This window comes from Streptomyces sp. NPDC026417 (assembly GCF_055567695.1).
Map to the genome: position 1 here is coordinate 1 of NZ_JBVHPY010000031.1, position 56,469 is coordinate 56,469.

51 protein-coding genes and 1 pseudogene (1 of these 52 only partly in view) are annotated in these 56,469 nt (G+C 72.5%); 14 read left to right on the forward strand and 38 right to left on the reverse strand.

The features are described 5' to 3' along the window. The 10 genes from ACZ4NT_RS34075 to ACZ4NT_RS34120 all read right to left on the reverse strand — a co-directional run. Positions 1-362: SPFH domain-containing protein (locus ACZ4NT_RS34075; RefSeq protein ID WP_467728978.1), on the reverse strand; the 362-nt coding region annotated here is incomplete at its 3' end. 165 nt (positions 363-527) lie between these two features. Beyond that, a complete protein-coding gene (locus tag ACZ4NT_RS34080) occupies positions 528-1,433 on the reverse strand; it encodes an alpha-lytic protease prodomain-containing protein (RefSeq protein WP_121403990.1) in 906 nt (301 codons plus the stop codon). Between the two features lie 236 nt (positions 1,434-1,669). Further along, complete coding sequence (locus tag ACZ4NT_RS34085) at positions 1,670-2,452, reverse strand: DUF1684 domain-containing protein (RefSeq protein WP_467728980.1); 783 nt, start codon at positions 2,450-2,452, stop codon at positions 1,670-1,672. A 4-nt stretch (positions 2,453-2,456) separates the two neighbouring features. Next, positions 2,457-3,767, reverse strand: a complete 1,311-nt coding sequence (locus tag ACZ4NT_RS34090) for an NtaA/DmoA family FMN-dependent monooxygenase (protein ID WP_121403987.1) — start codon at positions 3,765-3,767, stop codon at positions 2,457-2,459. Beyond that, the gene (locus ACZ4NT_RS34095) at positions 3,764-4,843 is read right to left on the reverse strand and encodes an LLM class flavin-dependent oxidoreductase (protein ID WP_121403985.1); all 1,080 of its coding nucleotides are present in this window, start codon (positions 4,841-4,843) and stop codon (positions 3,764-3,766) included. The genes ACZ4NT_RS34090 and ACZ4NT_RS34095 overlap by 4 nt, the downstream gene beginning before the upstream one ends. Before the next feature lie 119 nt (positions 4,844-4,962). Continuing rightward, complete coding sequence (locus ACZ4NT_RS34100; protein ID WP_467728983.1) at positions 4,963-5,934, reverse strand: ABC transporter substrate-binding protein; 972 nt, start codon at positions 5,932-5,934, stop codon at positions 4,963-4,965. Positions 5,935-5,987: 53 nt separating this feature from the next. Continuing rightward, positions 5,988-6,788, reverse strand: coding sequence for an amino acid ABC transporter ATP-binding protein (locus tag ACZ4NT_RS34105; RefSeq protein WP_121403981.1), 801 nt, complete (start codon positions 6,786-6,788; stop codon positions 5,988-5,990). Next, the gene (locus tag ACZ4NT_RS34110; RefSeq protein ID WP_467728985.1) at positions 6,785-7,675 is read right to left on the reverse strand and encodes an amino acid ABC transporter permease; all 891 of its coding nucleotides are present in this window, start codon (positions 7,673-7,675) and stop codon (positions 6,785-6,787) included. The genes ACZ4NT_RS34105 and ACZ4NT_RS34110 overlap by 4 nt, the downstream gene beginning before the upstream one ends. A 228-nt stretch (positions 7,676-7,903) precedes the next feature. Beyond that, entirely contained in the window at positions 7,904-9,676 is a 1,773-nt protein-coding gene (locus ACZ4NT_RS34115; RefSeq protein WP_467728987.1) for an FAD/NAD(P)-binding protein, read from the reverse strand. Further along, positions 9,673-10,518 carry an amino acid ABC transporter permease gene (locus tag ACZ4NT_RS34120; protein ID WP_467728989.1) on the reverse strand — a complete coding sequence of 282 codons (846 nt, stop codon included), beginning with the start codon at positions 10,516-10,518 and terminating at the stop codon, positions 9,673-9,675. The genes ACZ4NT_RS34115 and ACZ4NT_RS34120 overlap by 4 nt, the downstream gene beginning before the upstream one ends. 505 nt (positions 10,519-11,023) lie before the next feature. Here ACZ4NT_RS34120 and ACZ4NT_RS34125 point away from each other — a divergent pair. After that, positions 11,024-11,983 (forward strand): ABC transporter substrate-binding protein, encoded by a 960-nt coding sequence (locus tag ACZ4NT_RS34125; protein ID WP_467728991.1) that lies wholly within the window; start codon positions 11,024-11,026, stop codon positions 11,981-11,983. Between the two features lie 69 nt (positions 11,984-12,052). On the opposite strand, the gene ACZ4NT_RS34130 is transcribed toward ACZ4NT_RS34125, so the two are convergent. Further along, a complete protein-coding gene (locus ACZ4NT_RS34130) occupies positions 12,053-13,249 on the reverse strand; it encodes a DUF5685 family protein (protein WP_467728993.1) in 1,197 nt (398 codons plus the stop codon). Positions 13,250-13,539: 290 nt separating this feature from the next. On the opposite strand from ACZ4NT_RS34130, the gene ACZ4NT_RS34135 reads away from it, so the two are divergent. Continuing rightward, positions 13,540-13,977: a cell division protein SepF gene (locus ACZ4NT_RS34135; RefSeq protein ID WP_121403969.1), complete on the forward strand. Its 438-nt coding sequence runs from the start codon at positions 13,540-13,542 to the stop codon at positions 13,975-13,977. 54 nt (positions 13,978-14,031) lie between these two features. On the opposite strand, the gene ACZ4NT_RS34140 is transcribed toward ACZ4NT_RS34135, so the two are convergent. Both ACZ4NT_RS34140 and ACZ4NT_RS34145 read right to left on the reverse strand, forming a co-directional pair. Then, on the reverse strand, positions 14,032-15,222 hold the full coding sequence (locus ACZ4NT_RS34140; RefSeq protein WP_121403967.1) for an acyl-CoA dehydrogenase family protein: 1,191 nt from the start codon (positions 15,220-15,222) through the stop codon (positions 14,032-14,034). Positions 15,223-15,414: 192 nt separating this feature from the next. Next, positions 15,415-17,040: an MFS transporter gene (locus ACZ4NT_RS34145; RefSeq protein ID WP_121403966.1), complete on the reverse strand. Its 1,626-nt coding sequence runs from the start codon at positions 17,038-17,040 to the stop codon at positions 15,415-15,417. A 501-nt stretch (positions 17,041-17,541) separates the two neighbouring features. Between ACZ4NT_RS34145 and ACZ4NT_RS34150 the strand changes: the two genes are divergently transcribed. Continuing rightward, complete coding sequence (locus ACZ4NT_RS34150) at positions 17,542-18,564, forward strand: phosphatase PAP2 family protein (RefSeq protein ID WP_121403964.1); 1,023 nt, start codon at positions 17,542-17,544, stop codon at positions 18,562-18,564. 115 nt (positions 18,565-18,679) lie between these two features. On the opposite strand, the gene ACZ4NT_RS34155 is transcribed toward ACZ4NT_RS34150, so the two are convergent. From ACZ4NT_RS34155 to ACZ4NT_RS34180, 6 genes are all read right to left on the reverse strand, one after another. After that, complete coding sequence (locus ACZ4NT_RS34155; RefSeq protein ID WP_121403962.1) at positions 18,680-18,898, reverse strand: I78 family peptidase inhibitor; 219 nt, start codon at positions 18,896-18,898, stop codon at positions 18,680-18,682. Positions 18,899-19,278: 380 nt separating this feature from the next. Beyond that, positions 19,279-20,289: a helix-turn-helix transcriptional regulator gene (locus tag ACZ4NT_RS34160; protein WP_121403960.1), complete on the reverse strand. Its 1,011-nt coding sequence runs from the start codon at positions 20,287-20,289 to the stop codon at positions 19,279-19,281. A gap of 76 nt (positions 20,290-20,365) precedes the next feature. Further along, the gene (locus tag ACZ4NT_RS34165) at positions 20,366-21,193 is read right to left on the reverse strand and encodes a hypothetical protein (protein ID WP_467729039.1); all 828 of its coding nucleotides are present in this window, start codon (positions 21,191-21,193) and stop codon (positions 20,366-20,368) included. Next, entirely contained in the window at positions 21,193-22,461 is a 1,269-nt protein-coding gene (locus ACZ4NT_RS34170; protein WP_121403957.1) for a glycosyltransferase family 4 protein, read from the reverse strand. Before ACZ4NT_RS34170 ends, ACZ4NT_RS34165 begins: the two co-directional genes overlap by 1 nt. A gap of 153 nt (positions 22,462-22,614) precedes the next feature. Beyond that, positions 22,615-23,886 carry an ABC transporter substrate-binding protein gene (locus ACZ4NT_RS34175; protein ID WP_467728997.1) on the reverse strand — a complete coding sequence of 424 codons (1,272 nt, stop codon included), beginning with the start codon at positions 23,884-23,886 and terminating at the stop codon, positions 22,615-22,617. A gap of 6 nt (positions 23,887-23,892) precedes the next feature. Beyond that, positions 23,893-24,429 (reverse strand): MTB12 C-terminal domain-containing protein, encoded by a 537-nt coding sequence (locus ACZ4NT_RS34180; protein ID WP_121404805.1) that lies wholly within the window; start codon positions 24,427-24,429, stop codon positions 23,893-23,895. Between the two features lie 120 nt (positions 24,430-24,549). Between ACZ4NT_RS34180 and ACZ4NT_RS34185 the strand changes: the two genes are divergently transcribed. The 3 genes and pseudogenes from ACZ4NT_RS34185 to ACZ4NT_RS34195 all read left to right on the forward strand — a co-directional run. Beyond that, a complete protein-coding gene (locus ACZ4NT_RS34185) occupies positions 24,550-25,032 on the forward strand; it encodes a hypothetical protein (protein WP_467729000.1) in 483 nt (160 codons plus the stop codon). Further along, positions 25,032-27,782, forward strand: coding sequence for an ABC transporter permease subunit (locus ACZ4NT_RS34190; protein WP_467729002.1), 2,751 nt, complete (start codon positions 25,032-25,034; stop codon positions 27,780-27,782). Before ACZ4NT_RS34185 ends, ACZ4NT_RS34190 begins: the two co-directional genes overlap by 1 nt. Further along, positions 27,779-28,432, forward strand: a pseudogene (locus ACZ4NT_RS34195) (ATP-binding cassette domain-containing protein); the annotation flags it as partial. The gene ACZ4NT_RS34190 and the pseudogene ACZ4NT_RS34195, both read left to right, overlap by 4 nt. Here ACZ4NT_RS34195 and ACZ4NT_RS34200 read toward each other — a convergent pair. Continuing rightward, complete coding sequence (locus ACZ4NT_RS34200) at positions 28,389-29,084, reverse strand: transglycosylase family protein (protein ID WP_467729004.1); 696 nt, start codon at positions 29,082-29,084, stop codon at positions 28,389-28,391. The pseudogene ACZ4NT_RS34195 and the gene ACZ4NT_RS34200 sit on opposite strands and share 44 nt — an antisense overlap. A gap of 390 nt (positions 29,085-29,474) precedes the next feature. On the opposite strand from ACZ4NT_RS34200, the gene ACZ4NT_RS34205 reads away from it, so the two are divergent. After that, positions 29,475-30,263: a hypothetical protein gene (locus ACZ4NT_RS34205; protein ID WP_121403945.1), complete on the forward strand. Its 789-nt coding sequence runs from the start codon at positions 29,475-29,477 to the stop codon at positions 30,261-30,263. Positions 30,264-30,397: 134 nt separating this feature from the next. Then, entirely contained in the window at positions 30,398-30,835 is a 438-nt protein-coding gene (locus ACZ4NT_RS34210) for a hypothetical protein (RefSeq protein WP_121404804.1), read from the forward strand. 59 nt (positions 30,836-30,894) lie between these two features. Here the strand turns inward: ACZ4NT_RS34210 and der are convergent, their stop codons facing one another. The 5 genes from der to aroH form a co-directional block, all read right to left on the reverse strand. Continuing rightward, positions 30,895-32,370 carry a ribosome biogenesis GTPase Der gene (gene der / locus ACZ4NT_RS34215; protein ID WP_467729006.1) on the reverse strand — a complete coding sequence of 492 codons (1,476 nt, stop codon included), beginning with the start codon at positions 32,368-32,370 and terminating at the stop codon, positions 30,895-30,897. Between the two features lie 102 nt (positions 32,371-32,472). Continuing rightward, the gene (locus tag ACZ4NT_RS34220) at positions 32,473-33,183 is read right to left on the reverse strand and encodes a lysophospholipid acyltransferase family protein (RefSeq protein WP_183116891.1); all 711 of its coding nucleotides are present in this window, start codon (positions 33,181-33,183) and stop codon (positions 32,473-32,475) included. Further along, positions 33,141-33,836: a (d)CMP kinase gene (gene cmk / locus ACZ4NT_RS34225; protein WP_121403941.1), complete on the reverse strand. Its 696-nt coding sequence runs from the start codon at positions 33,834-33,836 to the stop codon at positions 33,141-33,143. Before cmk ends, ACZ4NT_RS34220 begins: the two co-directional genes overlap by 43 nt. A gap of 143 nt (positions 33,837-33,979) precedes the next feature. Beyond that, positions 33,980-35,065, reverse strand: coding sequence for a prephenate dehydrogenase (locus ACZ4NT_RS34230; protein WP_121403939.1), 1,086 nt, complete (start codon positions 35,063-35,065; stop codon positions 33,980-33,982). Then, positions 35,062-35,424 carry a chorismate mutase gene (gene aroH / locus ACZ4NT_RS34235; RefSeq protein ID WP_121403937.1) on the reverse strand — a complete coding sequence of 121 codons (363 nt, stop codon included), beginning with the start codon at positions 35,422-35,424 and terminating at the stop codon, positions 35,062-35,064. Before aroH ends, ACZ4NT_RS34230 begins: the two co-directional genes overlap by 4 nt. Before the next feature lie 251 nt (positions 35,425-35,675). Here aroH and ACZ4NT_RS34240 point away from each other — a divergent pair, with 251 nt between their 5' ends. Genes ACZ4NT_RS34240 through ACZ4NT_RS34255 form a run of 4 tightly spaced genes read left to right on the forward strand, consistent with a single transcriptional unit; the run spans position 35,676 to position 38,166 of the window. Beyond that, complete coding sequence (locus tag ACZ4NT_RS34240) at positions 35,676-36,335, forward strand: hypothetical protein (RefSeq protein WP_121403934.1); 660 nt, start codon at positions 35,676-35,678, stop codon at positions 36,333-36,335. Between the two features lie 25 nt (positions 36,336-36,360). Further along, entirely contained in the window at positions 36,361-36,945 is a 585-nt protein-coding gene (locus tag ACZ4NT_RS34245; RefSeq protein ID WP_121403933.1) for a DUF6529 family protein, read from the forward strand. After that, positions 36,942-37,379 (forward strand): Rieske (2Fe-2S) protein, encoded by a 438-nt coding sequence (locus ACZ4NT_RS34250; protein WP_467729010.1) that lies wholly within the window; start codon positions 36,942-36,944, stop codon positions 37,377-37,379. Before ACZ4NT_RS34245 ends, ACZ4NT_RS34250 begins: the two co-directional genes overlap by 4 nt. A 22-nt stretch (positions 37,380-37,401) precedes the next feature. Further along, the gene (locus ACZ4NT_RS34255; RefSeq protein ID WP_121403929.1) at positions 37,402-38,166 is read left to right on the forward strand and encodes a DNA polymerase beta superfamily protein; all 765 of its coding nucleotides are present in this window, start codon (positions 37,402-37,404) and stop codon (positions 38,164-38,166) included. Here ACZ4NT_RS34255 and ACZ4NT_RS34260 read toward each other — a convergent pair. The 12 genes from ACZ4NT_RS34260 to ACZ4NT_RS34315 form a co-directional block, all read right to left on the reverse strand. Continuing rightward, complete coding sequence (locus ACZ4NT_RS34260) at positions 38,071-38,841, reverse strand: nucleotidyltransferase domain-containing protein (protein ID WP_467729012.1); 771 nt, start codon at positions 38,839-38,841, stop codon at positions 38,071-38,073. The two genes, ACZ4NT_RS34255 and ACZ4NT_RS34260, sit on opposite strands and share 96 nt — an antisense overlap. Positions 38,842-38,844: 3 nt before the next feature. Next, positions 38,845-39,867: an ADP-ribosylglycohydrolase family protein gene (locus ACZ4NT_RS34265; RefSeq protein WP_121403925.1), complete on the reverse strand. Its 1,023-nt coding sequence runs from the start codon at positions 39,865-39,867 to the stop codon at positions 38,845-38,847. Then, the gene (locus tag ACZ4NT_RS34270; RefSeq protein WP_467729015.1) at positions 39,864-40,622 is read right to left on the reverse strand and encodes an NUDIX hydrolase; all 759 of its coding nucleotides are present in this window, start codon (positions 40,620-40,622) and stop codon (positions 39,864-39,866) included. The genes ACZ4NT_RS34265 and ACZ4NT_RS34270 overlap by 4 nt, the downstream gene beginning before the upstream one ends. A 322-nt stretch (positions 40,623-40,944) precedes the next feature. Then, positions 40,945-42,090: a pseudouridine synthase gene (locus tag ACZ4NT_RS34275; protein WP_121403921.1), complete on the reverse strand. Its 1,146-nt coding sequence runs from the start codon at positions 42,088-42,090 to the stop codon at positions 40,945-40,947. Then, positions 42,090-42,746, reverse strand: a complete 657-nt coding sequence (gene scpB / locus ACZ4NT_RS34280; protein ID WP_121403919.1) for an SMC-Scp complex subunit ScpB — start codon at positions 42,744-42,746, stop codon at positions 42,090-42,092. The genes ACZ4NT_RS34275 and scpB overlap by 1 nt, the downstream gene beginning before the upstream one ends. Beyond that, positions 42,743-43,972, reverse strand: coding sequence for a segregation/condensation protein A (locus tag ACZ4NT_RS34285; RefSeq protein WP_183116890.1), 1,230 nt, complete (start codon positions 43,970-43,972; stop codon positions 42,743-42,745). Before ACZ4NT_RS34285 ends, scpB begins: the two co-directional genes overlap by 4 nt. An 18-nt stretch (positions 43,973-43,990) precedes the next feature. Beyond that, positions 43,991-44,563, reverse strand: coding sequence for a hypothetical protein (locus ACZ4NT_RS34290; RefSeq protein WP_121403917.1), 573 nt, complete (start codon positions 44,561-44,563; stop codon positions 43,991-43,993). Continuing rightward, positions 44,548-45,684 carry a ParA family protein gene (locus tag ACZ4NT_RS34295; RefSeq protein ID WP_121403915.1) on the reverse strand — a complete coding sequence of 379 codons (1,137 nt, stop codon included), beginning with the start codon at positions 45,682-45,684 and terminating at the stop codon, positions 44,548-44,550. The genes ACZ4NT_RS34290 and ACZ4NT_RS34295 overlap by 16 nt, the downstream gene beginning before the upstream one ends. Positions 45,685-46,118: 434 nt before the next feature. Further along, entirely contained in the window at positions 46,119-47,243 is a 1,125-nt protein-coding gene (ald, locus tag ACZ4NT_RS34300; protein WP_183116889.1) for an alanine dehydrogenase, read from the reverse strand. A 164-nt stretch (positions 47,244-47,407) separates the two neighbouring features. After that, positions 47,408-49,489: a tetratricopeptide repeat protein gene (locus ACZ4NT_RS34305; RefSeq protein ID WP_467729020.1), complete on the reverse strand. Its 2,082-nt coding sequence runs from the start codon at positions 49,487-49,489 to the stop codon at positions 47,408-47,410. Between the two features lie 168 nt (positions 49,490-49,657). Further along, positions 49,658-50,284, reverse strand: a complete 627-nt coding sequence (locus tag ACZ4NT_RS34310; protein WP_121403906.1) for an NUDIX hydrolase — start codon at positions 50,282-50,284, stop codon at positions 49,658-49,660. 134 nt (positions 50,285-50,418) lie between these two features. Next, positions 50,419-52,086, reverse strand: coding sequence for a CTP synthase (locus ACZ4NT_RS34315; protein ID WP_121403904.1), 1,668 nt, complete (start codon positions 52,084-52,086; stop codon positions 50,419-50,421). Between the two features lie 495 nt (positions 52,087-52,581). On the opposite strand from ACZ4NT_RS34315, the gene ACZ4NT_RS34320 reads away from it, so the two are divergent. Together ACZ4NT_RS34320 and ACZ4NT_RS34325 are read left to right on the forward strand one after the other, a co-directional pair. Further along, positions 52,582-54,390, forward strand: a complete 1,809-nt coding sequence (locus tag ACZ4NT_RS34320) for a glycoside hydrolase family 15 protein (protein ID WP_121403902.1) — start codon at positions 52,582-52,584, stop codon at positions 54,388-54,390. A 197-nt stretch (positions 54,391-54,587) separates the two neighbouring features. After that, on the forward strand, positions 54,588-56,216 hold the full coding sequence (locus ACZ4NT_RS34325) for a PucR family transcriptional regulator (RefSeq protein ID WP_467729023.1): 1,629 nt from the start codon (positions 54,588-54,590) through the stop codon (positions 56,214-56,216). Positions 56,217-56,226: 10 nt separating this feature from the next. Here ACZ4NT_RS34325 and ACZ4NT_RS34330 read toward each other — a convergent pair whose 3' ends face one another. Beyond that, positions 56,227-56,469: the end of a glycosyltransferase family 4 protein gene (locus ACZ4NT_RS34330; RefSeq protein WP_121403898.1), read on the reverse strand. The gene runs 894 nt beyond the window's last position; the window shows 243 of its 1,137 coding nt (coding positions 895-1,137); the start codon falls outside the window, past its right edge; it ends in the stop codon at positions 56,227-56,229.

A 56,469-nucleotide genomic window follows, 5' to 3' on the forward strand; every position in this document is an offset into this window, starting at 1 on the left:
CGCAGTGAGGTCTGCGCCATCTGGGAGACCGCGAAGCGGTAGTCCTCGACCTGGACGACGGCGTCGGCGGCGTCCACCACCTTGAAGTAGATGACAGCGTCCACCCGGACCGTGACGTTGTCCCGGGTGATGCCGTCCTGCGCCGGCACCGGCATCGTGACGATCTGCATGTTCACCTTGCGCAGCCGGTCCACGAAGGGAACGATCAGGGTGAACCCGGGCCCGCGCACCCCGGACCTCAGCCTGCCGAGCCGGAGCACCACGCCCCGTTCGTACTGTTTGACGACGCGGGCCGCCGCCATCACGTAGACCACTCCCGCGGACGCGACGGACGCTCCCGCGACCACCAGTTCCTCGACCATCACGGCCCCCCGGGGTCCGGTGTGGACGCATCAGGCATGTAGGTCGACGGTAGCCCCGCCACCGGACAAGGGCGAGCCCCCGCACGCCGGTTGCGTGCGGGGGCTCGCCCGCTGCCGGCCGGAGTCCGGCCGAGCGGGTGCCTGCGAGGTGCGGTGCGCCCGGTCCTAGTAGACGTGGACCCCGTAGGCGCTCAGGGCCTCGGTGACCGGCTGGAAGAACGTCGTACCGCCGGAGGAGCAGTTGCCGCTGCCGCCGGAGGTCAGACCGTAGGCGGTGGTGCCGCCGTACAGCGGGCCGCCGGAGTCGCCGGGCTCGGCGCAGACCGTGGTCTGGATCATGCCGTAGACGACGTCGCCGCCACCGTAGTTGACCGTCGCGTTGAGCGCGGTGACCCGGCCGCTGTGCGTGCCGGTCGTGGAGCCGCGGCGGTAGACGGTCGTGCCGACGGTCGGCGTGGCCGCCCGGGTGATGTCCTGGCTGCCCACGGCGCCCGACTTGGTGCCGGTGTAGCTCGTGGAGTACCGGACGATGCCGTAGTCGTTCGTCGGGAAGCTGGAGCCCGTGGTCGAGCCGAGCGTGGTGGTGTGCCCGGAGTTGGACCACCAGGTGCCCGCGCCGTCGGTGCAGTGACCGGCGGTCAGGAAGTAGTAGTTCCCGCTGTTGTCCTGGACGTTGAAGCCCAGCGAGCAGCGCCAGCTACTCGCATAGATCGCGTCGCCGCCGGAGATCAGCTTGTTGAACTTGCCCGGGGTGCGCTTGATGGTGAGAGCGTCGGCGTTGGCGCCGGCGTCCCGCTTGATCTGCGCGATCTCGGCCTTCGACACCGTGCTGTCGACGGTGACGACGACACGGTTCGTCTTCTGGTCGACCGCCCAGGCGGTGCCTGCGATGTCGGAGTTGAGCACCGACGCGTTCACCTTGCTCAGCTGGGTGGCGCTGAAGGTGTGCACGTCGGACGCGCTCGCGTTGGGGACCGCGAACGATGCGGCGGCCACGAGCCCGGTGCTCACGGCGATCAGCCGGGACCGTCTCGATATGCCGCTACGGGGGGTGGTGCGCTTGATCCTCACGTGTCGTTCCTCCGAAGGGAAGTCGGGGGCCCGCGTGGGGTCGGGGCCCGTGAGGCGCAGCCAGGGTCTGTCCGGATTCCGAACAAGGCGTGCTCCTGACAAGCGCTGAGGGGGAGTATTCGGCCGCACGGCCGACCGGCGCAAGGGCGCCTTTCGGCCGTGCAGTGTTCAACTTGCTCTCGTCCCACAGCGGTTGATCGCCGGCCCACGGGCGGGCCCCGGCTCCCCCCGCGGGTTCAGAGCACCCTGCGCTCCCCCGCCTCGACCGCCGTGTGCAGCGTGTTGCCCGGCGGCGGGAAGGGACAGACGAAGTGGTCGGCGAAGGCGCACGGGGGCAGGAGTGAACGGTTGAAATCAACCGTCGTACCGCCCTCGGCGTCGGGCGCGGCGGGACGCAGGAAGCGGAAGCGGTAGCTGCCGTTCCCGCTGGTCGTGTCGGCGAAGACGGCCCAGAGCGAGCCGTCGGCCTCGACCGACACCTGGAGGGTCAGATCCTGCCCGTCGAGCGTGAAGGCGAGCACCCCGCCGAGCCCCAGCCCCCGCGTCCGCCCGTCCACGTTCTCGACCCGCACGGTGCGGTTCTCGCCGTAGGGCGTGAAATGCCCCGGCACCGACCAGCGCGCGTCGTACGGCGTGGCGTCGATGCCCCGGAAGCCCGTCCGGGCCGGCGACGCCGGGTCGAAATCGCGTACCCCCCAGACCTCCTCGCGGACGAGGACGACGAGCCGGCGCTCGCCGAGACCGACCCGTGCGGAGGCGACCGGTCCCGTGTCGGCGACCAGCCGGACCTCGCCGGCGAAGGGCGCTCCGTCGACGGTGAGGCCGTCGGCCTCCCGGGCCGTCAGCACCACGGCGTCGCCGTCGGCGGCCCACTGCCCCGGGATGTCCGGAAGTCGACCCTCCGGATAGTCCTCCAGCCAGTGCGTGCCCGTGAGGGAGAGCGGGCCGTAGGGCGCGGCCACCGTCTCGGTGCGCTGCTCGTGCCAGTGCTTCCAGTCCTGGGATGCGTCCGTCGTCATGTGATCAACCTTTCCATACCGGATCCGGCAACCCGAGGTGCGAGCGCAGCGTCGTCCCGGTGTATTCCGTACGGAAGGCGCCCCGCTCCTGGAGCAGCGGGACCACCCGGTCCACGAACTCGTCGAGCCCGCCCGGTGTCAGATGCGGGACGAGGATGAAGCCGTCCGCGGCGTCCGTCTGCACGAACTCGTCGAGATCGGCGGCCACCGCCTCCGGGGTGCCGATGAAGGACTGCCGTCCGGTCGCCTCGATCACGGTCTCCCGGATGGACAGTCCCTTCTCGCGCGCCAGGGCACGCCACCCGGCGGCGATGGCGAAGGGATCGCCGAGCCGCGTCCTGCCCTGCGCGAGCTGCGAGTCCGGCACCGGGTCGATCTCGGGCAGCGGCCCGTCCGGGTCGTACGCGGAGAGGTCGACGCCCCAGACCTGTTCCAGCGCGAGGATCGCGTTCTGCGGGGAGACCTGCCGGCGGCGAATTTCGGCCGCCCGCTCCTGGGCCTCGGCGGCCGTGTCGCCCAGCACGACCGTGACACCGGGCATGATCTTGAGGTCCTCGGGTGCGCGCCCGTACGCCGCGAGCCGCCCCTTCACATCGGCGTGGAACCGCCTGCCCGCCTCCAGCGTGCCGTGCCGGGTGAAGATGACGTCGGCGGCGGCCGCGGCGAACTCCCGTCCCTCCGGCGAGTCCCCGGCCTGGATCACGACGGGGTGCCCCTGCGGGGAGCGGGGCGCGGTGAACTCGCCCGCGATGTCGAAGTGCCGGCCCCGGTGGGCGAACGGGCGCGGCACGCCGTCCGGCGTCCAGGAGTCCCACAACTCCCGTGCCGTCGCGACGAATTCGGAGGCGCGCGTGTATCTCTCGGCCCGGTCGAGGTAGCCGCCGCGCCGGAAGTTCTCGCCGGTGAAGGCGTCGGAGGAGGTGACCACGTTCCAGGCGGCCCGGCCGCCGCTCAGATGGTCCAGGGTGGCGAGCCGGCGGGCGAGTTCGTACGGCTCGTTGAAGGTGGCGTTGACCGTGGCGGCGAGCCCCAGCCGCTCGGTGACGGCGGCGAGGGCGTTGAGGACGGTGAGGGACTCGGGCCTGCCCACGACGTCGAGATCGTGGATGCGCCCCTTGTGCTCACGCAGCCGCAGCCCCTCGGCGAGGAAGAAGAAGTCGAACAGACCGCGTTCGGCCGTACGGGCGAGGTGTTCGAAGGAGGTGAAGTCGATCTGCGACCGGGACCGCGGATCGGCCCACACGGTGGTGTTGTTGACGCCCGGGAAATGGGCCGCCAGGTGGATCTGCTTGCGCGCGGACGGACCGGCGGTCATGACGTCCCCCCTGCCACGGCGTACTGGTTGACGGGCCGCGCCAGCCCCAGGTGTTCCCTGAGCGTGCTGCCCGGATAGAAGGTGCGGAACAGGCCGCGGTGCTGGAGCAGCGCGACCGTGCCGTTCACGAGCCGCTCCAGGTCGCGGCGCGGCTCGGCGGGCGTGAGGTGGAAGCCGTCGGCGGCGCCTGCCTCGTGCCAGCCGGCGATCAGTTCGGCGAGGTCCACGGGGCCGCCGCGGTACAGCGGGCCACGGGCGGTCTGCCGGGGTCCGCCGCCGCCGTGCCCCGGGTCCGCCGCGTGTTCGCCGTCGCCGAGGTCGACGGTGAGGCCGACGAGGACGCGCAGCGAGTCGGGGTCGCGGCCGGAGCGGGCCGCCGCGTCCCGCAGTTCGGCGCGTACGGCACGGGCCCGGTCGGCGTTCACGACGCGGACCACGGCCACGTCCGCGTGGCGTGCGGCGGTCTGCCGGGCGATCCCCTCGGTCGCGTCGACGACCCGGACGGGGTGGCCCTGCGGGGGCCGCGGCACGATCGAGGGCCCTTTCACGGAGAAGGTGGTCCCTTCGAAGTCGACGTGGTGCAGCTTGTCGCGGTCGATGAAGCGGCCGGTCGCCTCGTCGCGTATCTCGGCGTCGTCCTCCCAGCTGTCCCAGAGCCGGGTGGCCACGTCGGCGACCTCGCCGGCCTCCTCCCACAGCGCCTCGGCGGGCGCGGCGTGGCGCCGCCCGAACAGCCGGGCCTCGCCCTCGGTCGTCGACACGTCGATGTGCCAGCCCGCCCGGCCGCGGCTGACCCAGTCGAGGGTCGCCACGGCCGCCTGGACGTGGAAGGGCTCGGTGTGTGTGGTCGTCACGGTCGGCACCAGGCCGATCCGCGTGGTGGCCGGGGCGACCCGGGACAGGACGGCGAGTGCGTCGGGCCCGGGGCGCGCGAAGGTGTCGCCGAGGGTCACGAAGTCGAGGGCACCGCGCTCCGCGAGCCGGGCCAACTCCACGTAGGGAGCGGCGTCGTGGACCGCCTCCTGGTCGAGGGCGGCGGCCAGGTGCAGGAGCCCCCGGCCGTTCGGTGCGGTCATGGGGTGAGCCTTTCCGGTGGTGGGGGGGGGGAAGACCGCCCGCGGCCGTGGCGGCGGGCGGTCGGACGGCGGACGGGGTGACCGGCGGTCGCACGGGGTGCGCGACCGCCGGCGGCGCCTCAGGCCTTGGGGAGACCGGGCGGGTTGATCTCGGACTTCTGCACGGCCTCGCTGGTCAGTCCCCAGCGCTTGAGCACGCGCGCGTAGGAGCCGTCCTCGATCACGTGGTCCAGGGCCGCCGCGTACGCGTCGACGAGACCGCTGTCCTTCTTCGTGGTCGCGGCGATCTTGCCCTGGAGCTTGTCGCCCGCGCCGGAGAGCGTCCCGACGATCTCGCTCTGACCCGCGGACGCCACGTGGTAGGCGGCGGACGGGCTCGGGCCGAGGTAGGCGTCGATGCGGCCGGACTGGAGCGCCAGGTAGTAGTCCGTGTCCTTCTGGAAGTACTTGATGGAGACGGGCTTGCGGCCCGCCTTCTCGTTCTGCCGGCTCCAGTCGACGAGGATCTTCTCCTGGTTGGTTCCGGAGGACACGGCGATGGTCTTGCCCGCCACGTCCGCGGGCTTCTCGACCTTCCAGGAGGTGCCCTTCTTCGCCTCGAAGGCGATGTTGTCGAGGCGGTAGGTCGCGAAGTCGTACTTCTCCTTGCGCTCCTCGGTGACGGTGACATTGGAGAAGACGGCGTCGAACTTGCCGCTGTCGAGTCCGACGAAGAGGTTCTCCCAGGAGACCTCGTCGTTGTCGAGCTTCAGGCCGAGGGTGTCGGCGACCAGCGTGGCGAGGTCGATCTCGGAGCCGATGCGCGTCTTGTCGTCGGTCGCGTAGAAGCCGAGCGGCGGCGAGGCGTCGGCGCTCTGGCCGAGCTTGAGCGTGCCTCTCCTGCGGATCTCCGCCGGTACGAGCGCGGCGATCTCGTCGACCTTCTCACCCCGGATGCGGTGCTGGTCCGGGCCGATGTTGATGTCGCCGACCTTGCGGGTGCCGGACGTGCCCGTCCCGGTCGCCGCGTCGCTGTCACCGCCGCAGGCGCTGAGCAGTGGAGCGGCGACGAGCGCGGCGAGGGAGGCGGCGAGGGTGCGTCGGGACAGCATGGTGGAACTCCTCATGAGTGCGCGGTACTTGACGGTGGAAGGAAGGGGTGGGGTCACAGGACCTTGGAGAGGAACGCCCGGGTGCGTTCGTGCCGCGGGCGGTCGAGTACGTCGCCGGGCGGGCCCTGCTCGACGATGCGGCCGTCGTCCATGAAGACGACGGTGTCGGCGACCTCGCGGGCGAAGCCGATCTCGTGGGTGACGACGATCATCGTGGTGCCCTGGTGCGCGAGGTCCTTGATGACGTCGAGGACCTCGCCGACCAGTTCGGGGTCGAGTGCCGAGGTCGGCTCGTCGAAGAGCAGCAGCTTCGGTTCCAGCGCGAGCGCGCGGGCGATGGCGACGCGCTGCTGCTGCCCGCCGGACAGTTGCCTGGGGTAGGCGTCGGCCTTGTCGGCGAGTCCGACCCGGTCGAGCAGTCTGCGCGCGGTCTCGGCGGCGGCCCTGCGCGGGCGCTTCAGCGCGGACACCGGCGCCTCGACGATGTTGTCCAGCACGGTGAGGTGCGGGAACAGGTTGAAGTTCTGGAAGACGAAGCCGATCCGGGTGCGCTGCCTGAGGATCTCGCGCTCGCGCAGTTCGTACAGCTTGTCCCCGGAACGCCGGTAGCCGACGAGCGAACCGTCGACGCTGATCCAGCCGCGGTCCACCTTCTCCAGGTGGTTGATGGTACGCAGCAGCGTCGACTTGCCGGAACCGGAGGGGCCGAGGATCACGGTGACCTCGCCGGCCCGCACCTCCAGGTCGACGCCCTTGAGCACCTCCAGCGAACCGAAGCTCTTGTGGACCGACTTGACGTCGACCATGGCGGCGGCCGTGCCGGGCGTGCCGGCGGCCTTCGTGGGCGCGCTCATCGGGCGGTTCCCTTCGCGAAGTGACGTTCGACGTAGTGCTGGAGGATCGAGAGCGCCGTGGTCAGGAGGATGTACCAGGCGGTGGCGACCATCAGCAGCGGAACGACCCGGCCGTTGCGCCCGTAGATCACCTGGACCTGGTAGAAGAGCTCGCCGATCGCCATGACCGAGACGATCGAGGTGCCCTTGAAGAGGGAGATCACCTCGTTGGCCGCGTTCGGCAGGATCGAGCGCATCGCCTGCGGCAGGACGATCCGGCGGATCTGCCTGAGCTTCGGGATGCCGAGGGCGGCGGCCGCCTCCAGCTGTCCGGAGTCGACGGCCAGGACGCCGCCCCGGACGATCTCGGCCGCATAGGCGGCCTGGTGCAGGGCGAGCCCGAGGACCGCCGCGCTCATCGCCCCGACCAGGCCCATCGTGTCGAAGGAGAAGAAGCCGGGCCCGAAGGGGATACCGAACTGCAGCTCTTTGTAGAGGTAGGCCAGGTTGAACCAGAACAGCAGCTGCACGATCAGCGGGATGGAGCGGAAGGCCCAGATGTACGCGAAGGCCACCGCCTTGAGGAACGGGCTGGCCGACAGCCGCATGAAGGCGAGGACGATGCCGAGCGCGAACCCCAGCGCCGTTCCGTAGAAGGTCAGTTGCAGGGTGATCCAGACCGCGTCGAGGATCACGTCCGCCGTGAAGAACTCGGCGAACACCTCCCACTCCCAGCCGGAGTTGGTGGCGAGTCCGTGCACGAACTGCGCGAGGAGCACGGCGGTCGCGACGACCGCCGCCCAGCGCCAGGGGTGGCGGACGGGCACGACCTTGAGCGCGCCGAGGTCGTCCGGGTCGGCAGCCGGTGCGGCGAGGGGTGGGCGGGGTGGATCGCTGGTCAGGGACATGGGTTCCTCGGCAAGGTGGAAGGGAGCGGGGCAGCGGGGGGGGCGGGGCGGAACGGGCCGATCGCCGTCCGCCGTGTCGGCCGGGTGGGACACGGCCGACGCGGTGGGGGCACCACGCCCCCGCTGACGCGGCGGCAGGGCGGAGGGCGGGGACGGTGGCCCGGCGGACCGGCGGTGGCGGCCGGTGCCGCACCGGTCGCTCGCGGAACCGGCGGCCGTCGGGCGACGTCAGGCGGCGATGCGACAGGACAGCGCGCGCAGGAACGCCAGTGCGGCGCGGGCCGCGGCGTCGTTCTGCCGGAAGGCGGGGCCGCCGGTGCGCGGCCGGGTGAAGGCGCCCGAACCCCGGGCGTCGGTGTGCGGGCCGAGCGCGAAGCGCCTGGGGTGCGGGGCACCCGAGCGGTCCAGTATCCGTCCGTCGGCGGGGTCCACGGCGAGCAGCCCCTCGGGGGTCGCCGCCGCTCCCTCGGCGTACAGGGCGCGCAGCAGACCGTCGCTGGTGCGCTCGACCGTGGGCTGCGGCAGCCGCGCCTCGACCAGCGCGCGGGTCTCGGTCACCGCACCGGGCACGGTGGCACTGCGCGCCCGGAACACCCCGTCCTCGGCGGCGACGGTCATGTCCGCGCCGACGAAGGTGAGGACTCCGGCTCGCGAGAGGGCCTGCAGCTGCCGCAGCCGGGGGCCGGGCGGCCCGGACGCCAGGAAGCTGAAGAAGCCGTGCCACCAGGAGCCGATGTCGCCGAGCCGCACCAGTTGCCCGTAGACCGAGAGCAGCCCGAGGAAGACGGCCAGGTCCGGGCTGGCGGCGGCATCATGACGACGCGTCAGATCGCGCTCGATGTAGCCGCGCACCCCTTCCTGGAGTTCCTCGGAGGAGGCGTACCGCACCCCGTCGAGCGGGCGGTCGAGGGCGGCGAGGTCCAGCCGGTCGGCGGGGTCGGGTACGGCGGAGGCCACCAGCGCCCGGATCTCCTCGGCACTCCCGGTCGCGTACGCCGCCTCGAAGTCGGACCAGGCGATGCGGGTCCGCTCGGAGTGCGCCGTGAACAGCCGGTGGTAGTGCGCGAAGCCCAGTTCCTTCTCGACCAGGGGCCACACGTCGCGGTGGAAGTCGAAGCCCTCCGGCCGCGCGAGCAGCGCGTCGATCTCGGCGGGCCCCAGGAAGCGCGGCAGGGGCGGCCGTTCGCCCTCCCAGTCGTAGCCGATCTTGGAGTGGTAGGGGACGCCGCGCCGGGAGCCGACGTGCAGGACGGGTTCGCGCCCGGAGGGGACGTACTCCCCTTGTTCGTAGCGTCCGCCGCGCCCCTCGGTGAGGAGCACGACCAGGTCGACGAAGGCCAGTCCGAAGCCGCGTACGAGGACCGGCTCACCGGGGGCGAGCGCGGACAGGTCGCTGTCGGCGGTGAAGTCCGGCGGCAGGTGGACCAGCCCGTGGGCGTCGGCATGAGCGGCCAACGCGCTCTGCTCGGCGTCGAGCTCGGCATCCAGGTGCCCGAGGGTCAGGACGACGAGGTCGGCTGCGAGCGGACGCGCGCGCCCCTCCAGCCACACCCGCTGCCGGCCGTCGCGTGGGCCCTCGACGCGCAGGGCCCGCCGGGCGTGGTGGTGGACGGCGATACCCGGCGGCAGCGCGGCGACCGTCTGCTCGAACACCCAGCGCAGGTAGGCGCCCTGCCGCTGCCGGTCCGCGAAGGTGCGCCCGTCGAGGCCGGCCCATTCGTGCAGCGTGGGCCCCTCCCGGACGGGCCCCGCCATGCCGACGCTCTCGTCGGTGAACATGGTGACGTCCTGGGCCTGCGAGTTCATCCACAGGAGCGGCGACTGCTCCTCCCGCCAGATGCGTCCGCCGCCCGGCGGATAGGGGTCGACCAGATGGATGTCGAGACCCGAACCGGCGTACAGCTCCGACGCGTTGGCGGCGATCCGCTCCAGCAGCCCGGTCCCGCGCGGTCCGGCACCGACGATGACGAGAGACGGGCGCTCCGCCCCCGGGGCGCTCATCGGCTGCGCTCCGAACCGCGGGCGTAGTGCTTCTCCACGTAGTACTGGCCGACGCTGAGCACCGAGGTGACGATGACGTACCAGAGGGTGGCCACCATCAGGAGCGGCATGACCTGGTAGGTGCGGTGGTAGACCAGCTGCACCGAGTAGAGCAGGTCCTGGACGGCGATGACGCTGACGATGGAGGTGCCCTTGAGGGTGCCGATCAGCATGTTCCCGGCCGGCGGCACGATGGAGCGCATCGCCTGCGGCAGCACGATCCGCCACCAGCGGCGCCACCGGCTCAGCCCGAGCGCCTCGGCGGCCTCGATCTGGCCGGGGTCGACGGAGAGGATGCCGCCGCGCACCACCTCGGCGGCGTAGGCGGCCTCGTGCAGGGTGAGGCCGACGATCGCGACGGTGACCGGACCGAGCAGATCGACCGTCTTCACGCCGAGGATCTGCGGGTACAGCGCCCCGATGTTGAACCAGAAGAGCAGCTGCACCAGGATCGGCATCGACCGGAAGAGCCAGACGTATCCCCAACTCACGGACCGCAGCACGGGATTGGCGGACAGCCGGCCCGCGGCGAGCAGGGTGCCCAGCGCGAAGCCGAGCGTCATCACGAGCGCGGTGAGCCAGAGGGTGAGCCCGAGGCCGCGCAGCACCGAGGCCGAGGTGAAGTAGTCCCCCACGACGTCCCACTGGAACGCCTCGTTGCGGACGACGGAGTTGACGGCGAGCCCGAGCAGAACCAGGACGACGACTGCGGCGGTCCACTGGCCGGGGCGGCGGCGCGGAACGATGCGTGAAGGCGCCGCCTCGTGCGGTACGGCCACCTTGGTGAGGGTGTCGGAGGACATGCGAAGGCTCCGTGATGCGTCGGTCGAACACGGGTGGTGCCTTCACACAGGTCACACGGGGCGCCGCGAGGGCGCCGTACGGCCGAGCCCCTCAGCAGGGCCGTCCGCCGAGAGTACGGGGGCGTTTCCCCCCGCTGTCAAGGGTGTCCACACTGTGAGCGCTACGTCTCAACTCAGTTGACGCCGAATCGGATGCCTGTTCCACTTGGCCCATGCATCCGCAGCAGTGGCTGGTCACCCGCTCCCACATCGACTTCGGTCGAGTGTGGTCCTCGTCCTGTTGAGCTGACCGCCGGCGCCCTTCTTCCGGGGCGCCCTCTGCGTTTCTCCGGCGCCTGAGCGCCGTCCTCCCACGCCTTCACACGCGTACCCGGCGCCTCCCCTCGCGCCATCTCGCCGCCTTGCCGCAGCCGCGCTCCGGCGCCCGCCCGTGACCCGGGCGGCCGGGCCCGGCCGCCCGCCCACGCGCCCTCCTCCTTCTGCCTGTTCAGGAGATCCGTACGCCATGAGCACGTCCTCGCGGCCCCACCGCCGTCTTTTGATCCCGTTTGCCCTGATCACGTCCGCGACGCTGCTTCTCACGGCGTGCGGTTCCGGCGACCCGGACGGCACGGCCGCCGCGGGTGCGGCCGGGGCCGCGGCCGACAGCGACGGCATCCCGACGACGGACGTCGTCTCCTCGGTCACCGAGGACCCCGCGGCCGCCGCGCTGCTGCCGTCCGGCGTCGACCGGCTCACCGTCGCGGTCAGCGTCTCCGGGCAGCCCCCGGGCACCTCCTATCTGAAGGACGGCAGGACCCTGACCGGCCAGGACGTCGACTTCGCGAACGCGGTGGCCAAGACGCTCGGCATCGAACTGAAGCGCGAGGCCGCCAGTTTCGAGGCGATCCTCCCGGCGCTCGGCAGCGGCAAGTACGACTTCGGGGCCAGCAACTTCGGGGTGACCGACGAGCGGCGCAGGACGATCGACTTCGTCACCTACGTCAACGACGGCCAGGGCTTCGCGACCCGCAAGGACAGCAAGCTCACCAAGGTCACCGATCTCAAGCAGCTGTGCGGGCTGAACGTCGCGACGGGCGCGGGGACGACCTTCGAGGCGACACTGGAGCAGAACAAGAAGGTCTGCACGGCCGCCGGCCGGAAGGCGTACAAGGTGCAGACCTACAGCGAGCAGGGGGCGATCTGGTCCTCCCTGCAACAGGGGCGCAGCGATGTCGTGATGAGCACGATCAACGGTCTGCGCTACGCGGTCGCCCACCAGGACGGCGTCAAGTTCCTCAACGAGTTCCACCGGCTCGACGTCGGCTTCGTCTTCAAGAAGGGCACGAAGCTGGCCCCCGCCTTCCAGGCCGCGGTGAACCGGCTGATCGCCGACGGGACCTACCGGAAGATCCTCAAGAAGTGGGGGACGACCGGCTCGGGCATCGAGAAGTCGCAGATCTCTCCGCCGGAGATCAAGGACTGAGACGCCGGGACCGAGAACTGGTCAGTACGCCCGGGGCCTCCGATCGCGGAAGACCCCGGGCGGCACGGCTCAGCAGTCGCAGCAGGAACAGCACTCACAGCACGAGCAGCCCTCGCAGCAATCGCAGCAGTCGCAGTCGCAGTTGTTGCACCAGCCCTCGCGCCGCTGCCGCGACCACGGCCCCTCGTACTCGTCGGCACAGCACACCTTGCACGTGCAGCACAGGCCGATCGCCGCGGCACACCCGGCCCACAGCCCGCGCCTGCCCGGGCCCGGCGGCCGGAGCGAGGGGCCGCCGCCGAAGGGATTGCCGGGGGTGTACGGATTCCGTGTGTCGGAGGGTCCGCCGTGCTGCGGAGGCGGACCGAACGCGGCCTCCGCCCCGCCGTGCCCGGCCTCGTGACCGCACGCCGCCGTCCCGAAGGCGCGGTCCACGGACCGGGCCAGCTCGTGCGCGAGGAGCACATGCGCCAGCTTGGCGTCGGTGAACTCGACCTCGCGCAGCGCGAGCCGGATTCCGTGCAGCGCGTCGTCGGCGAGCCGGCGGGCCTCGGTGAGCGGGGTGCCGGTGGCCGTCAGGGGGTTCCACGCACCCGACGCGGCATCGGCCTCCCTGTCCTCCACGGCATCCAGCAGATGCGCGAGCCGCCCGAAGAGACGGCCGGCCTCGGCGAGCGGTGCCGCGTTGCCGGGGCGCCCGGCGAGGACCGCGGTGTGCGCGAAGGCCGCGGCGGTCGCGGTCTCGGTCGGCTCGGTGACGGTGAGCAGCGACGTCCCCGGTCCGGCGAGTGCCTCGATGCCGATCTGCCGGTCCACGGCGTCGACGAGGACGGCGGTGTCGAAGCCGACGGCCGTGCCGGAACGCGCACCGGCCCTGCCCCAGCCCGCGGCGACCCGGCGCGCGGCGAGCGCCACGGGGCGCCGCGCCAGGAGACCGTCGCCGTCGGCGACATGGTCCCGGACCTTGGCGGCGGCCAGGACCAGCGAGACGGCCGCCGCGAGCCGCGCGCCCTCCCCCTGTGCGACGGACGCCGTGCGCATGCCGCGCAGCGGACAGGGCCCGGCGGTGCGCCGCCACCCGGTGGCGGTCCCGGCCTGAGCCTCCGTCAGAACCGAGATGAGCAGACCGTCATAATTGGTGACGACCCTGGCGAACTGACCGTGGTCCCCGCGCAGCGCGAGGCACAGTCCGCACAAATGCGCCATCCACTGCGTCTTCAGACCCTCCGTCAGGCGATGCCTGCAGGGCCGGACGATTCCGAACACGACACTCCCCCGTGTCTCGAACGACGTTGAGCTGCGGCATCGTATCGGCCGCTTCGTTCACCCGTACGCACCCCTCGTCACCCGTACGCCGTGAAGAATCATATTTCACTCCTAGTCAGCAGCCGTTTACATCACGACCCTTGGGAAACGCGGGCTCTCGACGGATTCGCTGTGCACCAGTACCGTCACGAAACCCCCGCGCGGCGTCTATCCACTTGGCGCGACATCCGCATCATGGACGACCATGGGGATGCGGAAAGCAAGAAAGACCGCTGTGAGAGGAGGCGTCCATGGGATCGGTGCGCAAGGCGAGTGCCTGGCTTGGCCTCGTCGACGACAACGATGACGAGCGTTACTACGACGACGACTACGCCGAAGGACAGGAGTCCGGCGAGGCCTGGGTCACCGACCCGCGCGTGAAGGTCGCTTCCGAGACGGCCGAGGAGAAGGGCCGCCGGATCGGCACGGTGACCCCGGACAGTTTCCGGGACGCGCGCGGCATCGGCGAGCTCTTCCGGGACGGTGTCCCGGTCATCATGAACCTCACGTCCATGGAGCCCGCCGACGCCAAGCGCGTGGTGGACTTCGCGGCCGGCCTGACCTTCGGCCTGCGCGGCACCATCGAGCGGGTCGCCACCCGTGTCTTCCTGCTGACTCCCGCCAACACGGAGATCGTCAGCGGCGAGGCGGCGGGCCGTCCGGCGGACGGCTTCTTCAACCAGAGCTGAGGCAGGGCCGCTCACCGGCCCCGCCTTCCGGTGCACCGGTCACGGGGACCCTGTTCACCGGAAGGCGTCGAGACCGGTGAGCGCCTTGCCCAGCACGAGCTGGTGCATCTCGACGGTGCCCTCGTAGGTGAGCACCGACTCCAGGTTCGTGGCGTGCCGCATGACCGGGTACTCGAGCGAGATCCCGTTGGCGCCCAGGATCGTCCGCGCCGTGCGGCAGATCTCGATGGCCTCGCGCACGTTGTTCAGCTTGCCGAAGCTGACCTGTTCGGGACGCAGGCGTCCGGCGTCCATGCGCCGGCCTAGGTGGTGGGCGAGCAGGATCCCCTTGTGCAGTTCGACCGCCATGTCGGCGAGCTTGGCCTGGGTGAGCTGGAAGCCCCCGATGGGCCGTCCGAACTGCTCACGCGAGACGGCGTACGCGAGGGCGGACTCGAAGCTGGCCCGTGCGGCGCCCATCGAGCCCCACACGATTCCGTACCGCGCGTGCGAGAGGCAGCTGAGCGGGCCCTTGAGCCCGGTGACCTCGGGCAGCACCGCGTCGGCGGGCAGCCGTACGTCCTCCAGGACCAGCTCGCTGGTGACGGACGCCCGCAGCGACCACTTGTGCTTGATCTCGGGCGCCGAGAAGCCGGGCACGTCGGTGGGCACGACGAACCCGCGGATCCCCTCGTCGGTCTGCGCCCAGACCACGGCGACGCCGGCGACCGACCCGTTGGTGATCCACATCTTCCGCCCGTTGAGCACCCAGTCGCCGCCGTCGCGCTTGGCGTGGGTCCGCATGCCCGCCGGGTCGGAGCCGTGATCGGGTTCGGTGAGCCCGAAGCACCCGATGACCTCTCCGGCGGCCATGGCGGGCAGCCAGCGCTGCTTCTGCTCCTCGGACCCGAAGCGGTGGATCGCGTACATGGCGAGCGAGCCCTGCACGGAGACGAGCGAGCGGATACCGGAGTCGGCGGCCTCCAGTTCCAGGCAGGCCAGCCCGTACTGCACGGCACTGGCGCCCGCGCACCCGTACCCCTCCAGCGACATCCCGAGGGCCCCGATCCCGCCCAGTTCCCGGGCCAGCTCGCGGATGCCCGGCAGCTCGCCCTTCTCGTACCAGTCGGCGACGTACGGCAGGACCCGGTCCGCCGCCCACGTCCGCACGGTGTCGCGGATCGCCAGATCCTCCGCGTCCAGGAGATCGTCGATCCCCAGCGGATCGGCGGGGTCGAACGACGGCAACTTCGAGGACGCGGACATGGCAGAACCTCCGGCACGCAAAAACTAGCAGTGTTAGTCACGACTTCGGGCCCGACGTTACGAGGCGGCACCCCGCAAGTCCAGAGCCCGCGGCCGGCGGTGAACCCGAGTCCCCCGGGCGAACGGCGCCCAGGGGCGAACGCGTACGCGGGCGGGCACCAGCGGACCGAAGGCCCGCTCGGCCCGGTCGGCCTAGGCGGAGACGCGCGACTCCCGGACCTCCCGGGAATCGGCGGCCTCCCGGGGCGCGGGCACCTCGGCCGGCCCCGCCGCAGGCGCCCCGCACTCCATGACACGCGGGAGTCGCAGCGCCATCACGGCCCCGAGCAGCAGCAGACCCGCGCTCACCAGCAGCGTCACGTGCAACCCGTGCACGAAGGAGTCCCGGGCGGCGTGCCGCAGGGCCGCACCCGTGGGCCCGCCCAGGCGCGCGGCCACCTCGTACGCCTCGCCCAGCGAGTGCCCGGCGGCGGCCGAGTCGGCGGCCGGCACTCCGGGAACCGAGGACAGCCCGGGGGTGTAGGCCGCGTTCATCACGCTGCCCAGCAGCGCGATGCCGATGCCGGCGCCCAGCTGGTAGGAGGTCTCGCCGATCGCGGCGGCCCCGCCGGCCTGCGCGGGAGGCGCCTCGCTGAGCATCGACTCGTAGGCGCCGAAGAGCGTGGTCTCCAGACCGAAACCGAGCAGCACGAAGCCGAAGAGCAGCAGGCCCGCGTTGTCGTGCGCGCCCATCGCGGTCAGGATGATCACCGCTGCCGCGGTGACGCAGAAGCCGAGGGAGACCATCGTGCGGGGACCGAAGCGGCGCAGCATGTTGGCTCCGGCCAGTCCCGCCGCCATCGCGGCGACGGTGAGCGGCAGCAGCCGCAGTCCGGTCTCCAGGGGCGACAGGTCCAGCACGAGCTGGAGGTACTGCGCGGCGATCAGCTCCAGGCCGACCAGCGCGAGCATGGCGAGGACGATGCAGCCGACCGACGTGCTGAAGGCGGGCCGCGCGAACATCCGCAGATCGACGAGCGGCTGCGCACGCCGCCGCTGGCGCCGGACGAAGCCGAAGAGCAGCAGGCCGCCGAGCAGCAGCGGCACCAGCGTGACGGGGCTGAGCGGCGGTTCCCCGCCACCGAGACGCTTCACGCCGAAGACGGCTCCGAACAGTCCCGCGGCCGCCATCAGCGCGCCCACGACGTCCCAGGGGCCGTTGCGGTCACCGGTGGACTCGGGCAGCAGCCAGCGTCCGACGGGGAGGCTGATCAGCATCAGCGGGATGTTGACCAGGAAGACGGAGCCCCACCAGAAGTGCTCCAGAAGGAAGCCGCCGAGCAGGGGGCCCACGGCCGCCCCGACGGCGGCGACCGCACTCCAGATGCCGATCGCGAGGGCGCGCTCGCGCCGGTCGGGGAAGACCTGGCGCAGGATCGACAGCGTCGCGGGCATGATCATCGCGCCGCCGACGCCGAGCAGGGCGCGGGCCGCGATCAGCACCTGCGCGGTGTCGGCGAAGGCGGCGACGGCCGAGGCGACACCGAAGAGGGCGTAGCCGAGGAGCAGGATCCGTCTGCGGCCGACGCGGTCACCCAGCGTGCCGAAGAGGATGAGGAGCGAGGCGCAGACGAGTGGGTAGACGTCGACGATCCAGAGCAGCTCGATGCCGCCCGGCCTGAGGTCCTCGGTGACGGCCGGTACCGCGACATGGAGCACGGTGGCGTCGACGGCGACGAGAAGCAGGCTGACGCACAGCACCACGAGGACGACCCAGCGGTTGGCACCGGCCCCGGCCTCCCGACGGCAACGCGCAGCGGCCGTGGTCGTCCCGGACATGTACGTACCTCCCAGATGTTCCCTCGCCTCGGCGGAAACCGCGGGGTGGGGACTCCCTGCGGCTGCGGCGCGGAAGGAGCGGCTCCCGGGCCCACGCAACGAAAGGCGAGTGAACGGTCAGCGTACGCGAGTTCCGCCGGGTGTCGCGTGGCGGACCTCTCACGTTCGCGACGCGGACGGTGTGGTGTGCGCCACGCCCGGGCCCCCGTTCGCCCTGGTCGGCGACACAGTGTGCGGGGCCGGTCACCGAGCGGCCCCGCGGGCCGGCGCCGGTCCCGGGGTGAGCGGCGGGGGAATTCCGCACCCACGGTCGGTGAACGAATTCATAAGAGCCAAAAAACGACGACACCAAATGATCAAAGGAATTGAAGGCCGAACCTGCATACGAATAGGCAAACCACAGAAATAAATCCCCCGCTGAGAGCAATCCCACATCACATCGTCATCACAAACCCAGTGAATCGGGCGGGTCCACAGCTCACTCGCTGTAACGTCGATTGAGTGCGTACCGAACGAAACCTCACCCGTCTGGAGCGGGTCTTCGCCCGGCTGGACCGTGAGCCGGAACGGCCGGCCCACATCCCCGTACCGGAGATGAGCCGGCACAGGGTCGTGCTCTTCGCCGCGACCCTGGCCTTCTACCTGGCCATCGTGTGGGCCGTCGCGATCACGTCGTGGCTGGTCCGCTTCGACTGGCAGGTCATGTTCTTCCGGCCGTACCAGCAGTGGCCGGAGATCCACGCGTTCCTCGACTACTACGTGGTGCTCGGCCAGCGCGGCCCCACCGCCGTGATGGTCTGCGCCTGGCTCGGCTGGCGTTCCTGGCGGCAGCACACCCTGCGCCCCCTGCTGACGCTCGGTGCGTCGCTGCTACTGCTGAACGTGACGGTCGGTGCCGCGAAGATCGGCATGGGCCGCCTCGGACCGCACTACGCCATCACCATCGGCTCCAACGAGATGGGACTCGGCGGCGACATATTTCCTTCGGGCCACACCGCGAACGCCGTGGTGACCTGGGGAATCCTGGCGTATCTGGCCTCGACCCCGCGTGCCCGGCGCTGGCTGTCCGCCCTGTCGGCGGTGACCTCGCTCGGCGTCGGCCTGACCACCGTCTACCTCGGTACGCACTGGCTGAGCGACGTGCTCCTGGGCTGGGCCGCGGGTCTGCTGATCCTGCTGGCGCTGCCGTGGTTCGAGCCGCTGATCGCCCGCGCCGAGGCCTGGATCTTCACCCTGCGGGACGCCTGGCGCGGCCGCCGCGGCGGTACCGTCCCGGCGCCGGCCCCCACCCCCGTCGGGGCGCCCGTCATGGTCACGCAGCCCACCGTCCAGGAGGGGGAGTCCCCGGCCCGCGAGACGCTCGCCGGCCGCCCGCCCCGGGCGGCGGTGCATCTGGCCCCAGGCCCGCACACCACCCGCTCGGAGCGCACCCCCGTCACCCCGGCCGGCAGTCGTCGGCCGCCGCACTCGGACCGCGCGCCGCGCACCACCGGCACCTCGGCCCGCCCGGTCACGGGCGGCTGAGCCGCAGACGGCGGGGCCGGTACGCACCACCTCTCCCCGCCTGCCGAAGGCCCCCGGTTCCTGACGAGCCGGGGGCCTTCGCCGTGCGGTGCTCCCCACGCCGGGAGCGGCGCCGTCAGCCCTTCCAGCAGCGGGTGACCGTACCGTCGGCGACCTCGAAGTTCAGCCGTCCCACGCGGTACTCCATGGTGATGATCGCGCCCGGCGGGAGCGCGCGCACCGTGGACCAGCCGCGCTCGCGGGCCCGGTCCTCGGCGTTTCTCGCCTCCAGTCCGACATAGGTGTCCGGGCTGTCCTCGGGCTCTGCGGGCGGGGTGGTGGGATCGGGTGCCATGCGGCCCACGTTAGGCCCGCGGCCCGCGGCCGGGGAAGCCCGAACCGGCCACCAAGCGTCACGCGTCCCCCTGCGGTCACACTTCTGTCACAGGATCACGACACGCGTTTCGGCCTAACTCCGTCACACGTTCGAGGGGTTCCGCGGGTGTTCCGGAAGCCATGACGGGCAATTCCCGGCCGGTTTCGCAATGCCCCGAATTGGCTGCGCGAATGACCGGACGCCCGCGCGCGGCCCGCCCTTTCGGCGTCGAATCCGCGGGGCCTCGCGCAAACCGGCGCCGCACAGGAATACGCGGTTCCACGACGGAACCGCGGCACGCCCGCGGTCGGACCGAGGGGTGGCGCGAGCGTCGGCGCGTCGGCTTCGGCAGGGGTCGATCACGCCGCCGGGAACCCGCCCTGGGCAGGAGCGGAGCCCGCCGGCCGGCTCCGGTCGAGAGCGGCCGTCAGACGGTCCCGGGCCACTGTGATCGCATCGAGCAGGGCGGGCGGTTCGACCACCTCGAAGGGGAAGTCCATCATCAGGATGTGAACGACCATCAGCTCGATGCTCGCCGCCCCGGTGCGCAGCAGACAGCTGTGCTCGCCCTCCGGCTCCAGCGTCCCGGCCGAGGGCGAGACGCGCTCCGCCGCCTCGTGGTGCGGCACGAGCAGCCGGACGACCGCGTGGGAGGCGTACGCGCGCGTGGAGACCCCTTGAGAGACGTGTGCCGCCAGGTCCTCGGCGGGCGGGGTACGGGGGGTGAAGCGCGGACCGTGGGGTGGCTTGGGCGTGATGCGGTCCGCGCGGAAGGTGCGCCAGTCGTCGCGGTCGACGTCCCAGGCGAACAGGTACCAGCGGCGCTCGGAGCACACCAGCCGGTGCGGCTCCACCGTCCGCCGCGTCGGGGCGCCGTCGTGGTCGAGGTACTCGAAGCGCAGCCGTTCGCAGTCCCGGCAGGCGTTGGCGAGTTCGGTGAGCACCGCGGGGTCGACCGTGGAGGCCTGCGGACCGCGCAGCATCGGCACGGTGAAGGCGTTCAGGGCGCCGACGCGGCGGCGCAGCCGGTGCGGCAGCACTTGTTCCAGCTTGGCGAGGGCGCGGACGGACGTCTCGCCGATGCCCTCGATGCCCTGTCCCGCGGCCTGGCGCAGCCCGACGGCCACCGCCACCGCCTCGTCGTCGTCCAGCAGCAGGGGCGGCAGTTCGGCGCCCGCGCCGAGCTGGTAGCCGCCGCCCGTCCCCGGGCTGGCGTTGACGGGGTAGCCGAGCTCGCGCAACCGGTCCACGTCACGGCGGACGGTCCTGGGCGTGACCCCGAGGCGGTCCGCCAGGTCGGCGCCGGACCACTCGCGGTGCGCCTGCAGCAGTGACAGCAGGCGCAGCAGTCGTGCCGATGTCTCCAACATGCCGCCGAGTCTGCCAGCCCTTGCGGACAGCGGCGGTCCGCGAATGCGTCGGGCGCCCGCAGGCCCGGCCGGCGGCTCAGCCGCCCGCCGTGACCGCCACGGACAGGTCGTTGTCCCGCGTGTAGTAGGGCCCGGCCTGCACGTGGCCGTGCTCGGTGTCGAGGACGACCTTGGGGTAGGTGAAGATCCGCTTCTTGTCGGCGACGTCGTCGAGCAGGCGCGCGATCCGCACCCGCGGCCCGTCCTCCCCCGTGGGACGCAGCCAGAGGTCCCAGAGGCCGGGCGCCAGCGGCCCGTAGCGCAGGGTGAGGGCGAACTCGGCCTGCTCCGCGCCCACTTCGGCGCGCAGGACGGAACCCGCCGCGTGCCGGTGGCGCAGCTCGGCGTACGCGTCCGGCCCGAGCCCGATGCCGTACACCCGCCCGCGCACACTCAATTCGTCCTTTTCTATGAGCAGTTCACCGGCCTCGGCGTGGGGTGCGCGCAGCCAGCTGCGGACGGTGAGATTGCCGTGCCCGGTGGCGTACGGGATGCGGACCGCGACGTGGCCGCGGGAGCCGCCGGGCATCCGGTCGACGAGGGAGCGCAGGTCGTTGACGCCGGGCGCCAGGCGCCGCGGCTCACCTCCGGCGACCCGCGCGTACGCGTCCCAGCGGCCCTCGGGCAGGGCGACACTGCTCGGCAGCGCGGCGCGCAGGCGGCCGTCCGCGGCCGGGGTCAGCGGCAGACTGACCTCCTCGGCGCCCTCTCGGCGGCGCAGCACCAGGAGCGCGTCCTCCGGCTCCCCGGTCTCGGTGACGTCGAAGGTGAGGCCGCCCGCCGAGTCGGCGATGCAGTCGGCGCGCGGTGGTACGGCGGTGTCCTCGCCGGAGGGGCGGGGGGTGGTCTGCGGAGCCGGTGTCATCACGCGGTGCGCCCCCTCTTCCCGGCGAAGCGTCCGGCATCCCGAACGGCATACGCGCCGCCGAGCAGCGCTCCGCGCGTGCGGTGCAGCGATCCGCGCACCCGGCCGCCGGGGGTGGCACCGCCGCGGCGGGCCAGCGCGGCGAAGACCGACTCGTGGCGCTCGGCGATCCGGGCCGGGTCGAAGCGCGCGGAGTCCTTCAGTGCGGCGTCGGCCATCGACAGCCGCAGGGCGTCGTCGTTGATCAGCTCCAGCAGCCCGGCGGCGATGGCGTCCGCGTTGCCCACCTCGACGAGGCGGCCGTCGACACCGTTGTCGATGATCTCGCCGGGACCGTGCGGGCAGTCCGTGGACACCACGGGGAGGCCGCAGCGCATGGCCTCGACGATCGTCATGCCGAAGGACTCCAGACTGGAGGTGACGGCGGCGATCGAGCCCTTGGCCCACTCCGGTTCGATGGGGTTGGCCGGCCCCATGAGGTAGACGTGGTTGTAGAGGCCGAGTTCGTCGATCAGAGCCCGCAGCATCTGCTTCTGCCGGCCGCCGCCGTAGATCCGCAGGCGCCAGTCGGGCCGCTGTGCGCGCACCCGGTCGAAGGCGCGGATGAGCAGGTCGTACCGCTTCACCGGCGCGAGCCGCCCGGCCGCGACGACCCACTTGCCCGAGCCGTCCGCGGGCTCGACGCCGGGAGCCGGCACCGGGTTGGGCACGGCCTCGATCCGGACCCCGGGCAGGCGCATCCTGCCGCGGTACGCGCGGGCGTCCGCCTCGGTGGTGGTGGTGAGGGCGTCGAGGCGCGGGTAGGCGCGGCGCAGGTGGGCACGGAGGGCGGGCGAGTGGCTGTCGAGCGTGAGGTGCTCCTGTCCGACCCGGAGCGGTCCGCGGCGGGTCTGGCGGGCCAGATGGACGTTCAGCCCGGGCCTGGTGCCGACCACGACGTCGGCCTCGACCGTCGCCAGATGCCCGGCGATACGCCGGTCGGTGAGCGCGCTGTACTGCGCGTAGCGCCCCTCGGCGCGGGGGAAGACCCCGGCCGGGCGGCGGCTGTCCGGATCGTCGGCGTCGCGCCCCCGGCCGTCCTCGCGGACGTCGACGAGGTGCCGCAGCCGGACGCGCGGGCCGGGCGCGAAGACCGGCTCGTCACGGTGGCGGAAGACCGAGACGATCTCGACGTCGTGCTGCTGGGCGAGGGTGTTCGCGAGGTTGTACGTCGTCCGGATGGTCCCCCCAATGCCGTATGCGTTGTGTATCAGGAAGGAAATATGCATGTGTCCCCGAATTCCCTGAGTCCCCTGTCTCGTCCACCTACCGCACGGTTAGACCCGGGGAACGGGTGAGGGGTTGGGCGCCCACACCGTGTTGTGCCCGAACGGTGTCCCTATCGGTAGGTCCGTTCGGGAACCTTTGCACCGTGTTGTGCATCAGGGCCGGTAGGACAGCTGCGGCACGTCGAAGCAGTTCTTGTTCATGTCGCCCTGGCCGACCCAGCCCTCGGCGTCCTTCCAGCGGGCCACGGAGACACAGGCCCTGCGGCTCCTCGGGGGCTCGGCCAGGTGCTCGTACACGACGGGGAGCAGGAGGCCGTCGGCCGTGTACGGCACACCGCGGTTCATGAAGCGGTCGACGCACGCGCGCGTGACGCCCGTCGGGGCGCACGACCGGGCCGCGTCCGTGAACCACATGGCGGCCGCCCAGCCCTCCAGCTGCCACTGGGAGTGCGTCTTCAGTCCCTTGGTGGCGTCGCGGAACTCCCGCACGGCCGCGTCGCCGGTGTCCTCGTGGTTGCGGCTGGACCCGGTCGCCCACAGGGCGTTGCGGCAGCGCGGCGCGTCCTTGTAGTCCTCGGGGACGGTGGACGTCCAGTTCTGCACATTGGTGACCTTGGCGACGACCTCGGCGCCGACGTCGTCCATCGCCGCGCACAGCCGGCTGTTGCCGTGGGTGTCCAGCGCGTCGAAGACGAGGTCGGCGCCCTGCTTCTTCAGGTCGGCCGCGGCGGCACGGAAGTTGGGGAGCGCGAAGTCGACCTGCTCGCCGACCACCCGGTAGCCCTCGGCTCGCAGGCCGCGGGTGACGAGGCGCGCGTAGGCGGCCGACGCGGACTGGTTGTAGGAGACCACCGCGGCCGTGCGGGCGCCGTGTTCGCGCTTGAAGTAGCGGTAGACCTCGGTGCCGCCGTACAGCTTCCCGTCCCAGCCGGGACTGCCGTCCCGGGGTGCGAGGCTGCCGTAGATCCCGTACAGGTGCGGATAGGTGTCGTAGGCCGGGCCGATCGGCTGGCCGCCGATGTCGGGAACGCGCGCGCGGGACACCCGCGGGGCTCCGGCGTAGTCCAGGGCGGTGGTCGCGACGAGTGCGACGACGTGCTCCTCGTCGACGAGCCGGTGCACGCACTCGTTGTTGCCGACGCCGCTGCCGCCGTCGTCGCAGGTGCGCACCTCGACGGTGCGCCCGGCGATGCCGCCGCGCGCGTTGAGCCGGTCGAAGAAGGCCTTGGCGCCGTCACGCGGGCCCGTGAAGGCAGCGCCGCCGACCGGGCTGGTCGCGCTGCTGACGACGCCCACACGGATCGGCGCGGCGTCCCGCCCGGTGGGCGTCGGCCGGTTCTCGAAGTCGCTCTCCGGCAGGCGGCTGCCGCAGCCGGTGGCCACCAGGAGCAGCAGACCCGCGGCGAGGGCCGCCCTGGGCCGCACGGCCGGTCAGCAGCCCGGCCCGGGGGACGTGTTGCCGCTCAGCTGGACCAGCGCGCAGAGCGTCTTGACGGACACCTTCCACGTGCCGTCCTGCTCGACGGCGGTCCCCGAGGCGCCCGGCAGCGCGGTGGCGCCCTTGAGCGTCAGCGAGTACGTCACGTCCGCCTCGGCCGGGGAGGTGAACTCGACCTTCTCGACCTTCGCCTCGACCTGCTCACCCCGCTTGTCCCCGTTGAAGCCCTTGAGGACCTCGGTCATCCGGTCGCCGTTCTCCAGGACTGCCTGCTTGTCCTTCACCGGGACGGCCGGGTCGAAGAACTTCTGCCAGTTCTGCCTGATCTCCTGCTCTGCGGCCGCCGTGTCGGACGGGGCCGTCGCGCCGCCCTCCGAGCCGGTCGACCGCTCCACCGAAGGGGTGGGCGCGGTCGTGTCGCCGCCGCCGCTGTCGTCGCCGCACGCCGTGAGGGCCGCGGCGAGGGCCAGGACCACGGCCGCCACCGCCCCCCGGACATTGCCCCGCCTGAGGTCGCTCCCGAGAACCATCTGGCTCACCACCGGGTGTCGGTCCGGGCCATGCGCGCCCGGTGCTTTCAGGGTCAGCTTCCAGGAGGCATAGTGCAAGCCATCGGCCGACATGGACAGACAGATGACGTGGGAGCCCGGATGCGGACTGCTCGACTGCGGACTGCGCACCCCGTCCTGTGGGCCGGGTGGGCCGCACTCGCGGCCGGAGCGGTGCTCTGCGTCATCGGCTGGTACGGCATCTCGGGCGAGCGGTTCGCGGAGCGGCAACTGCCCTATCTGGCGTCCTGCACGGTGCCGGGTGCCGCCCTGATCGTCGCGGGCGCGGTACTCCTCGCCCACGGCCGCAGCGCGCGGGCAGCGGCCCGCGTCGAGGAGCTGTTCGAGCTGCTGGTGGCGGTCGAGCCCGCCGGCCCGCAGGAACCGGGACGCCCGGCGGACGCACCCCTCGCCACCAGCGGCGAGCTGCTGACGGTGCCCGGCGGGACCCTGTGGCACCGCGCGGACTGCCCGCTGGTCGCCGGGAAGCCCGAGGCCGTGCCGGTGGACGCGCGGGCCGCGGCCGACGGGGAGCTGGCCCCCTGCCCGGTCTGCGAGCCGCCCCCGGCCGCCCGGGAAGACTGATGGCGTCCCTGACGTACGACCTCACCCTGGCCGGGCTCTCGGTGGGCAGTGCCGCCGCCCTGACCGGCATCGGGCTGGTCGTCACCTACCGCGCGACCGGCGTGCTCAACTTCGCGCACGGGGCGATCGCGGTGGTCTGCGCGTACCTGCTGCGCCAGTTCACCGTCGAGTGGCACTGGCCGCTCGCGCTCTCCGCCGCGCTCACCCTGCTGGTCGTGGCGCCCGGCATCGGTGTCGCCCTGGAGCGCTTCGTCTTCCGCCCGCTCTCCGTCCTCGGCAACGACCCGGCCCGGACCCTCGTCGCGTCCCTCGGTGTCTTCGTCCTGCTGGTCGGCGGGGCCGCGCTGGTGTGGGGCACCGGGGCGCGCGCCGACGCGCCGGCGCCGGTCCCGGCGGACCCCTGGGGGCAGCTGGCCGTGGCGCTGCTGCTGGCGGCCGGTGTCGCAGCGGTCAGCCGCCGGACCCGCTTCGGCCGCGAGTTGCGGGCCGTCGTCGACGACCGTTCCCTGGCCGTGCTCGGCGGCATCGACGCGGACCGGGTGGCCGCGGCGGGCTGGGCCTTCGGCTCCTTCTCGGCCGGTCTGACGGGCGTGCTGCTCGCGCCGTACGTGCGCCTCGACCCGTACGGCATGCCGCTGCTGGTGATGGAGGTGGTCGCGGTCGCGGTCGCCGCCCGGATGCGCAGTCTTCCGGTGGCCGTCGGCGCGGCTCTCGTCATCGGCGTGGCGCAAAGCCAGCTGACCCGGCTGCACCCGTCGGGCTGGGCCGAACCGCTGCTCCAGGCGGTGGGCGCGAACCTCTTCGTGGTGGCGCTGCTCGTCGCCGCCCTGGTCCTGCCGGGCATCGGCACCGGCGACGCGCTCCCCCGACCCGCCGCGGCCCGCGTCGAGACCCCGTCCGGGGTGCGGACAGTGGCGGTGGTGCTCTTCCTGCTCCCCCTCGGCTTCGCGGGCTCGGACCTCCATACGTCCGTGCAGGTCCCGGCCCTCGGGGTGGTCCTCCTCTCCCTCGTCGTGGTGACGGGCCGCGGGGGCCAGATCTCGCTCGGGCAGGCGGCGTACGCGGGTCTGGGCGCCCTCTTCACGGCCCTGCTCGCGGCGGGGCGCTTCCCGGGCCTGCCGGAGCTGCCGGAACTCGCCGCCCTGGCCGTCGCGGTGCTCCTGGTGGCGCCGCTGGGCCTGCTGACCGGCCGGCCGGCGATCGGGCGGCACGGTCTCGCCCTCGCGCTGGCGACCTTCGCCGTCGGTGTCGGGGTGAGCCGCTTCGTCTTCGCCCAGCCGTACGCGACGTCGGGTCTGTCGCTCGGGCGTCCGGCGGGCTTCGAGAGCGACCGCGCGTACTACGTGCTGGAACTGGCCCTCCTCGCCGGTGCCCTGGTGGCGGCCGGCGCCCTGCGCCGGGGACGCACCGGCCGGGCCCTGGCCGCCCTACGCGACCACGAGCCGGGCGCGTCGGCGGCGGGGGTCGCCGTCCCGGCGCTGAAGCTGACGGCGTTCGTCGCGGGCGCCGCGCTGGCCGCGCTCGGCGGCGGCATGCTCGGCATGGGGCTGCGTGCCTTCGATCCCGGCGCCTACGACCCCGTGCGGAGCCTCCTCTGGTTCGCCGCCGTGGTCGTCCTCGGCGCCGACAGCGTGCTCGGCGCCCTCCTCGCGGCCGCGCTCCTGGTGGGTCTCGACGCCGGCACCCGGGGCGGAGTCGCCGCCGCGCTGATCGGGGTCCTCGCCGTCCTCTCGGGCCGCTTCCCGGGCGGGCCGTCAGAAGTGGTGCAGAGGGCGGCGGCCCGTCTGCGCCTCCGGCGGCGCACGGTCCTCACCGAGCGTGGCGAACGCCTGCGCGCCCGGCTGCGGCCGGGCTCGCCCGGACCGGCACCGCGCCGGGCTCCGGCTCCGGCCGGCGCGACGGCGCTGACGGCCGCCGGGCGCCCCGCAGCACCGGCCCCCGCCGCTCCGGCGCCGGACCGCGCGGGGCCGCCGACCGCGCCCCGGGCGACGCGGGACACCGTGACCGCGCCGCAGGCTCCCGCCTCGCGGCGCAGGGGGGCGCGGCCCCGGCCGGGGGCAGTCCCCGGTGTCCTCTCCGCCCGCCGGCTGCACGTCCGCTACGGCGGATACACCGCGCTCGACGCTGTCGACCTCGACGTGCGGCCGGGACGCGTCACGGCGGTGGTGGGCCCGAACGGGGCGGGGAAGAGCACCCTCTTCCACTGCCTCGCCGGGACGGTGCGGCCGGACGCCGGTGCCGTCGGGTACGGCGGGCGCGACATCACCCGGCTCGCGGCACACGCCCGTACCCGGCTCGGCATCGCGCGGACCTTCCAGCAGCTCGCCGTGTTCCCGACGCTGACCGTGGCCGACAACGTGCGCGTCGGTGCCGAGCAGGGCCGGGTCGCCGATCCGGCGGCGGTGGAGCGGGCGTTGCGGCTGCTCGGCCTGGACGGGCCGGTACGGGCCCTGCCCGCGGCGGGGCTGCCGACGGGAACCCTGCGCCGGGTCGAGCTCGCACGCGCCCTCGCGGGGAGCCCGCGCGTCCTGCTCCTAGACGAGCCCGCCGCCGGGCTCGACCGTGCCGAGGTGACCGCGCTGACCCGCGTCCTGCGGGCCCTGGCGGCGGACGGGACGGCGCTGCTGGTCGTCGAGCACGACCTCGACCTGGTCGCCGAACTCGCCGCCACCGTCCATGTCATGGCCGCGGGGCGGATCGTCGCCTCGGGCCCCGCCGAGCGGATGCTGCAGACGGCGGGTGAGGTGTGAGCATCGCCCTGCGCCGCGCACGTGTGCGCTACGGGCCCCTGGAGGCCCTGCACGGCGTCTCCCTCGTCGCGCCCTCCCCCGGCTTCACCGTGCTCCTGGGCCGCAACGGCTCCGGCCGCACGACCGCGCTGCGCGCCCTGGCCGGCACCGCACCGCTGTCCGGCGGCGCGGTCGTCTGGGACGGCGCCGACGTCACCGGCCTGTCCGCGTACGAGCGCGCCCGGCGCGGGCTGTGCCTGGTCCCCGAGCGGCGGGCCGTCTTCGGCTCGCTCACCGTCCTGGAGAACCTCCGACTGGCCTCGGGTGGACGGTCCTTCGAGGCGGCTCTCGACGCCTACCCCCCGCTGGAGGCGCTGCTCCCCCGCCGGGCCGGCACGCTCTCCGGTGGCGAGCAGCGCATGCTCGCGCTGTCCCGCGCCCTGCTGGCACGCGCGCGCGTGGTCCTCGTCGACGAACCCACGCAGGGCATGTCCTCGGCGGTCGCGGCACGGACGTACGAGCTGCTGGGCGCGCTCGACGCGTGCGTGGTCGTCGCCGAACAGCGGCTGCCGCCCGGTCCGCGCCGGACGACGTACGTCCATGAACTGCGCCGCGGGGAGGTCGTGTTCAGCGGGGAGGCGGCAGAAGAGACCACACCGCCGGGTCGCGCGGCTCCGGGGCGGACGGGGACGCCGGGGACGACGCGGCCGGGACGGGCCGCGGCAGCGGAGGACCGAACAGAACACGATCCGAGCCCCGGGACCGGCCGGAGCCCTTCGGGATGAGCAGCATCGTGCCGGGGTTGAGGCGGCCGGGACGCGGTCCGAGCATCCGCTTGTTGGCCTTCTGCAGCGCCTTCCGGCCGCCCTTGACACCGTGCTTGCGGGCGATCGAGGACAGCGTCTCTCCGGCCTTCACCACGTGCACCCGGCCGGCGAGCCCGTATTTCTTCGAACAGGCCGGCCAGGCGCCCCACCCCTGCGTGGCCAGCACTTCGCTCGCCACCTTGATCTGCTCCTTGCGGGTGGCCAGATCGGCACGCGGGGCGTAGGCGAGGCCGCCGAACTCCTTCCAGGTGGACTGCCCGAACTGCAGCCCGCCGTAGAAGCCGTTCCCGGTGTTCGCGTGCCAGCGGCCGCTGCTCTCGCACTCGGCGAGGCAGCCCCAGGGCCAGTCCTGCGCCGCGCAGTCGTACGGGGCCGAGGCACCCTGCGGGCCGGGCAGCGGGGAGGGGGCGGCGCTCGCCCGCGACGGGACGAGGACGGCCAGGGCGGCGGCGACCACGGCCGCGCACCGGATGCGCTTGATCGACACGGCGTGCATCGGCTCACGCTAGGCGGCGGACCGCCTCCGGACGCCCCACCGCGCCCGGGACGGCCGGGGCGCCACCCGGTCGGAGGACCGGGCGGGAGGATCGTCGAATTTTCGCCACCCCTTTCATGGGCCGATTTCCTGATTTGTCGACGGCCCGGTGTGCCCGTCCGCGCCGTATCCCGCCGAGCCAACTGCGCGTCGTGGCCGTGCAGTTGATGCGGAGGGGCGGACCTCGGGGCGCGTTTCGCCCCGCGCGCCCGGTGGTTCGATTCCGTTCGCTCCCGGGCGTTACTCCGGCCACAGATCACCCGTTGTCTTCTGCATGAGCCGGGGACCCCCCGCGTTCATGGGCCGGGAGCCACCCGGCATCGCCACGTACCGCATCCCGAGGAGCCACCCGTGCCGCGCATGCTCGACGTCAGCGACGACGTACGCGCCGAGATCGGCGACGAAGAAGCCGACCGGCTGCTCGCCGGAGAGAACGCCCCGGGCAGTTACGACTGCACGTCCTGCCGCACCCCGGGCGACTCGGAACAGGAGCGCACCAGCACCGTCCTGTTCATCGGCGACGAGACCGCCGTCCTGGCCTTCGCCCACGCCACCTGTCTGCCCTCACAGGTCGTCCAGGTCACCGAGGAGCAGCTCCAGGGCGCCGCCCGTTCCATCGGCGTCGACGACCCGTCCGCCCACGCCGGACCGGCGCAGCCCGCCCCCGAGCAGGCCGTCCTCGGCGTCACCAGCGGACTCGTCCTGATCAGCGGCGAGTTGCACCCGGCGCTCGTCGTCGAGCCGACCGGGCCGATCGTCCGTCCGGGCACCGACGGTCTCGGCGACGACTTCCTGCCGCTCCTCATCGAGCAGGGCTTCATGCCGGTCACCGAGCTGAACTCGGCGCCCTCCGTGCTGCACGGCTGGTCCGTGCTGCTCGCCATGGGCCAGCTGCACGCGGTGCTGCAGCCGGGCACCGGCGGCGGATCCCCGGTCGCCTGGTGGCAGGCGCACCAGCCGCTGCAGGTCACCGAGAGCTGGCGGGCCGCCGCCAACAAGCACCAGCAGGTGCTGCTCTTCGCGGCCCCGGCCGGCTCGATCGGCCGGCAGCCCCGCGAGGACCTGCTGCGCGACGCCCTCGACAAGGCCGCCGCGGGCGGCCAGCTCGTCGCCGCCGCCCTGCCGCTCGCGGGCACCTGAGCCGCCCCCGTCTCGTGGGCCGGGGCGCGCGGCCGGTTGCGCCCCGGCTTCCCCGCGCCCCGGCACACTACGGTTGACCTGCGAAACGAGCGGCGGAACCGCATCCGTTGGGCGGCGAGGTCGTTGGCACATACGTGCACACCTACGACTCCCCCCGCCGCCGCCAGCCCCTCCAGCCCGTCCCGCCCGCGCGACCGGCCCAGGATCCGCCGGGCGGCCCATCGGCCACGCCGATCTACGACGCGCTCTACGCCGAGTGGGTCAGGTCCTTCAGGGCGCTGCCCGGCGATCGCCACGGGGAAGAGGAGCCGGCCTTCACCGCCTTCGGGAGCCTGCCGCGCGGCGCGAGTGCGTACAACTCGTACAGCACGTACAGCTCGTACAGCGCAGGGGCGCATTCGGCGCGGCAGACGGGCGCGCAGCACACGAACGCACACCGGGGCGCACACGAGTCGCCCCAGGGCCACGCGGCGACGACGACCACCGTCTGGCAGGCGGGCAGCCGCCAGCACGGCACCGGTATGCACCACGTCCCCGCGGCGCTGCCGCCCGCGCCCCGCAAGGGGATCTGAGGCGAAGCCCGCACGGCACAGGGGCGGCTCCCGTGAGGAGCCGCCCCTGTGCCGTGTCGTCACTTCTTCTTGTTGCCGCGCTTCTCGCGCACGCGCACCGAGATGTGGATCGGCGTGCCGTCGAAGCCGAACTCCTCGCGCAGCCGGCGCTCGATGAAGCGCCGGTAGCCGTGCTCGATGAAGCCGGAGGCGAAGAGCACGAAGCGCGGCGGCTTGGTGCCCGCCTGGGTGCCGAACAGGATGCGCGGCTGCTTGCCGCCCCGGATCGGGTGCGGGTGGGCGGCGACCAGCTCACCGAGGAAGGCGTTCAGCCGGCCCGTGGGGACGCGGGTCTCCCAGCCTGCCAGCGCGGTCTCGATCGCCGGGACCAGCTTCTCCATGTGCCGCCCGGTGCGCGCCGAGACGTTCACCCGCGGCGCCCAGGCCACCTGCAGGAGCTCGGTCTCGATCTCCCGCTCCAGGTAGTAGCGGCGCTCCTCGTCGAGGGTGTCCCACTTGTTGAACGCCAGGACGATCGCGCGGCCCGCCTCGACGGCCATCGTGACGATGCGCTGGTCCTGCACGGAGATGCTCTCGGACGCGTCGATCAGGATGACGGCGACCTCGGCCTTCTCGACGGCGGCGGCCGTGCGCAGGGAGGCGTAGTAGTCGGCGCCCTGCTGGAGGTGGACGCGCTTGCGGATGCCCGCCGTGTCGACGAACTTCCAGGTGACGCCGCCGAGTTCGATGAGCTCGTCGACCGGGTCGCGAGTGGTGCCCGCGATCTCGTTGACGACCACGCGGTCCTCGTTCGCCACCTTGTTCAGCAGGGAGGACTTGCCGACGTTCGGCCGGCCGATGAGGGCGATGCGTCGGGGGCCGCCGACCGCGGTGCCGAAGGTCTGCGCGGGCGCCTCGGGCAGCGCCTCCAGGACGGCGTCCAGCATGTCGCCGGTGCCGCGGCCGTGCAGTGCGGAGACGGGGTGCGGCTCGCCGAGGCCGAGGGCCCACAGGTACGAGGCGTCGGCCTCGCCGCTCTGGCCGTCGACCTTGTTGGCGCAGAGGACGACGGGCTTGCCGGCCTTGCGCAGCAGGCGCACCACGGCCTCGTCGGTGTCGGTGGCGCCGACCTTGGCGTCCACGACGAAGACGACCGCGTCGGCCGCCTCGATCGCGTACTCGGCCTGGGCGGCCACCGAGGCGTCGATACCGAGGACGTCCTGCTCCCAGCCGCCGGTGTCGACGACCTTGAAGCGGCGGCCCGCCCACTCGGCCTCGTAGGTGACCCGGTCGCGGGTGACGCCCGGCTTGTCCTCGACGACGGCCTCGCGGCGGCCGATGATGCGGTTCACCAGGGTCGACTTGCCGACGTTGGGGCGGCCCACGACGGCGAGGACGGGCAGCGGGCCGTGGCCCGCCGCCTCGATGGCGCCCTCGACGTCCTCGACGTCGAAGCCCTCTTCCGCGGCGAGCTCCATGAACTCCGCGTACTCGGCATCGCCAAGCGCCCCGTGCTCGTGCTCGGCCGAGCCCTCGGGCTGGATGTGGTCGTTCATGAAGTCCGTACCTCGTCGTTCATCGTGGTGATCGGTGGAACCTCCCCGTCCGGGGTGATCCACTACTCAAGTGTCGCCCAGCGTCCGCAGGGGCGCCCGGCGTTATTCCGCCGGGCGTCCGGTGAGACGTCTGGCGTGGTCCAGGTGCGCGCTGAGCTGCTTCTGGATGCGCAGGGTGGCCTCGTCCAGCGCCTGGCGCGTGCGCCGTCCGCTGCCGTCGCCCGCTTCGAAGGGGTCGCCGAAGACGACGTCGACCCGGCTGCGCAGCGGGGGCAGCCCCTTTATCAGCCGGCTGTTCCGGTCGGAGCTGCCCAGCACCGCCACCGGCACGATGGGGGCGCCGCCGCGGACGGCGAAGTACGCGAGGCCCGCGCGCAGCGAGGCGAAGTCGCCCTCGCCGCGGGTGCCCTCCGGGAAGATGCCGAGGACGCCGCCGTTGCCGAGGACGCCCAGTGCCTGCGTGATGGCGGTGCGGTCGGTGGTGGTGCGGTCCACCTTCACCTGGCCGATGCCCAGCAGGAAGGGGTCGAGCGGGCCGATGAACGCTTCCTTCTTGATCAGGAAGTGCGTGGGCCGGGGCGCCACGCCCATGACCATCGGGCCGTCGATGTTGTGCGAGTGGTTCACGGCCAGGATCGCCGGCCCGGCCGTGGGCACCCGCCAGGCGCCGAGAACGCGCGGCTTCCACAGGCCGTACATCAGGCCGACGCCGATGCGGCGCCCGACCTCGGCACCGCGGAGGGACGGCGCCTGCGCCGAAGGGGCTGCGCTCACTTCGCGGCCCGCTTCTCCTCGACGAGGGTGACGACGCACTCGATGACCTGCTGGAGCGTGAGGTCGGAGGTGTCCACCTCGACCGCGTCGTCCGCCTTGGCGAGCGGGGAGGTCTTGCGGGTGGAGTCGGCCGCGTCCCGCTTGATCAGGGCCTCGCGGGTGGCGTCGACGTCGGCGCCCTTCAGCTCGCCGCTGCGGCGGGCGGCGCGCGCCTCCGGGGAGGCGGTGAGGAAGATCTTCAGGTCGGCGTCGGGCAGCACGGTCGTCCCGATGTCACGGCCCTCGACGACGATGCCGGCGGCCGCGGCGGCGGCGATGGAGCGCTGGAGCTCGGTGATCAGGGACCGGACCTCCGGCACTGCGCTGACCGCGCTCACCTTGGAGGTGACCTCCTGGGTGCGGATCGGTCCTGCGACGTCCGTCCCGTCGACGGTGATGGTCGGCGCGGACGGGTCGGTGCCGGAGATGATCTCCGGCTTCCCGGCCACGGCGGCGATCGCCGTGGGGTCGGTGATGTCGATCCCGTTGGTCACCATCCACCAGGTGATCGCCCGGTACTGGGCACCGGTGTCCAGGTAGCTGAGCCCCAGCTGCGCGGCGACGGCCTTCGAGGTGCTGGACTTGCCCGTGCCGGAGGGGCCGTCGATGGCGACAATCACTGCCGGGGCGGTCCGGGCGGCGCCGTTTTCCACGGTGGAGACACCTTCCTGGTGCGGGGTGGAGGTCTGTGCGGGGCACGAGCGCGCCCCGCACAAGGTTACTGGCTCCGCGGACCCCGTATTACTGGCCCGTCCCCGGGCCGGCTCGCCGGGGGCTCCCGCCCCGCTCGCGGGGGCTACTGGCGCAGCGCCCAGCCCCGCTCGCGCAGGGCCGCGCTGAGCACCGGCGCCGCCTTCGGCTCCACCATCAGCTGGACCAGACCGGCCTGCTGACCGGTGGCGTGCTCGATGCGCACGTCCTCGATGTTGACCCCGGCCATCCCGGCGTCCGCGAAGATGCGGGCCAGCTGGCCGGGCTGGTCGTCGATCAGGACGGCGACGACCTCGTACGCCCGCGGCGCGGAGCCGTGCTTGCCGGGCACGCGGACCTGGCCCGCGTTCCCGCGGCGCAGGACGCCCTCGACGCCGGCGACGCCCTCGCGGCGCTTGGAGTCGTCGGAGGACTGCAGGGCGCGCAGCGCGCGGACCGTCTCGTCGAGGTCGGCGGAGACGTCGGCCAGAAGGTCGGCGACCGGGCCCGGGTTCGCGGACAGGATGTCGATCCACATCCGGGGGTCGGAGGCCGCGATCCGGGTCACGTCGCGGATGCCCTGGCCGCAGAGCCGTACCGCCGCCTCCTCCGCGTGCTCCAGGCGTGCGGCGACCATGCTGGAGACGAGGTGCGGCATGTGCGAGACGAGCGCCACGGCCCGGTCGTGGGCGTCGGCGTCCATGACGACCGGGACGGCCCGGCAGTGCGAGACCAGCTCCAGCGCGAGATTGAGCACCTCGGTGTCGGTGTCGCGGGTGGGCGTCAGCACCCAGGGCCGGCCCTCGAAGAGATCGCCGGTGGCGGCCAGCGGGCCCGACTTCTCCCGGCCGGACATGGGGTGCGTGCCGATGTACGCGGACAGGTCGAGGCCCAGCGCCTCCAGCTCGCGCCGGGGGCCGCCCTTGACGCTGGCCACGTCGAGGTAGCCGCGCGCCAGTCCCCGCCGCAGCGCGTCGGCGAGGGCCGCAGCGACATGGGCGGGCGGGGCCGCGACGATCGCGAGGTCGACGGGTCCGTCCGGCGCCTCGTCCGTGCCGGCGCCCAGCGCGGCGGCCGTACGGGCCTGCTCCGGGTCGGGGTCGACGAGGTGGACGACGACGCCGCGGGCGGTCAGCGCCAGCGCGGCCGAGGTGCCGATGAGGCCCGTGCCGACGACGAGTGCGGTTCTCACTGGGCGATGTCCTTGCGCAGCGCGCCCGCGGCACCGAGGTACACGTGCGCGATGTCGGCACGGGGCCGGTCGGATTCGATGTGGGCGAGGATCCGGACGACCCGGGGCATCGCGCCCTCGATGTCCAGTTCCTGGGCGCAGATCAGGGGCACGTCGACGATGCCGAGCTTGCGGGCCGCGGCCGCCGGGAAGTCGCTGTGGAGATCGGGCGTCGCGGTGAACCAGATGCTGATCAGGTCGTCGGTGGTGAGCCCGTTCCGCTCCAGGACGGCGGTGAGCAGTTCGCCGACCTGCTCGTCCATGTGGCCGGCCTCGTCCCGCTCCAGTTGGACGGCGCCCCGGACCGCTCGTACCGCCACGGTGATGCTCCTTGCTGATCTGCGTGCACGTCTGATCACACCAGGGTAGTCAGCCCGCATCCCGCGGGCGTGCGGCGCCCGCCTGCCGAGACGGCCGCCCGGCCCCCGGACGGCACGGCCGCAGACGGGTGAGGGCGGTCGGAACGCGCCTGTGCGCCTCTGGACGCCGGGACGCGCGTCCGCTCTGATGGCAGGAGGCCGACGGCCGCGGCTCACGCTCCGCGGGGACGGCCCGACCCGGGGAGACACACATGAGGCGTTCCGGACCCCTCCTGACCCTGCTCGCCGGGCTGCTGCTCGGCGCGTTCATGCTGACGCTGAACGCGACATCCGGGACGGAGAGCTCCTCGTACGAGAGCGAGGGAAGCCCGAGCGCGTCCCCGCCGAGCCCGTCGGCCGGCGCATCGAAGCCCCCTCCGTCGCCGTCCTCCTCCGAGAGCGCCCGGCCCAACGCCGACTACGCGGGCCGCACCGACGACGACTCCTCGGCCGTCGCCGTCTCGCTGCGCGACGGCAGGGCGATCGCGTACTTCTGCGACGGCCGCGACCAGGAGTCCTGGCTGAAGGGCAAGGTCGAGGACGACGGCAGCATGCGGCTCACCGGCCGGCACGGCGCGAAGCTGACCGGCAGGCTCGACGACGGCAAGCGGATCCGGGGCACCGTCGACCTGAAGAGCGGGCGCTACGCGTTCACCGCCGACAAGGCCGTCAAGCCGTCCGGCCTCTACCGGGCGACGGCGACCGTGCGCGACGCCGAGATCGACGGCGGCTGGATCGTGCTGCCCGGCGGCCGGCAGGTCGGCATCCTCAACCGCGACGACGCACCCGCGCCCGCACCGCGGATCGACCCGGAGACCGGCACCGTGACGGTCGACGGCGAGCAGCTCACCGCCCGGCCCGTCACCCCCTGACCTCCTCCTCCGCAGGGAGCCGTTGATGACCGTCGACCCGAACGCCGCCACCCGGAGCTTCCCTCCTTCCGGTCCAGCCCGCCGGGAGCCCCACCCCGCCCGCTATCTCGTCCCAGCGCTCGTCGCCGCCGCCGTCGCCGTGGGCCTCGGGGTCTACGGCAAGGTCCACGATCCCGCCGGAACCGCGTTCAACCTCGCGGGGTTCAGCAGCACGGGGGCGGTCAAGAGCTGGCTCGCGACGACGGCCTTCGGGTTCGCGGTCGTCCAGGTCGTCTCGGCCTTCATGGTGTACGGCAGGCTGCCGGGCCCGGGCTGGTCGCCGGCCCTGCACCGCTGGTCGGGCCGGATCGCGTTCCTGGTGGCGGTGCCGGTCGCGGTGCACTGCCTGTACGCCTTCGGCTACCAGACCTACGAGCCGCGCGTGCTGTGGCACTCGCTGCTGGGTTGCTTCTTCTTCGGGGCATTCAGTGCCAAAATGCTCCTGCTCCGCTCGGAGCGACTGCCCGGCTGGCTGTTGCCGATCATGGGGGGACTCGTCTTCACCGTCCTCACGGTCGTCTGGCTGACGTCGGCTCTCTGGTTCTTCCGCACGTTCGGAGTGACGACATGACCAACCCCTCGGCGCGGCGCACGGTTCTCGCGACGGGCGCGGCGGCCCTGCTCGCGGGATGCAGCAAGTACGGCGACGAGGGCGGCGGCGAGAGCTCGCAGGAGGCGTCCTCGGCCGGGTCCTCGAAGGAGGGGGACGCGCCCGACGGCGAGCAGCTCGCCACGACGGGCGACATCCCGGTCGGCGGCGGCACGATCTTCAAGGAGCAGAAGATCGTCGTCACCCAGCCGGAGAAGGGCGACTTCAAGGCCTTCTCCGCCATCTGCACCCACGCCGGCTGCACGGTCGGCAGCGTCGCGGACGGCACCATCAACTGCCCCTGCCACGGCAGCAGGTTCCGTATCGAGGACGCCTCCGTCGCGCACGGCCCGGCGACCCGTCCGCTGCCCGCGGAGAAGATCACGGTGAGCGGAAACTCGATTCGCCGCGCCTGACGCGGCACGTACGCTCCGGGGCATGCATCCCGAGGCCCTGATACGCGATCACACCATCTACGCCTGCGTGATGGGCTCCCGTGCCTTCGGTCTGGCCACCGACGACAGCGACACCGACCGCCGGGGCGTTTTCCTCGCCCCGACCCCGCTCTTCTGGCGCTTCGACAAGCCGCCGACCCACGTCGAGGGCCCGGCGGAGGAGCAGTTCAGCTGGGAGCTGGAGCGCTTCTGCTCCCTCGCCCTGCGCGCCAACCCGAACATCCTGGAGTGCCTGCACTCGCCGCTGGTGGAGCACGTCGACGACACCGGGCGGGAACTGCTCTCCCTGCGCGAGGCGTTCCTCTCCCGCCGGGTCCACGACACCTTCGTCCGGTACGCCCTCGGGCAGCACAGGAAGCTGGAGGCCGACGTGCGCAGGCACGGGGCGCCCCGCTGGAAGCACGCCATGCACCTGCTGCGGCTCCTGATGACCTCCCGCGACCTGCTGCGCACGGGCACCCTGTCGATCGGCGTCGGCGACCAGCGTGAGCCGCTGCTCGCCGTGAAGCGCGGCGAGGTGCCGTGGTCGCGCGTCGAGACGTGGATGTCCCGTCTGTCGGAGGAGACCGACGAAGCGGCCGGGCGCAGCCCCCTTCCCGCCGAACCCGACGCGGCCCGGGTCGAGGACTTCCTGGTACGCACCCGCCGCGCGTCAGCCGTGCGGGCCGCCCCCGAGCGCCTCCAGACGGACCCGGACCACGAGATCGTGCAGGGCGTCGCGGGCGGACGGGGCGTCGGGCAGCACTGAGGCCTCCTGCGCCTCGTCCAGCAGGGCGTGCAGCTTCTCCACGTCGTCCCGCACCCGCGTGCGGTCGACGTCCGCGTCCCCGTGCTCCCGTGCTGCCTTCGCGGCGATCAGGTCCGGCAGGTAGGCGGGCGCCGCGACCTGCCCGACGAGCGTGGGCAGATCGGCCTGCACCTCGCCGCTGCGCATGAGGTGGATCCCGGTGAGCAGCACCCGGAACGTGTAGAGGAGGGGCTTGAGCTCGCCCGTCCTCTCGAAGAGCCGCCACTGCGTCGTCGCGAAGCCCCGGTAGTGGTGGGCGTGGTGGCTGGTCAGGACGCCGGACGCGAGCGAGACCAGCTCGCGGTGCGCCTCGGTGGTGTGCACGACCAGCGGCGAGAGCAGCTGCTCCAGCACATAGCCGTTGCGCCGCAGCATCAGCCGTACGAACTTGCGCAGGTCGTGGGTGACGAGATCCATCTCGACGCCGCCGCGGTGCCACATCCGGGACCGGGTCTCGGCGGGCTCGCGCAGCCCCACCAGGTCGGCCACCGGGAGCAGATGGACCCCCCGGAGGTCGACGTCGGAGTCCCGCGAGGGGAATCCGTAGAGGTGCGCCCCGGAGACGGTGGCGAACAGCACGGGGTCGGGCTGCTCCGCCACCACGGGGCCGAGATCGATCTCCAGGACGTCGGTCATGGGTCAATCGTCCCAGAGCGCTCCCAGCGACATGAGGTCGCTCTGGTACTCGATGCGGTCGGCCCACTCCCGCGGCCAGGCGTCGGAGCCGTGGTGGGCGCCGGCGAAGGCGCCGGCCAGGCACGCGATCGAGTCGGAGTCGCCGGAGGTGCAGGCGGCCCGGCGCAGCGCGGTGACGGGTTCGTCGACGAACAGCAGGAAGCACAACAGGCCGGTGGCCAGGGCCTCTTCGGCGATCCAGCCCTCGCCGGTGGCCAGGCAGGGGTCGGCCTCCGGCGAGACGGTGTGCACCGCGTGCCGGACGCGGTCGAGGGCGGCCAGGCACTCGTCCCAGCCGCGCGTGATGAAGTGCTCGGGGCTGGGGTCGTGGCTGCGGGTCCACAGGTCGCCGAGCCACCGCTCGTGGTAGCGGCTGCGGTTCTCGTAGGCGTAGGAGCGCAGCAGACCGATCAGTCCGGTCGGCTCGGCACCCTGCGCGAGCAGCCGGACCGCGTGCACGGTGAGGTCGGACGCGGCGAGCGCCGTCGGGTGGCCGTGGGTGAGCGCCGCCTGCAACTGCGCCGCGCCCGCGCGCTGTTCGTCGCTGAGTCCGCGGATGAGCCCGAGCGGCGCGACACGCATGTTGGCCCCGCAGCCCTTGGAGTCGATCTGGCTGGCGTCCTGCCAGGGGCGGCGCTCCGACTTCAGCAGATCGCAGGCGATGAGGCAGGTGCGGCCGGGCGCACGGTTGTTCTCGGGCGACTGGTACCAGTCCACGAACTCCTCGCGCACCGCCCGCTCCAGCCGCTTGGGCCCGAGCAGCCCGCGGTCCATGGCCGTGCGCAGCCCGCGCCCCAGGGCCAGCGTCATCTGGGTGTCGTCGGTGACGCGGGCGGGCCTGGGCAGGTCCATCTCCCGCCAGGGGCCGCACCGGGCCAGGATGGCGGGCACGTCGTCGAACTCGGTCGGGAGGCCCAGGGCGTCCCCGAGGGCGAGGCCGATCAGGGATCCGGTGGCAGCGCGTTTCGCGAGCGTCGTGGTGGTCATGGGTGCCGTCCTTCCGAGGCGGGGCGCAGCAGGGGCGGGTGCAGGGCGGTGGCGCCGCCGGCGCGGTAGAGGGCGGCCGGCTTCCCCCGGCCGCCGGTCAGGCGCGCGGCGCCCGGGACCGGTTCGACGAAGCCCGGCGTGGCGAGGACCTTGCGCCGGAAGTTGGGCCGGTCGAGGGCGGTGCCCCACACGGTCTCGTAGACCTGCTGCAACTCACCGAGGGTGAACTCGGGTGGGCAGAAGCTCGTCGCGAGACAGGTGTACTCGAACTTGGCGCCGACGCGTTCGTGGGCGTCGGCGAGGATCCGGTCGTGGTCGAAGGCGAGCGGGCCGAGGGCGTTGAAGCGCAGCCACTGGGCCTGTGCCGCGTCGCCACCGCCCCGCGGCCGGGGCGGGTCGGGCAGCAGGGCGGCGAAGGCGATGGAGACGACCCGCATCCTCGGGTCGCGCCCCGGCTCGCTGTACGTCCGCAGCTGCTCCAGGTGGAGTCCGGAGACGTCCGACAGGCCGGTCTCCTCGGCGAGTTCGCGCCGGGCGGCGGTCTCCGCGGACTCGTCCGGCAGCACGAATCCCCCCGGCAGCGCCCAGCAGCCCTCGTACGGCTCCTGGCCGCGTTCGACGAGCAGCACCTGGAGCGCGCCCGCGCGGATGGTGAGCACGGCCAGGTCGACGGTGACGGCGAACGGCTCGAAGGCGTACTTGTCGTAGCCCTCGGGTGCCTTGCCCCCCGGTGCCCGTCCCTCATGCGTACGCACGTTCCGCCGGCCCCCTTTATGGTCAGCATGACTAATAGTCACTCCGACTATAAAGAGGCCGGGCCGATCCCCACAAGCCTTGGGAGGAACCGAATTCCCTTCGGGCCCCCTGACGGCCCTCCGGGCGCCTCTCCCGCCCGAGGAAGGCCCCCGGGTCCCGGAGAGCCCACGAGGGCCCTGGAGGGCCCAGGGGGCCCTGCACGGTGCGTCCGGCCCGCCTGTGCCGTCCCGCCCGCGCGCCCGGCCCCGCTCACAGCGAAACGGCCGGCCCCGGAGAACAACCCGGAACCGGCCGACGGACGCGCGTGACGGAGGCGGAGGCCTAGAGGTCGACCTCCTGCATCAGCATCCCGACCTCGGTGTTCGACAGGCGGCGCAGCCAGCCCGACTTCTGGTCGCCCAGGGTGATCGGGCCGAAGGAGACCCGCACCAGCTTGTCCACCGGGAAGCCGGCCTCGGCCAGCATGCGGCGCACGATGTGCTTGCGGCCCTCGTGGAGGGTCACCTCGACCAGGTAGTTCTTGCCGGTCTGCTCGACGACCCGGAAGTGGTCCGCCTTCGCGTACCCGTCCTCCAGCTGGATGCCGTCCTTGAGCTGCTTGCCCAGGTCCCGCGGAATCGGGCCCACGATGTGCGCGAGGTAGACCTTCTTCACGCCGTACTTGGGGTGGGTCAGGCGGTGCGCCAGCTCACCGTGGTTGGTGAGCAGGATGACGCCCTCGGTCTCGGTGTCGAGGCGCCCGACGTGGAAGAGCCGCGTCTCGCGGTTGGTCACGTAGTCGCCGAGGCACTGGCGGCCCTCGGGGTCCTCCATGCTGGACACGACGCCCGCGGGCTTGTTCAGCGCGAAGAACTGGTACGACTGCGTCGCGACCGTCAGGCCGTCGACCTTGATCTCGTCGTTCTCGGGGTCCACGCGCAGCCCCTGCTCGACGACGATCTCGCCGTTGACCTCGACGCGCGACTGCTCGATCAGCTCCTCGCAGGAACGCCGCGAACCGTAGCCCGCACGCGCGAGCACCTTCTGCAGGCGCTCACCCTCCTGCTCGGCCCCGGGAAACGTCTTCGGCAGCTTCACGTCCGGCTTGCCGGCGTAGCGCTCGCGGTTGCGCTCCTCGGCCCGCGTCTCGTACTCGCGCGAGCGCGCCGGAGCCGTCCGGCCGCCGCGCTGCTGGCTCTGCTTGGGGCCGCCCTTGGCACCGCCGCGCGCACCGTTCCCGCGCCCGGACTTGGGGCCCTCCTTGGAGGCGCCGGGGCCTACGTCGTAGCGGCGCTCCTCGGGACGGGGCTTGCCCGCACGCTTCGGCTTGTCGTCGCGTCCTCCCCCGCTCCTGGGCTGGGAGCCGCCCCCGCCGGCTCCGCGGGGGTTGCCGCTCCCGCCGGCTCCGCGGGGCCTGCCGCTCCCACCGGTCCCCCGGGGGTTGCCGCGCCCGCTGTTCCTGCCACTGCCGCTGCCACTGCTTCGCATCAAAGTTCCGTCGTCGTCGTGTCGTCTGCATCTGCATCCGGTGCGTCCGGATCGAACGACGGAACCCCTTCCAGCGTCTCTGCCTCGATCGCGTCCGCCTCCGGAAGGAAGGGCGCGAGCTCCGGGAGCTCGTCCAGACCGCGCAGGCCCATTCGCTCCAGGAAGTAGTTCGTCGTCCTGTACAGGATCGCACCTGTTTCGGGTTCCGCGCCCGCCTCCTCGACCAGACCCCGCTGCAGGAGGGTCCGCATCACGCCGTCGCAGTTCACTCCGCGGACCGCCGAGACGCGCGAACGGCTGACCGGCTGGCGGTACGCGACGACCGCGAGGGTCTCCAGGGCCGCCTGGGTGAGCCGGGCCTGCTGGCCGTCGAGGACGAAGCGCTCGACGGCCGCCGCATAGGCGGGCCGGGTGTAGAACCGCCAGCCGCCGGCGATGAGCCGCAGCTCGAAACCGCGGCCCTGGACGGTGTACTCGTCGGCCAGCTCCCGCAGCGCGTCCGCGATCTGCCGCCGCGGCCGCTCCAGGATCTTCGCCAGGTGCTCCTCGGTCGCCGGCTCGTCCACGACCATGAGGACGGCCTCCAGCGCGGGCCGGAGATCGAGGTCGGTGACGGAGCCGGACCCGGCCGGGGTCCCGCTGGTCTGCTCGCTCACGCCTTCTTCTCCTCCTTGGCGTCCTCGGGGGGCCGGTCGAACTCGTCCGTGACCCTCGGCTGCTCCGTGCCGTCCCCGCCGGTCCAGCGCACGAGGAGCTCGCCGAGCGCCTCGTCCTGGTCCAGCTCCACGGCCTTCTCCCGGTACAGCTCCAGCAGGGCGAGGAAGCGGGCGACGACGGTCAGGGTGTCGTCGGTGTCGTCGACGAGGTCCCGGAAGCTGGTCTCCCCCCGCTCCCGCAGCCGCGCCACCACGATCTCGGCCTGCTCGCGCACGCTGACCAGCGGGGCGTGGATGTGGTCGACGTACACCTGGGGCTTCGGCTTCGGCTGCATGGCCTTGACGGCGAGCCTGGCGAATCCTTCCGCCCCGATGCTGATGACCACCTCGGGGAGCAGCTCGGCGTGCTGCGGTTCGAGGCCGACGGTACGGGGGTAGCGACGGCCCTCCTCCAGCAGCCGGGCGTTGAAGATGTCGGCGATCTGCTTGTACGCGCGGTACTGCAGCAGCCGCGCGAACAGCAGGTCCCGCGCCTCCAGCAGCGCCAGGTCCGCCTCGTCCTCGACCTCGGCGGCGGGCAGCAGCCGCGCGGCCTTCAAATCGAGCAGGGTGGCGGCGACGACGAGGAACTCGGTCGTCTGGTCGAGGTCCCAGTCCGGGCCCATCGCCCGGATGTGCGCCATGAACTCGTCGGTCACCCGGGACAGCGCCACTTCCGTGACGTCCATCTTGTGCCGGGAGATCAACTGGAGCAGCAGGTCGAAGGGCCCCTCGAAGTTCGCGAGCCGCACGGTGAAGACACCGTCCCCCACCCCGTCGGGGGTCCCGGAGTCGGCGGGGGCGGCGGAACGGGAGGGGTCCCCGGGCTCCGCGGGGGCCGCAGGCTCCGTGGACGCCGCGGGAGGACCCGGCTCGGTCCGCGGACCGCACTCCCCCGGTTCCGTCGGCTCCGGCGCCTCCACCGCGGCGAAAGGGCCGGGTTCCGGGACGGGCGGCCCCGGGACGGCCGGCCCGGCATCGGGCGCGGCCTCGGCGGGCGCTGTGCCGACGGACGGTCCGGAGTCCGCCACCGGCTGCCCCGGCGCGGCCTCGGGCTGCCCCGGCGGTGGTTCAGGTACGGCCTCGGGCTCCGTCTCCGCGGGAGGCGCGGCCCCGGGCCCGCGTCCGAGCGCACGCCGGCGCCCGGTGGGGCCACCGGCGGAAACAGGGACGTCGTTCGAGGTCATAGCCGTCGCAGGCTACCGCTACCGCCCGCGAAGTCGTCGTACGAGGATGCTCGCGTCCCCGCGGGACTCCAGATCGGCCAGCACCACCGCGACCGCCTCGCGGACGATCCGCCCGCGGTCGACCGCCAGCCCGTGCTCACCCCGGAGCACCAGACGCGCGTGCTCGAGGTCCATGAGCTCCTCGGCCGAGACGTACACCGTGATCTTCTCGTCGTGGCGCTCGCGCCCACTGGGCCGGCGGTTCGCGGCGCGGCCCCGCTTGCGGGACGGCTGTCCGGCGGCAGAACCTTCCTGCGGCGCCTGGCGTCGCCCCGAGCCGGACCGCTCGCCTCCGGCGCCCCGGCTGCGGGACTCCCCGGATTCGCCGTCCGCGTCGGCCGCCACATGCTCGTCGCCCTCGCCGTCGCCGCCCTGCACGGGCACCGACTGCGGCGCGTCCTCCGCGGCGGCCGCCGCGTCGCTCTCGCCGGCCGGGGCGGGCACCCTGGCCTCGCCGTTGGCCCGGCGCGAGGGTGTCGACGCCTGCAGTGCCATTCCCCCGGTGGTACGGAACAGTTCGTCGGCCCCCGGCAGACTCACTCGGCGTGACACCGGGCGAGCACCTCCCTGGCGAGCTGACGATAGGCGGCGGCACCCACGGAGTTGGAGGCGTACGTGGTGATCGGCTCACCGGCGACCGTGGTCTCCGGGAAGCGGACCGTGCGGCCGATGACCGTGTGGTACACGTGATCGTCGAAGGCCTCGACGACGCGGGCGAGCACCTCGCGGCTGTGCACCGTGCGCGAGTCGTACATCGTGGCGAGGATGCCGTCGAGCTCCAGCTCGGGGTTGAGCCGCTCCTGGACCTTCTCGATGGTCTCGGTGAGCAGCGCGACTCCGCGCAGCGCGAAGAACTCGCACTCGAGCGGCACGATCACCTTGTGGGCCGCCGTCAGGGCGTTCACGGTGAGCAGGCCGAGCGAGGGCTGACAGTCGATCACGATGTAGTCGTAGTCGGCCATCAGGGGCTTGAGGGCGCGCTGCAACGTGGACTCGCGCGCGACCTCGGAGACCAGCTGCACCTCGGCGGCGGACAGGTCGATGTTGCTGGGCAGCAGGTCCATGTTCGGGACCGCCGTCTTCAGGAGCACCTCGTCGGCCGCCATGCCCCGCTCCATGAGCAGGTTGTAGACGGTGAGGTCGAGCTCCATCGGGTTGACGCCCAGACCGACCGAGAGGGCGCCCTGCGGGTCGAAGTCGACGAGCAGGACCCGGCGTCCGTACTCCGCGAGCGCGGCACCCAGGTTGATGGTCGACGTGGTCTTGCCGACGCCGCCCTTCTGGTTGCACATCGCGATGATCTTCGCGGGACCGTGGTCGGTCAGCGGCCCCGGGATCGGGAAGTACGGCAGCGGGCGTCCGGTCGGGCCGATGCGCTCACGGCGCTGACGGGCCGCGTCGGGCGCGAGCGTGGCCGCGTACTCGGGATCGGGCTCGTACTCGGCGTCGGGGTCGTAGAAGTGCCCCTCGGGCAGTTCGTCGTAGTCGGCGAAGTGGGTGTGGTTCTCGCCACTTCCGTTGCCGGCCATGGCGTTCACGTGATGGCCATCCATGCTCTGGTGTGCTGGCTGGGTCAGCCCTGTTCTAGGGGGACTCTGGTGGGCTGCGAAGGTGCGGACAGCGACGGAGCCGACAGCCTCGAGCCCCGTGGGGCCCTCGCCCCGCGTCGGCATTCCTGGTTGACCACCCCCGGGAGTAAATGTCGACTCATTCACAAGTCGTCTTACCTCCTTGGTGACCAGGAAACTTCTAGATAGGTCAGCGTGGCACCATGCCGACGGTTGGCGACTCTATGGCGTGTCACCGGTCCGCAGCAACACAATCCGCCGGACCCGACCCGATGTGTCGGCAACCGAACACCCCTCTGTCAAGGGCGTAAGGCCGTCGCACAGCAGGTTTCACCGGTGTACGAATCGGTTAAAGAGTTACGTTCGCGGCGAGTTGAACGAGTGTCGCAAAGTGACCCGACACACACCCGGCCGGACCTTGTCGAGCAAGGTCCGGCCGGGTGCGCGGTGTTGACGACCTGTGTTGACGTATCGCCTTTTCCCAGCGGGGAATCCGCCGCTGATCAGCCGAAAAGTCGACTAGTGGAGCGAGCGACCTGTCAGCCGAGCAGCGTGTCCAGCTCGACGTGCTCCAGACCGTGCGACTCGGCGACCTCGCGGTAAACCACCTTGCCGTCATGGGTGTTGAGACCCTTGGCCAGCGCGGGGTCGCGGCGCAGCGCCTCGACCCAGCCGCGGTTGGCCAGTTCGACGATGTACGGCAGCGTGGCGTTGGTCAGCGCGTAGGTGGATGTGTTGGGCACCGCGCCGGGCATGTTGGCGACGCAGTAGAAGACCGAGTTGTGGACCGGGAAGGTCGGCTCGGCGTGCGTGGTCGGACGCGAGTCCTCGAAGCAGCCGCCCTGGTCGATCGCGATGTCGACAAGAACACTTCCGGGCTTCATCCGGGAGACCAGCTCGTTGGTGACCAGCTTCGGAGCCTTGGCGCCGGGGATGAGCACGGCGCCGATGACGAGGTCGGCCTCGAGGCAGGCCTTCTCCAGCTCGAAGGTGTTGGAGACGACGGTCTGGATCTTCGTCCCGAAGATCTTGTCCGCCTCCTTGAGCTTGTTGATGTCACGGTCGAGCAGGGTCACGTGGAAGCCCATGCCGATGGCGATCTGCGCGGCGTTCCAGCCGGAGACGCCACCGCCGATGACGACGGCCTTGGCGGCCAGCACGCCGGGGACACCGCCGGGCAGCACGCCGCGGCCGCCGTTGGCGCGCATCAGGTGGTAGGCGCCGACCTGCGGCGCGAGACGGCCCGCGACCTCGGACATCGGGGCGAGCAGCGGCAGCGCGCGGCTGGGCAGCTCGACCGTCTCGTACGCGATCGCCGTTGTGCCGGACTCCAGGAGGGCGTCCGTGCACTCCTTGGAGGCCGCGAGGTGCAGGTACGTGAACAGCGTCTGGTCCTTGCGGAGGCGGTGGTACTCCTCGGCGATGGGCTCCTTGACCTTCAGCAGCAGGTCGGCGGTGGCCCAGACCTCGTCGGCGGTGGGCAGGATCTGCGCGCCGGCGGAGACGTATTCGTCGTCCGTGATCGAGGAGCCGACGCCGGCGTTCTGCTCGATGACGACCTGGTGGCCGTGGCGCACCAGCTCGTGCACACCGGCGGGGGTGATGGCCACCCGGAACTCGTTGTTCTTGACCTCGCGGGGGATGCCGACCTTCACGTCGATCACGGTCCTTGGCTCAGAGGGTTCTGGGGCTGCGCACGCCAGGGCGATGCACATCAGGGCAATGCCCGTCATACCCGGCGACATGGGGGCACACCGGGAGACACCACGAAACACCGCGGCGGAGCCAGTCTAATGAAGGGATTCTCTCTGTCTAGCCTTTCAATGCATCAATCTTCGACGGATGTACTGCGGATTTCGCAGGCGTTAGGGCCGTGTTCCATGGCTGACGCGCTGTCCGGCAGCTCATCTCCCAGCATGCGCTCGGCCTGACTGCGGTGCAGCCCGGCGGCCACCGGGTCCCCGAGCCGGTCCAGGGTGTCCGCCAGCCTGAGCTGGAGCGCCGCCTGCAGTCGTACGTCGTCGGCCCGGCGGGCCCACTCGACCGCCTCGTGGCAGGTGTGGAGCGACTCCTCCGGTCGTCCCGCGTACTCCTGGACCCGGGCCAGCTCGCTCAACGCCCTTGCCTGGGCCGCGACATCGCCGTTCCTGCGGTGTCCGGTGGCGGCCGAGCGCCAGTTGCGCAGCGCCTCCCCGTAGCGGCCGGCGTAGGTGTGCACGGTGGCGATCCGGCCGTACAGCCGGGCGGCGTCCACCCGCTCGTCGCGGGCCAGCCGCTGCGCGAGCGCCCTGCCGTACCAGTCGGCGGCCCGCTCGTAGTCCCCCAGCTCCTGGTGGGCGCCGCCTACGGATTCCATCGCGCGGCCGGTCGCGTACGGGTCGTCGGCCTCGCGTCCGGCGTCCAGCGCGGCGCGGTAGCGGACGAGCGCCTGTGCCGTACGGCCGGTCTGCGCGTCGAGATCGGCGAGGTTCAGCAGCGCCGCGGCCTTCTCACGGGGCAGGTTCCGGCGTTCGGCGACGTCCAGCACGAGCCGGTGGATGCCGTACAGCTCGGGCGCCGCCGCCTGCGTACCGACGTGCGCGACCATGGCGCGGACCAGCGCGGCCATCAGACGGCGGGCCAGTGTGTCCAGCTCGCCGTCGGCGACGGCCGCGCGGGCGGAGGCGAGCAGCGCGGGCTGCCGGATGCGCAGCCAGTCGGCGGCCGCCCGCGGATGCGGGAAGCGCAGCGCGCGGGGCATGCCGGCGAGCTTCTCGCGGGCGGGTGAGCTGTCCGTCTCGGTGATCGCACGGCAGGACACCAGCAGCCGCACGGTCCGCTCCAGCATCCGGGCGCGGGCCAGCTGGAGCTCGGCCGGCCGGTCCTGGGTCTCGGTGAGGTCGCGCAGCAGCGGCAGCAGGCAGCCGGGCACCTCGTACTGCGGCAGGGGCGAGTCCACCGGCCGCAGCAGGCCGAGTCCGGCGAAGTCGTCCAGGGTGGTGCGGGCCGCGTGGATGGAGCAGCCGGCCAGCGCGGAGGCGGTGTGCGGGTCGACCAGGCCGGCGGGGGCCAGCGAGAGCAGACGCAGCATCCGGGCGGCGGCGCTGGGCAGCGAGGCGTGGACGAGCCGGAAGACCCGGGTGAGCGGCGGCCCCTCGTCGCCCTCGCTGCGCAGATGCTTCGCCAGGTCGGCGACGGCGGCCTGGGGCCGGGCGGCGAGCCAGCCGCCGGCCAGCGCCAGGGCGGCGGGCTGCCCTGCGCACTCCTCGACGAGATCCTCGGCGGCGCGCGGGTCCACGGTGATGCGGACCGAGCCGGTGTGCCGGGCGAGCAGGTCCAGGGCGGACTTGGTGTCCAGGCCGCCCAGCGTGCACGGGCGGACGTCCGCGATGCCGGTCAGCGGGCCCTGCGAGACGGCGACGACCAGGCAGTCGGGGGTGTCCGGCAGCAGGGAGTCGACCTGTCCGGCGGTGGCCGCGTCGTCCAGCAGGAGCACGGCGCGGCGGTCGGCGAGGGCGCCGCGCAGGGCCTCGGTGAGATCGTCCTCGGCGGCGCCCGGCGGGGTGGCCACCTCCAGAGCGGTCAGGAGGTCCCGTGCCGTGCGCTCGGTGGGCACCGGCGTCCCGTCGGGTTCGGTGAGCCGGGCGCGCAGCACACCGTCGGGGTAACTCTCGGCGACCTGGCCGACCAGTTCCTCGGCGAGGGCCGTACGGCCGAATCCGGGGCGGCCGGCGATGAGCAGCACCCGGGCACGCGGGGCCTTGCGGCCGGAGAGGGTGTCCAGTCCGGCCCGCTCGATGTCGACCCGGAGTTCCTTCAACTCTCGCGACCGGCCCAGGAACTGACTCGCCATGGGGACGGACTCGTCGGCCGGTGGCTGCTCCTGGTCCGACACCTCCGTGCTGCCGGTGTCCACCGCCTGATCCGTCACGGGCCACACTCCCGTCCCACTGCGCGCGCAAGCCCGCCGGGACTCCGGACGGGGCGTTTTCAGAGCCTAGTTCACGCTCTGCGACGATCCGGGTGGAGCACGGCTAAGGGGTCCCCCGATCGGATCAGCCGATCGTCACACCGGACCCCCGAGGGAGGTGCGGTCCGCTCAGGACTCGAACGGGCGGGCGGGCCAGGGCGCCTCCGCCGGGCGCAGCGCGTCGATTCCCTCGCCGTTCCTGGCGGCGATCAGGGACAGGACACCGACGACCAGGCAGTTGTTGTGCAGCTCGCCGGCCAGCACTCCGCGCACGAGTTCGTCGACGGACACGCGCGAGAGCTCCATGTCGGCCTCCTCCTCCTCGACCTCGAAGCGCTCACCCTCGGCTTCGGAGAGGTCGCGGGCGAGGAAGATGCGGACGGCCTCGTCGCAGCCGCCGGGCGTGGTGTACACGTCGGTCAGCACACGCCAGTCCTCGGCCTTGACGTGCGCCTCCTCGTACAGCTCGCGCTGTGCCGCATGCAGCGGGTTCTCACCGGGGATGTCGAGCAGTCCGGCCGGGATCTCCCAGAGCTTGTGGCGCACCGGGTGGCGGTACTGGCGGATGACCAGGACCCGGTCCTGGTCGTCGAGGGCGAGGACGGCCACGGAGCCGGGGTGGACCTGGTAGTCGCGGCGGACGACCGATCCGTCGGGCATGACCACGTCGTCCGTGCGGACGGACGTCTTGTTCCCGACGAAGGGGGTCTCGCTCCCGCGGATCTCCCACTCCTCGGCGGTGTCCTTGATCGTCATGCCCTGTGTCCTCCCACACGTACACAAAAGACGCCGGTCGCGGCCGACGGGAAATCGGCCACGGTGCACCGGCGACGGAAACCGGGGCACGCGCCTCGAAAGACGCGTACCCCGGCAACCGTACAACCCTCGTGTCACTTGCCCGTCTTGCGCTCCACGGCCGCCTTGACCAGGCCCGCGAAGAGCGGGTGGGGGCGGGTCGGGCGCGAGCGCAGCTCGGGGTGCGCCTGGGTCGCCACCAGGTAGGGGTGCACCTCACGCGGGTACTCGACGTACTCGACGAGCTTGCCGTCCGGGGAGGTGCCGGAGAACTGCAGACCGGCCTTCTTCTCCAGCTCGGCGCGGTAGGCGTTGTTCACCTCGTAGCGGTGGCGGTGCCGCTCCTCGACGTACTCCTTGTTGTCGTACACCTCGCGCACGATCGAGCCCTCGGCCAGCTTGGCCGGATACATGCCGAGCCGCATGGTGCCGCCCATGTCACCCTCGCCGGCCACGATGTCCAGCTGCTCGGCCATCGTGGAGATGACCGGGTGACCGGTGGCCGAGTCGAACTCGGTGGAGTTGGCGTCGGGGATGTCGGCCAGGTTGCGCGCGGCCTCGATCACGATGCACTGCAGGCCGAGGCAGAGGCCGAGCAGCGGGATGCGGTTCTCGCGGGCGTACTGGATGGCGCCGACCTTGCCGGACACGCCGCGGTCGCCGAAGCCGCCGGGAATGCAGATCGCGTCCACGTCGCCGAGCTGCTTGGCGGCGCCCGCCGGGGTCTTGCAGTCGTCCGAGGTGACCCACTTGATCTTCACGCGGGCCTTGTTCGCGAAACCGCCGGCGCGCAGCGCCTCGGTGACCGAGAGGTAGGCGTCGGGCAGGTCGATGTACTTGCCCACCAGCGCCAGATTGATCTCGTGCAGCGGGTTGTGGACGCGGTCGAGCAGGTCGTCCCAGGTCGTCCAGTCCACGTCGCGGAACGGCAGGTCCAGCTTGCGGACCACGTAGGCGTCCAGGCCCTCGGTGTGCAGGACCTTCGGGATGTCGTAGATCGACTTGGCGTCGATCGCCGCCACCACGGCCGCCTCGTCGACGTCGCACATCAGCGAGATCTTCCGCTTGATGGCGGTGGGCACCTCACGGTCGGCGCGCAGCACGATCGCGTCCGGCTGGATACCGATGTTGCGCAGCGCCGCGACCGAGTGCTGCGTCGGCTTCGTCTTCAGCTCACCCGAGGGGCCGATGTAGGGCAGGAGCGAGATGTGGACCACGAACACGTTGTCGCGGCCGACCTCGTGCCGGACCTGGCGGACCGTCTCCAGGAAGGGCAGCGACTCGATGTCGCCCACCGTGCCGCCGACCTCGGTGATGACGACGTCGACGTCGTCGGTCGCCATGCGGCGGATACGGTGCTTGATCTCGTTGGTGATGTGCGGGATGACCTGCACGGTGTCGCCCAGGTACTCGCCACGCCGCTCCTTGGCGATGACCGTGGAGTACACCTGTCCTGTAGTGACATTGGCGGAGCCGTCCAAGTCGACGTCGAGGAAGCGCTCGTAGTGTCCGATGTCCAGGTCGGTCTCCGCGCCGTCGTTGGTGACGAACACCTCACCGTGCTGGAAGGGGTTCATCGTGCCCGGGTCGACGTTCAGGTACGGGTCGAGCTTCTGCATGGTGACCCGCAGGCCCCGCGCCTTGAGCAGCGCACCCAGGCTGGAGGCCGTCAGTCCCTTGCCGAGGGAGGAGGCGACACCCCCGGTGACGAAGATGTGCTTGGTCGTCGTGGCAGTGCTGTTTCGGAAAGCAGCGGGCGGCATGGCCAAGAGGGGGCTCCCGTGGTCGCGGTCTGTGGTGCGTACCGGCGGTCCGAGCCGGAAGTACCGGATTTTCGGGGGGCGCCGTCGCTGCGGTTCGGGGGTTTCTCGCCCTCCGGTCCACGGGCTACCAGGGTATCAGCGCCGGAACCGGAGCGCTTCCGGCCACGCTCTGCGCACACATCGACACGGACCCCGCACAGACCCGCTCACGGCGTCCCCACCACTCACCCTCTGCTCACTCGTTCGGCGGAGTCCGGTTGCCGGGAGGGGCACGCGGATCATCGACGTGCGTCGTATCCTGCTCGGACACTCACTGCCGAGACCGGCCGGTAGACGGCACCACCCACGCCCGCATCCCGGAACACGAGAGCTCGTCAGTTCGTTCCGCAACGACATTCGCACAAGCCTTCTGACGTTTCGCAACGACGCTTAACCAAGACCCCTTGACCGCAAGAGCGACCGCCCCCCGGGGGCGACGTGGCCGTTCGACTGGAGATGCACGTGGCCGGGCGCATCGAGGACTACGCACTCATCGGAGACATGCAGACAGCTGCGCTGGTCTGCCGGGACGGCACAGTCGACTGGCTGTGCCTGCCCCGCTTCGACTCGCATGCCATCTTCGCCGGCCTGCTGGGCACCGAGGAGCACGGCTTCTGGCGGCTCGGGCCGGCGCACGCGGCCGACGCCGAGCCGCCCACGGCGGCCCGGCGCAGCTATCGCGGGGACTCGCTGATCCTCGAATCCGAGTGGGACACCCCGCGCGGCACGGTGCGAGTGATCGATTTCATGCCGCCCCGTGACGGGGCTCCGCAACTGATCAGGATCGTCGAGGGCGTCACGGGCCGGGTGCCGATGCGCTCCGCCCTGCGGATGCGCTTCTCGTACGGCCGCGTGGTGCCCTGGGTGCACAAGCACGAGGGCCGGACGGTGGCCGTCGCGGGCCCCGACTCCGTGTGGTTCGACACAGCCTGCGAGACCTACGGCAAGGCGCTCACCACGTACGCCGACTTCACGGTGGCCCCCGGCGAGCGGATCGCGTTCACGATTTCCTGGGAGCCCTCGCACAAGCAGCCGCCCGCGCTCCCGGAGCCGGAGCAGTCCCTGGAGGCGACCGAGGAGTTCTGGCGCGACTGGGTGGACCAATGTACGTACCACGGTCCCTACCGGGAGGCCGTGGTCCGCTCCCTGATCACGCTGAAGGCCCTGACCTACGCCCCGACGGGCGGCATCGTCGCCGCGCCCACCACCTCGCTGCCGGAGGAGATCGGCGGTGTCCGCAACTGGGACTACCGCTACACGTGGCTGCGCGACGCGGCGATCACCCTGTCCTCGCTGCTGCGCACGGGCTACCGCGAGGAGGCACGCGCCTGGCGCGAGTGGCTGCTGCGCGCGGTCGCGGGCGACCCGGAGAACCTGCAGATCATGTACGGCATCGCGGGCGAGCGGGAGCTCGGCGAGGCGGAGCTGGACTGGCTCCCCGGATACGAGCGGTCGGCGCCCGTCCGGGTGGGCAACGGCGCCGCGCACCAGCTCCAGCTGGACGTGTACGGCGAGGTCACCGAGGCCCTGCACCTGGCGCACATGACCGGCCTGTCCCGCAACGACTACGCCTCGCTCCTCCAGCTGAAGCTGATCCGGTACCTGGAGGACCACTGGGACCAGCCGGACGAGGGCATCTGGGAGGTGCGCGGCCCGCGCCGCCACTTCGTGCACTCCAAGGTGATGGCCTGGGTCGCCGTCGACCGGACCATCAAGCTCATCGAGTCGGGCGACGCCGACGGGCCGCTGGAGAAGTGGCGCGAGCTGCGCGACGACATCCACCGGGACGTGTGCGAGAAGGGCTACGACAAGGAGCGCAACACGTTCACGCAGTCGTACGGCTCCCAGGAGCTGGACGCCTCGCTGCTGCTGATTCCGCAGATGGGCTTCCTGCCGCCGGACGACAAGCGGGTGATCGGCACGATCGAGGCGATCCAGCGCGAGCTGTCGACCGAGGACGGCTTCATCCTGCGCTACCCGACGGCCGGTGAGGACGCGGGTGTCGACGGTCTGGAGGGCGACGAGGGCGCGTTCCTGGCCTGCTCGTTCTGGATGGCGGACGACCTCGCGATGATCGGGCGGGTCGACGAGGCCCGCAAGCTCTTCGAGAAGCTGCTCGCCCTGCGCAACGACCTCGGGCTGCTCGCCGAGGAGTGGGACCCGCGGCTCCAGCGCCAGGTCGGCAACTTCCCGCAGGCCTTCAGCCACGTCCCGCTGATCGACACGGCCCTGCGGCTCACCGCGAGCGGCGCGTACGGCGGCTGACCGCCGTAGGCATCGGTCCCGCCCCCTCCGGCACGTTCCGGCAGGGGGCGGGGCCGTCCTGCGGCCCGGGTGGGGCGGCGGAGCCGTGACGTACGACACAGCCCTCGGGGCGCCGGGCACGTGCCCCGTGGCCCCCGGGACCTGCCGTGACGGGTCGGAGATGTCCCCGGCACGTGTGCGCCGGTAGCGTCCGCTGCATGGACAGCCGTTACGACACCGAGGGCGCCGGAATCACCGTGCAGCGGGCGCTGGAGCTGCCCGGACTGCGCAGCGGGCTGCCGGAGATCCTGGCCGGGGGCGACCGGCTGCAGCGCACCGTGCGCTGGGTGCACGCGGGCGAGGTCCCGAACATCGCCTCGCTGCTCAAGGGCGGCGAACTGCTGCTGACCACCGGATACGGCCTCGGCACCCGCCCCGCCGAGCAGCGTGCCTTCGTCCGCACCCTGGCCGAACGCGGCATCGCCGCGCTGGTCGTGGAGCTGGGCCCGCGCTTCGCCCGGCTGCCCGCGGCCCTGGTCGAGACGGCCCGCACCGCGGGCCTCCCCCTGGTCCAGCTCCACCGGGAGGTGCCCTTCGTGACGGTCACGGAGGAGGTGCACACCGAGATCGTCAACGGCCACTACGCGCTGCTCCAGCGGGCCGAGGAGGTGCACCGGCGCTGCACCGAGGCGCTGCTCGGCGGGGGCGGGATCCCGCAGGTCCTCGGCATCCTCGCGGACTTCGCCGGCAACCCGGTCTTCCTGGAGACGGCGGACGGACAGCTCCTGTACGCGGCCGGTGCCGGGCCCGCGGGCGCCGATCCGCTCCAGGTGTGGGAGGGCCTGCGCGGCCAGCACAAGGACGAACCGCCCGCCGGCACGACCATCGTGGACGTGCCCGGCGGCGGGCCCGGCACAGGGTCGGTGCGGGCCCGGCTCGTGGTCACCCCCGTGAGCGCTCCGACGGCACCCGTGCACCGGATGGCGGCCGAGCGGACGGCGGGCATCCTGGCCGTCGTCCTGATGCAGGCGCGCCAGGAGGAGGAGCTCGCGGCACGCGGCCGCGGCGACTTCCTGACCGACCTCGCCGAGGGCCGCATCGAGGCCGAGGACGCACCCGCCCAGGCCCGTGTGCTGGGGTTCAAGCCGGGCAGCAGTCCGCTGCTGCCGGTCGTGATGCGCCTGGCGGACGGTCTCTCGCCCGGGGGCGGCTGGGCGGTTCTCGCCCGCGCGGTCGCCGAGGAGCTGGCTTCGGTGGGGGTGCCCGTCCTGCTGGGGGTACGCCCGGTCGAGGGCCGGGTGCCGCTGCTGCTGGGGCTGCGTTCGGAGTCCGAGCGCGCGGCCGTCGCGGACCGGGTGGCCGCGGCGCTGCGGGCGGGCGTGGAGCGCGCGGGCATGCAACGGCCGGGCGCGCAGCCGCCGGTGGTCGTGGTCGGGGTCGCGGGCGGCTGGGCGGCGGCCTCGGCAGGACTGCGGCACGCGGCGGAGACGGCGACGGCGGCGCAGGGCCTGTCGGACCGCCCCTGGTACGACGCCCGGCGCCTGGACATCGACCTGCTCCTGTGGCGGCTGCGCGACCATCCGGACCTGGCGGCCTTCGTGGACCGTGCCATCGGCCCGCTGCGCGACCACGACGAGCGGTCCAGGCCGCCCCTCCTGCCCACGCTGCAGACCTACCTGGCGCATGCGGGCCGCAAGGCGGAGACGGCCCGTGAACTGCATCTGAACCGGCAGACGCTCTACAACCGCCTGGCCCGGATCGGCGAGTTGCTGGGCACGGACCTGGACGACCCGCAGACGGTACTGGCGTTGAGCCTGGCGCTGCGGGCGCGCAGGCATGTGACGTAGCCGCCGTCCGTCAGGGCAGCGGGCGCGGCTGGGTCAACTCGTCGTAGATGCTCAGGATCTGGGCGACCGTGTCGTCCTCGGTGGGCCAGGTCGCCGCCTGCCGGACCCCTCTGTCCTTGAGGAGTTCCCGGCGCGCGGGGTCCTCCAGGAGGCGCACGACGGCCACGGCCAGCGCGTCCGCGTTCCCGTACGGGACGAGTTCGGCCGCGTCGCCGACCAGTTCGGGGATGCCGCCGACCTCGGTGGCCACGAG

Bases quoted from the DNA above. Each gene is read 5' to 3' on its own strand.
- ACZ4NT_RS34085 (WP_467728980.1), bottom strand. From the start codon at position 2,452: ATGACGACGGACGCATCCCAGGACTGGAAGCACTGGCACGAGCAGCGC.
- ACZ4NT_RS34090 (WP_121403987.1), bottom strand. From the start codon at position 3,767: ATGACCGCCGGTCCGTCCGCGCGCAAGCAGATCCACCTGGCGGCCCAT.
- ACZ4NT_RS34095 (WP_121403985.1), bottom strand. From the start codon at position 4,843: ATGACCGCACCGAACGGCCGGGGGCTCCTGCACCTGGCCGCCGCCCTC.
- ACZ4NT_RS34100 (WP_467728983.1), bottom strand. From the start codon at position 5,934: ATGCTGTCCCGACGCACCCTCGCCGCCTCCCTCGCCGCGCTCGTCGCC.
- ACZ4NT_RS34105 (WP_121403981.1), bottom strand. From the start codon at position 6,788: ATGAGCGCGCCCACGAAGGCCGCCGGCACGCCCGGCACGGCCGCCGCC.
- ACZ4NT_RS34110 (WP_467728985.1), bottom strand. From the start codon at position 7,675: ATGTCCCTGACCAGCGATCCACCCCGCCCACCCCTCGCCGCACCGGCT.
- ACZ4NT_RS34115 (WP_467728987.1), bottom strand. From the start codon at position 9,676: ATGAGCGCCCCGGGGGCGGAGCGCCCGTCTCTCGTCATCGTCGGTGCC.
- ACZ4NT_RS34120 (WP_467728989.1), bottom strand. From the start codon at position 10,518: ATGTCCTCCGACACCCTCACCAAGGTGGCCGTACCGCACGAGGCGGCG.
- ACZ4NT_RS34125 (WP_467728991.1), top strand. From the start codon at position 11,024: ATGAGCACGTCCTCGCGGCCCCACCGCCGTCTTTTGATCCCGTTTGCC.
- ACZ4NT_RS34135 (WP_121403969.1), top strand. From the start codon at position 13,540: ATGGGATCGGTGCGCAAGGCGAGTGCCTGGCTTGGCCTCGTCGACGAC.
- ACZ4NT_RS34140 (WP_121403967.1), bottom strand. From the start codon at position 15,222: ATGTCCGCGTCCTCGAAGTTGCCGTCGTTCGACCCCGCCGATCCGCTG.
- ACZ4NT_RS34145 (WP_121403966.1), bottom strand. From the start codon at position 17,040: ATGTCCGGGACGACCACGGCCGCTGCGCGTTGCCGTCGGGAGGCCGGG.
- ACZ4NT_RS34155 (WP_121403962.1), bottom strand. From the start codon at position 18,898: ATGGCACCCGATCCCACCACCCCGCCCGCAGAGCCCGAGGACAGCCCG.
- ACZ4NT_RS34160 (WP_121403960.1), bottom strand. From the start codon at position 20,289: ATGTTGGAGACATCGGCACGACTGCTGCGCCTGCTGTCACTGCTGCAG.
- ACZ4NT_RS34165 (WP_467729039.1), bottom strand. From the start codon at position 21,193: ATGACACCGGCTCCGCAGACCACCCCCCGCCCCTCCGGCGAGGACACC.
- ACZ4NT_RS34170 (WP_121403957.1), bottom strand. From the start codon at position 22,461: ATGCATATTTCCTTCCTGATACACAACGCATACGGCATTGGGGGGACC.
- ACZ4NT_RS34180 (WP_121404805.1), bottom strand. From the start codon at position 24,429: ATGGTTCTCGGGAGCGACCTCAGGCGGGGCAATGTCCGGGGGGCGGTG.
- ACZ4NT_RS34185 (WP_467729000.1), top strand. From the start codon at position 24,550: ATGCGGACTGCTCGACTGCGGACTGCGCACCCCGTCCTGTGGGCCGGG.
- ACZ4NT_RS34190 (WP_467729002.1), top strand. From the start codon at position 25,032: ATGGCGTCCCTGACGTACGACCTCACCCTGGCCGGGCTCTCGGTGGGC.
- ACZ4NT_RS34200 (WP_467729004.1), bottom strand. From the start codon at position 29,084: ATGCACGCCGTGTCGATCAAGCGCATCCGGTGCGCGGCCGTGGTCGCC.
- der (WP_467729006.1), bottom strand. From the start codon at position 32,370: ATGAACGACCACATCCAGCCCGAGGGCTCGGCCGAGCACGAGCACGGG.
- ACZ4NT_RS34240 (WP_121403934.1), top strand. From the start codon at position 35,676: ATGAGGCGTTCCGGACCCCTCCTGACCCTGCTCGCCGGGCTGCTGCTC.
- ACZ4NT_RS34245 (WP_121403933.1), top strand. From the start codon at position 36,361: ATGACCGTCGACCCGAACGCCGCCACCCGGAGCTTCCCTCCTTCCGGT.
- ACZ4NT_RS34250 (WP_467729010.1), top strand. From the start codon at position 36,942: ATGACCAACCCCTCGGCGCGGCGCACGGTTCTCGCGACGGGCGCGGCG.
- ACZ4NT_RS34255 (WP_121403929.1), top strand. From the start codon at position 37,402: ATGCATCCCGAGGCCCTGATACGCGATCACACCATCTACGCCTGCGTG.
- ACZ4NT_RS34260 (WP_467729012.1), bottom strand. From the start codon at position 38,841: ATGACCGACGTCCTGGAGATCGATCTCGGCCCCGTGGTGGCGGAGCAG.
- ACZ4NT_RS34265 (WP_121403925.1), bottom strand. From the start codon at position 39,867: ATGACCACCACGACGCTCGCGAAACGCGCTGCCACCGGATCCCTGATC.
- ACZ4NT_RS34275 (WP_121403921.1), bottom strand. From the start codon at position 42,090: ATGCGAAGCAGTGGCAGCGGCAGTGGCAGGAACAGCGGGCGCGGCAAC.
- ACZ4NT_RS34285 (WP_183116890.1), bottom strand. From the start codon at position 43,972: ATGACCTCGAACGACGTCCCTGTTTCCGCCGGTGGCCCCACCGGGCGC.
- ACZ4NT_RS34295 (WP_121403915.1), bottom strand. From the start codon at position 45,684: ATGCCGACGCGGGGCGAGGGCCCCACGGGGCTCGAGGCTGTCGGCTCC.
- ACZ4NT_RS34310 (WP_121403906.1), bottom strand. From the start codon at position 50,284: ATGACGATCAAGGACACCGCCGAGGAGTGGGAGATCCGCGGGAGCGAG.
- ACZ4NT_RS34315 (WP_121403904.1), bottom strand. From the start codon at position 52,086: ATGCCGCCCGCTGCTTTCCGAAACAGCACTGCCACGACGACCAAGCAC.
- ACZ4NT_RS34320 (WP_121403902.1), top strand. From the start codon at position 52,582: ATGCACGTGGCCGGGCGCATCGAGGACTACGCACTCATCGGAGACATG.
- ACZ4NT_RS34325 (WP_467729023.1), top strand. From the start codon at position 54,588: ATGGACAGCCGTTACGACACCGAGGGCGCCGGAATCACCGTGCAGCGG.